Annotated in this window: 53 protein-coding genes (1 of these 53 cut by a window edge); 23 read left to right on the top strand and 30 right to left on the bottom strand. The window is 60.0% G+C overall.

All coding sequences use genetic code 11. The features are described 5' to 3' along the window. Positions 1-91 precede the first annotated feature (91 nt). Positions 92-1483, top strand: coding sequence for a basic amino acid/polyamine antiporter (locus tag K7H94_RS09775; protein WP_021506111.1), 1392 nt, complete (start codon positions 92-94; stop codon positions 1481-1483). Here K7H94_RS09775 and K7H94_RS09780 read toward each other — a convergent pair whose 3' ends face one another. Then, positions 1484-1897: a hypothetical protein gene (locus K7H94_RS09780; RefSeq protein WP_021506112.1), complete on the bottom strand. Its 414-nt coding sequence runs from the start codon at positions 1895-1897 to the stop codon at positions 1484-1486. It lies immediately after the preceding gene. 175 nt (positions 1898-2072) lie between these two features. Between K7H94_RS09780 and rstA the strand changes: the two genes are divergently transcribed. The 6 genes from rstA (at position 2073) to K7H94_RS09805 (ending at position 7370) form a co-directional block, all read left to right on the top strand. Next, positions 2073-2795 (top strand): two-component system response regulator RstA, encoded by a 723-nt coding sequence (gene rstA, locus K7H94_RS09785; RefSeq protein WP_021506113.1) that lies wholly within the window; start codon positions 2073-2075, stop codon positions 2793-2795. After that, entirely contained in the window at positions 2795-4105 is a 1311-nt protein-coding gene (gene rstB / locus K7H94_RS09790; protein ID WP_021506114.1) for a two-component system sensor histidine kinase RstB, read from the top strand. The genes rstA and rstB overlap by 1 nt, the downstream gene beginning before the upstream one ends. 12 nt (positions 4106-4117) lie before the next feature. Next, positions 4118-5605, top strand: a complete 1488-nt coding sequence (locus tag K7H94_RS09795; RefSeq protein ID WP_058774718.1) for a carboxypeptidase M32 — start codon at positions 4118-4120, stop codon at positions 5603-5605. 203 nt (positions 5606-5808) lie between these two features. Then, complete coding sequence (gene asr / locus K7H94_RS09800) at positions 5809-6285, top strand: acid resistance repetitive basic protein Asr (protein WP_071813568.1); 477 nt, start codon at positions 5809-5811, stop codon at positions 6283-6285. 81 nt (positions 6286-6366) lie between these two features. Then, a complete protein-coding gene (gene ydgU, locus K7H94_RS23355; protein WP_021506117.1) occupies positions 6367-6447 on the top strand; it encodes a small membrane protein YdgU in 81 nt (26 codons plus the stop codon). A gap of 116 nt (positions 6448-6563) precedes the next feature. Further along, entirely contained in the window at positions 6564-7370 is an 807-nt protein-coding gene (locus tag K7H94_RS09805) for a trypsin-like serine peptidase (RefSeq protein WP_021506118.1), read from the top strand. A 1-nt stretch (position 7371) separates the two neighbouring features. On the opposite strand, the gene hrpA is transcribed toward K7H94_RS09805, so the two are convergent. Beyond that, the gene (gene hrpA, locus K7H94_RS09810) at positions 7372-11268 is read right to left on the bottom strand and encodes an ATP-dependent RNA helicase HrpA (RefSeq protein WP_222950967.1); all 3897 of its coding nucleotides are present in this window, start codon (positions 11266-11268) and stop codon (positions 7372-7374) included. Positions 11269-11522: 254 nt separating this feature from the next. On the opposite strand from hrpA, the gene azoR reads away from it, so the two are divergent. Then, on the top strand, positions 11523-12122 hold the full coding sequence (gene azoR / locus K7H94_RS09815; protein WP_222950968.1) for an FMN-dependent NADH-azoreductase: 600 nt from the start codon (positions 11523-11525) through the stop codon (positions 12120-12122). A 78-nt stretch (positions 12123-12200) separates the two neighbouring features. Here the strand turns inward: azoR and K7H94_RS09820 are convergent, their stop codons facing one another. From K7H94_RS09820 to K7H94_RS09830, 3 genes are read right to left on the bottom strand one after another with little or no spacing between them, the layout of a single operon-like run. After that, positions 12201-12521 (bottom strand): YdbL family probable chaperone protein, encoded by a 321-nt coding sequence (locus K7H94_RS09820; protein ID WP_222950969.1) that lies wholly within the window; start codon positions 12519-12521, stop codon positions 12201-12203. An 11-nt stretch (positions 12522-12532) separates the two neighbouring features. Further along, complete coding sequence (locus K7H94_RS09825; protein ID WP_010618431.1) at positions 12533-12721, bottom strand: YnbE family lipoprotein; 189 nt, start codon at positions 12719-12721, stop codon at positions 12533-12535. Then, positions 12718-15336 carry a YdbH family protein gene (locus tag K7H94_RS09830; RefSeq protein ID WP_222950970.1) on the bottom strand — a complete coding sequence of 873 codons (2619 nt, stop codon included), beginning with the start codon at positions 15334-15336 and terminating at the stop codon, positions 12718-12720. Before K7H94_RS09830 ends, K7H94_RS09825 begins: the two co-directional genes overlap by 4 nt. Positions 15337-15501: 165 nt before the next feature. Between K7H94_RS09830 and K7H94_RS09835 the strand changes: the two genes are divergently transcribed. After that, entirely contained in the window at positions 15502-16494 is a 993-nt protein-coding gene (locus tag K7H94_RS09835; protein WP_141495469.1) for a 2-hydroxyacid dehydrogenase, read from the top strand. A gap of 15 nt (positions 16495-16509) precedes the next feature. Here the strand turns inward: K7H94_RS09835 and K7H94_RS09840 are convergent, their stop codons facing one another. Next, positions 16510-16782, bottom strand: a complete 273-nt coding sequence (locus tag K7H94_RS09840) for a putative hemolysin (protein WP_021506124.1) — start codon at positions 16780-16782, stop codon at positions 16510-16512. Positions 16783-16970: 188 nt separating this feature from the next. Between K7H94_RS09840 and K7H94_RS09845 the strand changes: the two genes are divergently transcribed. After that, on the top strand, positions 16971-17627 hold the full coding sequence (locus K7H94_RS09845) for an MgtC/SapB family protein (protein ID WP_222950971.1): 657 nt from the start codon (positions 16971-16973) through the stop codon (positions 17625-17627). 77 nt (positions 17628-17704) lie between these two features. On the opposite strand, the gene K7H94_RS09850 is transcribed toward K7H94_RS09845, so the two are convergent. Both K7H94_RS09850 and iraP read right to left on the bottom strand, forming a co-directional pair. Further along, complete coding sequence (locus K7H94_RS09850; RefSeq protein ID WP_010618426.1) at positions 17705-17905, bottom strand: DUF2767 family protein; 201 nt, start codon at positions 17903-17905, stop codon at positions 17705-17707. Positions 17906-18051: 146 nt separating this feature from the next. Then, positions 18052-18417: an anti-adapter protein IraP gene (gene iraP / locus K7H94_RS09855; RefSeq protein WP_010618425.1), complete on the bottom strand. Its 366-nt coding sequence runs from the start codon at positions 18415-18417 to the stop codon at positions 18052-18054. Positions 18418-18742: 325 nt separating this feature from the next. Between iraP and ttcA the strand changes: the two genes are divergently transcribed. Then, positions 18743-19678, top strand: coding sequence for a tRNA 2-thiocytidine(32) synthetase TtcA (gene ttcA / locus K7H94_RS09860; protein ID WP_021506126.1), 936 nt, complete (start codon positions 18743-18745; stop codon positions 19676-19678). 53 nt (positions 19679-19731) lie between these two features. Here ttcA and K7H94_RS09865 read toward each other — a convergent pair whose 3' ends face one another. The 3 genes from K7H94_RS09865 to K7H94_RS09875 form a co-directional block, all read right to left on the bottom strand. Beyond that, positions 19732-19878: a hypothetical protein gene (locus tag K7H94_RS09865; RefSeq protein WP_021506127.1), complete on the bottom strand. Its 147-nt coding sequence runs from the start codon at positions 19876-19878 to the stop codon at positions 19732-19734. A 307-nt stretch (positions 19879-20185) separates the two neighbouring features. Further along, positions 20186-21169 (bottom strand): zinc transporter ZntB, encoded by a 984-nt coding sequence (zntB, locus tag K7H94_RS09870; protein WP_021506128.1) that lies wholly within the window; start codon positions 21167-21169, stop codon positions 20186-20188. 128 nt (positions 21170-21297) lie between these two features. Beyond that, the gene (locus K7H94_RS09875) at positions 21298-22917 is read right to left on the bottom strand and encodes a peptide ABC transporter substrate-binding protein (protein ID WP_222950972.1); all 1620 of its coding nucleotides are present in this window, start codon (positions 22915-22917) and stop codon (positions 21298-21300) included. A 188-nt stretch (positions 22918-23105) separates the two neighbouring features. On the opposite strand from K7H94_RS09875, the gene mpaA reads away from it, so the two are divergent. Then, positions 23106-23819, top strand: coding sequence for a murein tripeptide amidase MpaA (gene mpaA, locus K7H94_RS09880; protein ID WP_141495471.1), 714 nt, complete (start codon positions 23106-23108; stop codon positions 23817-23819). Here mpaA and ycjG read toward each other — a convergent pair. Further along, complete coding sequence (ycjG, locus tag K7H94_RS09885) at positions 23788-24774, bottom strand: L-Ala-D/L-Glu epimerase (protein WP_141495472.1); 987 nt, start codon at positions 24772-24774, stop codon at positions 23788-23790. The genes mpaA and ycjG overlap by 32 nt on opposite strands. A 151-nt stretch (positions 24775-24925) precedes the next feature. Between ycjG and tpx the strand changes: the two genes are divergently transcribed. Next, complete coding sequence (gene tpx, locus K7H94_RS09890; RefSeq protein ID WP_058758495.1) at positions 24926-25429, top strand: thiol peroxidase; 504 nt, start codon at positions 24926-24928, stop codon at positions 25427-25429. A 58-nt stretch (positions 25430-25487) separates the two neighbouring features. Here the strand turns inward: tpx and tyrR are convergent, their stop codons facing one another. The 7 genes from tyrR to pspA all read right to left on the bottom strand — a co-directional run bounded on the left by tyrR (position 25488) and on the right by pspA (position 31303). Then, positions 25488-27053, bottom strand: coding sequence for a transcriptional regulator TyrR (gene tyrR, locus K7H94_RS09895; protein WP_021506133.1), 1566 nt, complete (start codon positions 27051-27053; stop codon positions 25488-25490). A gap of 213 nt (positions 27054-27266) precedes the next feature. Continuing rightward, the gene (locus K7H94_RS09900) at positions 27267-28340 is read right to left on the bottom strand and encodes a YcjF family protein (RefSeq protein WP_222950973.1); all 1074 of its coding nucleotides are present in this window, start codon (positions 28338-28340) and stop codon (positions 27267-27269) included. Then, positions 28337-29734, bottom strand: coding sequence for a YcjX family GTP-binding protein (locus K7H94_RS09905; protein WP_058780608.1), 1398 nt, complete (start codon positions 29732-29734; stop codon positions 28337-28339). The genes K7H94_RS09900 and K7H94_RS09905 overlap by 4 nt, the downstream gene beginning before the upstream one ends. After that, the gene (gene pspD / locus K7H94_RS09910; protein WP_058769747.1) at positions 29715-29963 is read right to left on the bottom strand and encodes a phage shock protein PspD; all 249 of its coding nucleotides are present in this window, start codon (positions 29961-29963) and stop codon (positions 29715-29717) included. The genes K7H94_RS09905 and pspD overlap by 20 nt, the downstream gene beginning before the upstream one ends. A gap of 48 nt (positions 29964-30011) precedes the next feature. Continuing rightward, positions 30012-30359, bottom strand: a complete 348-nt coding sequence (pspC, locus tag K7H94_RS09915) for an envelope stress response membrane protein PspC (RefSeq protein ID WP_222950974.1) — start codon at positions 30357-30359, stop codon at positions 30012-30014. Then, a complete protein-coding gene (pspB, locus tag K7H94_RS09920; RefSeq protein ID WP_021506138.1) occupies positions 30356-30580 on the bottom strand; it encodes an envelope stress response membrane protein PspB in 225 nt (74 codons plus the stop codon). The genes pspC and pspB overlap by 4 nt, the downstream gene beginning before the upstream one ends. A 57-nt stretch (positions 30581-30637) precedes the next feature. Continuing rightward, the gene (gene pspA / locus K7H94_RS09925; RefSeq protein WP_058758491.1) at positions 30638-31303 is read right to left on the bottom strand and encodes a phage shock protein PspA; all 666 of its coding nucleotides are present in this window, start codon (positions 31301-31303) and stop codon (positions 30638-30640) included. Between the two features lie 156 nt (positions 31304-31459). Between pspA and pspF the strand changes: the two genes are divergently transcribed. Further along, positions 31460-32455 (top strand): phage shock protein operon transcriptional activator, encoded by a 996-nt coding sequence (gene pspF, locus K7H94_RS09930; protein ID WP_222950975.1) that lies wholly within the window; start codon positions 31460-31462, stop codon positions 32453-32455. A gap of 119 nt (positions 32456-32574) precedes the next feature. Next, on the top strand, positions 32575-34260 hold the full coding sequence (gene leuA / locus K7H94_RS09935) for a 2-isopropylmalate synthase (RefSeq protein WP_222950976.1): 1686 nt from the start codon (positions 32575-32577) through the stop codon (positions 34258-34260). Here leuA and K7H94_RS09940 read toward each other — a convergent pair. Then, the gene (locus K7H94_RS09940; RefSeq protein WP_222950977.1) at positions 34211-34993 is read right to left on the bottom strand and encodes an AraC family transcriptional regulator; all 783 of its coding nucleotides are present in this window, start codon (positions 34991-34993) and stop codon (positions 34211-34213) included. The two genes, leuA and K7H94_RS09940, sit on opposite strands and share 50 nt — an antisense overlap. Then, on the bottom strand, positions 34994-35857 hold the full coding sequence (locus tag K7H94_RS09945; RefSeq protein ID WP_150058155.1) for an NAD(P)-dependent oxidoreductase: 864 nt from the start codon (positions 35855-35857) through the stop codon (positions 34994-34996). It lies immediately after the preceding gene. A 215-nt stretch (positions 35858-36072) separates the two neighbouring features. On the opposite strand from K7H94_RS09945, the gene pqqU reads away from it, so the two are divergent. Then, positions 36073-38196 (top strand): TonB-dependent receptor PqqU, encoded by a 2124-nt coding sequence (gene pqqU / locus K7H94_RS09950; RefSeq protein ID WP_222950978.1) that lies wholly within the window; start codon positions 36073-36075, stop codon positions 38194-38196. A gap of 35 nt (positions 38197-38231) precedes the next feature. Here pqqU and K7H94_RS09955 read toward each other — a convergent pair whose 3' ends face one another. The 4 genes from K7H94_RS09955 to K7H94_RS09970 all read right to left on the bottom strand — a co-directional run bounded on the left by K7H94_RS09955 (position 38232) and on the right by K7H94_RS09970 (position 40595). Beyond that, on the bottom strand, positions 38232-38711 hold the full coding sequence (locus tag K7H94_RS09955) for a DM13 domain-containing protein (RefSeq protein ID WP_222950979.1): 480 nt from the start codon (positions 38709-38711) through the stop codon (positions 38232-38234). Between the two features lie 244 nt (positions 38712-38955). Then, positions 38956-39510 carry an isochorismatase family protein gene (locus K7H94_RS09960; protein ID WP_058758482.1) on the bottom strand — a complete coding sequence of 185 codons (555 nt, stop codon included), beginning with the start codon at positions 39508-39510 and terminating at the stop codon, positions 38956-38958. Positions 39511-39526: 16 nt separating this feature from the next. Beyond that, positions 39527-39952 (bottom strand): MarR family winged helix-turn-helix transcriptional regulator, encoded by a 426-nt coding sequence (locus K7H94_RS09965; protein ID WP_021506146.1) that lies wholly within the window; start codon positions 39950-39952, stop codon positions 39527-39529. Positions 39953-40049: 97 nt separating this feature from the next. After that, entirely contained in the window at positions 40050-40595 is a 546-nt protein-coding gene (locus K7H94_RS09970; protein ID WP_021506147.1) for a helix-turn-helix domain-containing protein, read from the bottom strand. Positions 40596-40692: 97 nt separating this feature from the next. Between K7H94_RS09970 and K7H94_RS09975 the strand changes: the two genes are divergently transcribed. From K7H94_RS09975 to K7H94_RS09990, 4 genes are all read left to right on the top strand, one after another. Next, complete coding sequence (locus tag K7H94_RS09975; protein WP_021506148.1) at positions 40693-41871, top strand: benzoate/H(+) symporter BenE family transporter; 1179 nt, start codon at positions 40693-40695, stop codon at positions 41869-41871. Between the two features lie 153 nt (positions 41872-42024). Further along, the gene (locus tag K7H94_RS09980; protein WP_222950980.1) at positions 42025-43341 is read left to right on the top strand and encodes an SrfA family protein; all 1317 of its coding nucleotides are present in this window, start codon (positions 42025-42027) and stop codon (positions 43339-43341) included. 2 nt (positions 43342-43343) lie between these two features. After that, on the top strand, positions 43344-46316 hold the full coding sequence (locus K7H94_RS09985) for a virulence factor SrfB (protein ID WP_021506150.1): 2973 nt from the start codon (positions 43344-43346) through the stop codon (positions 46314-46316). Then, on the top strand, positions 46313-48685 hold the full coding sequence (locus K7H94_RS09990; protein WP_222950981.1) for a virulence factor SrfC family protein: 2373 nt from the start codon (positions 46313-46315) through the stop codon (positions 48683-48685). The genes K7H94_RS09985 and K7H94_RS09990 overlap by 4 nt, the downstream gene beginning before the upstream one ends. On the opposite strand, the gene K7H94_RS09995 is transcribed toward K7H94_RS09990, so the two are convergent. The 3 genes from K7H94_RS09995 to K7H94_RS10005 form a co-directional block, all read right to left on the bottom strand. Beyond that, complete coding sequence (locus K7H94_RS09995; protein WP_215800150.1) at positions 48686-48955, bottom strand: barstar family protein; 270 nt, start codon at positions 48953-48955, stop codon at positions 48686-48688. A gap of 2 nt (positions 48956-48957) precedes the next feature. After that, positions 48958-49392, bottom strand: coding sequence for a ribonuclease domain-containing protein (locus tag K7H94_RS10000; protein ID WP_222950982.1), 435 nt, complete (start codon positions 49390-49392; stop codon positions 48958-48960). A gap of 87 nt (positions 49393-49479) precedes the next feature. Then, positions 49480-49830, bottom strand: coding sequence for a helix-turn-helix domain-containing protein (locus K7H94_RS10005; protein WP_021506154.1), 351 nt, complete (start codon positions 49828-49830; stop codon positions 49480-49482). A 292-nt stretch (positions 49831-50122) separates the two neighbouring features. On the opposite strand from K7H94_RS10005, the gene K7H94_RS10010 reads away from it, so the two are divergent. Both K7H94_RS10010 and oqxB read left to right on the top strand, forming a co-directional pair. Next, a complete protein-coding gene (locus tag K7H94_RS10010) occupies positions 50123-51277 on the top strand; it encodes an efflux RND transporter periplasmic adaptor subunit (protein WP_031279145.1) in 1155 nt (384 codons plus the stop codon). Positions 51278-51295: 18 nt separating this feature from the next. Continuing rightward, positions 51296-54451 carry a multidrug efflux RND transporter permease subunit OqxB gene (gene oqxB, locus K7H94_RS10015; protein ID WP_058758475.1) on the top strand — a complete coding sequence of 1052 codons (3156 nt, stop codon included), beginning with the start codon at positions 51296-51298 and terminating at the stop codon, positions 54449-54451. A 192-nt stretch (positions 54452-54643) separates the two neighbouring features. Here oqxB and K7H94_RS10020 read toward each other — a convergent pair whose 3' ends face one another. Beyond that, positions 54644-55129 (bottom strand): RrF2 family transcriptional regulator, encoded by a 486-nt coding sequence (locus K7H94_RS10020; RefSeq protein ID WP_031279147.1) that lies wholly within the window; start codon positions 55127-55129, stop codon positions 54644-54646. A gap of 520 nt (positions 55130-55649) precedes the next feature. Here K7H94_RS10020 and K7H94_RS10025 point away from each other — a divergent pair. Then, positions 55650-55862 carry a hypothetical protein gene (locus K7H94_RS10025; RefSeq protein WP_088515833.1) on the top strand — a complete coding sequence of 71 codons (213 nt, stop codon included), beginning with the start codon at positions 55650-55652 and terminating at the stop codon, positions 55860-55862. A gap of 45 nt (positions 55863-55907) precedes the next feature. Here K7H94_RS10025 and K7H94_RS10030 read toward each other — a convergent pair whose 3' ends face one another. Continuing rightward, positions 55908-56419: the 3' portion of an MFS transporter gene (locus K7H94_RS10030; protein ID WP_222950983.1), read on the bottom strand. It continues 676 nt past the right edge of the window; 512 of the gene's 1188 nt are visible here — the last part of the coding sequence; its start codon lies beyond the right edge, outside the window — the gene reads right to left on this strand; the stop codon is at positions 55908-55910.

The raw sequence follows: 56419 nt of genomic DNA on the forward strand, positions 1-56419 counted from the left end.
GGGTATTCCGTTTTAAACGGGACTGATTGCCACGTTACACTCTGGCTGAATAACTACTACCCAGCACACTCTGCTGCTCAGGAATGGCGTTTTGGATAAAAAATTAGGTCTTAGCGCGCTCACTGCGCTGGTGCTCAGCTCGATGCTCGGCGCGGGCGTCTTCAGCCTGCCACAAAATATGGCGGCGGTTGCCGGTCCGGCGGCGCTGCTGATCGGCTGGCTGATCACCGGTGTCGGTATCCTCTTTCTGTCGCTGGCCATGTTGCTGCTGACGCGCCTGCGGCCGGAACTGGATGGCGGCATCTTCACCTACGCGCGCGCCGGCTTCGGCGAGCTGACCGGCTTCTGCTCGGCATGGGGCTACTGGCTGTGCGCGGTGATTGCCAACGTCTCGTATCTGGTAATTGTGTTTTCAGCGCTGAGCTTCTTTACCGATACGCCGGATCGCATCGTGTTTGGCGATGGCAACACCTGGCAGGCGATGCTTGGCGCTTCCGTGCTGCTGTGGCTGGTGCACTGGCTGGTGCTGCGCGGTGTACAGACCGCGGCCAGCATCAACCTGCTGGCGACGCTGGGCAAACTGGTGCCGCTGCTGCTGTTCGTGGTGCTGGCGCTGCTGGCGTTTAATTACGATCGCTTCCGTTTTGACTTTGACGGCGCAGCGCTCGGCCAGCCGCTGTGGCAGCAGGTTAAACAGACCATGCTGATCACCCTGTGGGTATTTATTGGCGTGGAAGGCGCAGTGGTGGTCTCTGCCCGCGCGCGCCACAAGAAAGATGTCGGGCGCGCCACGCTGCTGGCGGTGCTGGCCGCGCTGCTGGTCTACCTGCTGGTGACGTTGCTGTCGCTTGGCGTGGTGCCGCGTGCGGAACTGGCGCAAATGCGCAATCCGTCGATGGCCGGTCTGATGGAACGGCTGCTCGGTCACTGGGGCGATGCGGTGATTGCGGTTGGCCTGATTATCTCGGTGTGCGGGGCCTATCTCAGCTGGACCATTATGGCGGCGGAAGTCCCGTTCCTCGCCGCGCAGCAGGGTGCGTTTCCGCGCAGCATTGCCCGGCAGAACCGCCATAACGCGCCGGCGGCGTCACTGTGGCTGACTAACGGCAGCGTGCAGGTGTGCCTGATTCTGATTGCGGTTACCGGCGCGGATTACAACACGCTGCTGACTATCGCCTCAGAAATGATCCTCGTGCCCTATTTGCTGGTCGGTCTGTATCTGGTCAAAGTGGTACGTGGTCAGCACAAACCGCTGGCCCTGTTGACCGGTCTCGGTGCCAGCGCCTATGGGCTGTGGCTGCTGTACGCCTCGGGGCCGCTGCATCTGCTGTTGTCGGTGGTGCTTTACGCGCCGGGCCTGCTGCTGTTCCTGTATGCACGACGCGGTGGCCGCGGCGATCAACCACTGTTTGCGCTGGAGCGCATCGCCATCGTGCTGTTGATTGCCGCCTCACTGCCCGCGCTGTGGCAGCTGACGCGCTAATCAGTGCGGTTGTAAGGGAATAGAAACGCACAGCAGATCATTCTGCTGTGTCAGATTGAGTGGCTTGCGGTATTCCAGATGGATGGCGTCAAGCTGCTCAGCGGACAGCGGATAAGGCAGCTGAATATCGAAGCGGCTGATGTGCTGCTGTTCGGCCAGGGTAATCAGTCGGGCAATGTTAATTTCGTCGCTGACCTGGGTTGAAATGATTTGTAATGCTAATTCTTTCAGATGGTCGTCGCTGGCCTGTAAACTGTGCCCGGACTTGCGCGTCACCATGCCAAAAATTGGCATCACGCCGTAAATGGCATCGACAAAGCTCCAGCGTTTTTTGCAGGAAGCGGAAAGGAAGTCACTGTAGTTGAAGCAGATGCGATCACTGTATCCGGCTGAAGCCAGCTCTTTATCAGACACCCTCGCACTCCTCCTGTTTTCAGTACGATTCCGAACCTTGCGCCAGAACGCGCCGGTAATAATGGCACATTTCACGGTGTACATACCAGTAAGACAAGGATAATTCGTGCGGTAGCGTAGAGCTCAGGACCAGGAAAAGCTATGCTGCTGACATTCTCAGCCATGACAGAGCATTATGAACAAAATTGTCTATGTGGAAGATGAGCCGGAAGTCGGCGAACTGATTGCGGCTTATCTTGGCCGCCACGATATTGAGGTGCTGGTTGAGACGCGCGGCGATCGCGCGGAAGCGACCATTCTTGCCGCCGATCCGGATCTGGTATTACTGGATATCATGCTGCCGGGCAAAGATGGCATGACGCTGTGCCGCGATTTGCGTGCGCACTGGCAGGGACCGATTGTGCTGCTGACCTCGCTCGACAGCGACATGAACCACATTCTGGCGCTGGAGATGGGCGCCAATGACTATATTCTGAAAACCACGCCACCGGCGGTGCTGCTGGCGCGTCTGCGGCTGCATCTGCGCCAGGCGCACGTGGCCAAACCGGAAGCCGCACCCGCCGTGCAGAGCTCGCAAAAGGTGCTGCGGTTCGGTTCGCTCACCATTGATGCGCTCAACCGCCAGGTGATCCTGTTCGACGAACCGATCACCCTTTCGACCGCCGATTTTGATCTGCTGTGGGAGCTGGCGAGCCACGCCGGAGAAATTCTCGACCGTGACGCGTTGCTGAAAACCCTGCGCGGCGTGAGCTATGACGGCATGGATCGCAGCATCGACGTCGCCATTTCACGCCTGCGCAAGAAACTGTACGACAGCGCCACCGAGCCGTTCCGCATCAAAACCATCCGTAACAAAGGCTATCTGTTCGCGCCGCAGGCCTGGGATACCCGCTCCTGATGAGAAAGCTCTTCATTCAGTTCTATCTGCTGCTGTTCGTCTGCTTCCTGGTGATGACGCTGCTGGTGGGTCTGGTGTACAAATTCACCGCCGAGCGCGCCGGACGCCAGTCGATGAACGACCTGATGGCCAGCTCGCTGTTTCTGATGCGCAGCGAACTGCGTGAGATCCCGCCGCGCGACTGGAACAAAACCATCCGCAATCTCGATCTCGATTTATCCTTTGAGCTGCACATCGAACCGATGAGCAAGTATCAGCTGGACGAGGCCGACATGAAGCGGCTGCGCGCCGGTGAAATCGTCGCCCTCGACGATCAGTACACCTTCCTGCAGCACATCCCGCGCAGCCACTATGTGCTGTCGGTCGGACCGATTCCTTACCTGTTTTATCTGCACCAGATGCGCATCCTTGATATCGCCCTGCTGGCGTTTATTGGTATGTCGCTGGCGCTGCCGGTGTTCATCTGGCTGCGCCCGCACTGGCAGGAGATGCAGCGGCTGGAGAAAGCGGCTCAGCGCTTTGGTCGCGGCGAGCTTGACGTGCGCACCCATTTTGAAAATACTTCCAGCCTGCACAGCCTTGGCGTGGCGTTCAACCAGATGGCGGACAACATCAATACGCTGGTGGCGAGTAAAAAACAGCTGATTGATGGTATCGCGCACGAGCTGCGCACGCCGCTGGTCCGGCTGCGCTACCGGCTGGAGATGAGTGAAAACCTCAGTGCGGCAGAGTCGGCGGCGCTGAACCGTGACGTCGGCCAACTGGAGAGCCTGATTGAGGAGCTGCTGACCTATGCGCGCCTCGACCGGCCGCGCGTTGACCTCAATCTGCAATCTTTCGATCTGGCCCAATGGCTGCGCGTGCACATCGCTGACGTGCAGACCATGAATCCGCAAACGCACATTACGCTGGATATTCCGCAGCTGGAAAACATTGGCGCGGCAGATACGCGCCTGATGGAGCGCGTGCTGGATAACCTCGTTAATAACGCCCTGCGCTATGCGCAGCAGCGGCTGCGCGTCAGCCTGTGGTTTGACGGCGCCATCGGCAATCTGCAGGTTGAAGATGATGGTCCGGGCATTCCGCCGGATGAACGCCAGCGGGTATTCGAGCCTTTCGTACGGCTCGATCCCAGCCGCGATCGCGCCACCGGCGGCTGCGGCCTCGGTCTGGCGATTGTGCACTCTATTGCGCAGGCGCTGCAGGGCCAGGTCTCGATTGAGAGCAGTCCGCTGGGCGGCGCCTGCGTGCGCTTCTGCTGGCCGGTTGATCTCCCCCTGCGCGACGTGACGCCGCGCTTACCTTCATAAGGAGCTTGTTACATGACTGCAGCTTATCAGGAACTTAGCCGCACTTTTCAGCGCCTGGCGCGTTTTGGCCATCTGGGCGCGATTGCCGGCGTGGATATGCAAACCACCATGCCGCCGGGCGGTAGCCAGGCGCGTGGAGAAGCGATGGCAGAGCTGAGCGTATTTATGCACGAGCTGCTGACCGACAAGCGCCTCGGCGGGCTGTTTGACGCCGCCGCGCAGGAGTCGCTGAACGATGTGGAGCAGGCCAACCTGGGCGAAATGCAGCGCGCGTGGCGCCAGGCAACGCTGCTGCCGGCCTCGCTGGTGGAAGCCAAATCGCTGGCTGGCTCGCGCTGTGAACACGCGTGGCGCAGTCAGCGTCCGGCCAACGACTGGCAGGGCTTCAGCGCTAACCTGAAAGAAGTGGTGAAGCTGAGCCGCGAAGAGGCACAACTGCGCGCCGATGCGCTCGGCGTATCACGCTACGATGCGCTGCTGGATGTGTTTGAGCCAGGCATGACCAGCGCGCAGCTCGACAGCACCTTTGGCGATCTGAAAAGCTGGCTGCCGGACCTGCTGCAAAAAGCGGTAGCCCGCCAGCAGGCAACACCGATTGCCCAGCCGGTCGGCCCCTTCGCCATTGAATCGCAGAAGCAGCTCGGACTGAGCGTGATGGCGACGTTAGGGTTTGATTTTAATCACGGCCGGCTGGACGTGAGCGCGCACCCGTTCTGCGGCGGCGTACCGGAAGATGTGCGTATCACCACACGCTACAACGAAAACGATTTTCTCAGCGCGCTGATGGGCGTGATCCACGAAACCGGCCATGCGCGCTATGAGCAGAATCTGCCACAGCAGTGGCGCGGACAGCCGGTGGCGCTGGCGCGCTCAACCGCGATGCATGAATCGCAGAGCCTGTTTATGGAGATGCAGCTGGGTCGCAGTCACGCCTTCCTGCAGCATATTCATCCCCAGGTGGTGGCGCTGATGGGCGACCAGCCGGCGCTGGAGCGCAACAACTTTATTCGGCTGACCCAGCGCGTGAAACCGGGCTTTATTCGCGTCGATGCCGATGAGCTGAGCTATCCGGCCCATGTGATTTTACGTTACGAAATCGAGCGGGCGCTGATTGAAGGCGAGATTGAAGTCGAGGATATTCCGGCGTTGTGGGATGAAAAAATGCAGCAGTCGCTGGGGATCGATACGCGCGGCAACTACCGCGACGGCTGTATGCAGGATATTCACTGGACCGACGGCGCCTTCGGCTACTTCCCGACCTACACGCTGGGCGCGATGTACGCCGCTCAGCTGTTCCAGGCGGTAAAACGCGCCATTCCGCAGGTGGACGAATTGATTCAGCAGGGCGAACTGCAACCGGTGTTTGACTGGCTGCAGCAGAACATCTGGCAGCACGGCAGCCGCTTCCCGACGCAGCAGCTGCTGATCAATGCCACTGGCGAAGCGCTCAATCCACACTATTTCCGTCAGCATCTGGAACAGCGTTATCTCTCTGCCTGATCCGTGCGGCGGCCTGCCCGGCCGCCGTTTTTTGCGCGGAGAGTGGTCCGCAACGATTCCCGCCCTGCCCGGTTTTCCTGCTTTGTACAATCCGTTACACGCCGATACCATTCCCTCACTGAAGGCGCGAATTGTTTTACATATAGTGCATTCACCGGCCCCGCAGTGGGCTACACATGAAAAAATAGTTCGAGGGTTTTGCAATGAAAAAATTATTTGCGCTGGTGATCGCCGCTGCTATGGGTCTGTCTTCTGTAGCCTTCGCTGCTGAGACAACAACTGCTGCTCCTGCTGCTGCTGCAACTACCGCTGCACCGGCTAAGCATAAAGCTGTTCACCACAAAAAAGCCGCTGCTCAGAAAGCGCAGGCTGCCAAAAAGCACAAAAAAGTAGAGAAGAAAGCACCAGCCGCTCAGAAAGCGCAGGCGGCTAAAAAGCACCACAAGAAAGCCACCAAACCAGCTGCTCAGAAAGCCCAGGCCGCTAAAAAGCACCACAAGAAAGCCACCAAGCCAGCGGCTCAGAAAGCCCAGGCTGCTAAAAAACACCACAAAGCCACCAAGCCAGCTGCACAGAAAGCTCAGGCGGCTAAAAAGCACCACAAAAAAGTAACCAAACCAGCTGCTCAGAAAGCTCAGGCTGCTAAAAAGCACCACAAAGCGAAAAAAGCTGCTAAATAAGGTTGCCTTGCGCGCCAACACCGCATTAATGATTGAAAACACCCGGTTCTGCCGGGTGTTTATTTACTGGAGTAGCGAAAAATGGTGCGTCGCTATCGCTTCGAAATTATCCTGATTGTCATGATTCTGTGCGGCATTATTGCGGCCAGCTTTTTTATCTAGTCGTTGTAGCGTGCTGATTACTCCAATATTTCTCCCTTTTTTACCGCTCACCGACTATAGTTATCGCTCAAGCGTGATGACCATAACCTCTATTTATTCTCGCCATTGAGAGAACTATGCGCCTGGCTATCCTGTTATTTGTAGGTCTTTTTAGCTTTAACCTCACAGCACATGCCGATGATGAAGACGGCCCCAGCCCGGAAGAGATTAAGACCCTGTTCTTCGGCAAAGATCATCGTAAAGCCATTACCGACGTCAGTGCGGCGCCGTGGGATGCCATTGGTCAGTTAGAGACGGAAAGCGGCAATCTGTGCAGTGCCACGTTGATTTCGGCCCATCTGGCGCTGACGGCCGGACACTGCTTACTGACGCCCCCGGGCAAATTCGACAAGCCGGTCGCGCTGCGCTTTATGGCGGGAGCCAAAGGCTGGCGTTACGAAATTCATGATATTGACGCGCGCGTGGAGCCTTCGCTGGCGCGGCGTCTGCAGGCGGATGGTGAAGGCTGGATCGTGCCGCCAGACGCGGCACCTTACGATTACGGCCTGGTGATTCTGCACAATCCGCCGTCCGGTATCGTGCCGATTCCGTTGTTTGACGGTTCGCGCAGCGATTTAACCGCTGCGCTGAAAACCACCGACCGCAAAGTGACACAGGCCGGTTATCCCGCTGACCATCTGGATACACTCTACTCGCACAGCGATTGCCTGATCACCGGCTGGGCGCAGCGTGCCGTGCTGTCGCACCAGTGCGACACCCTGCCCGGCGACAGCGGTTCACCGCTGCTGCTGAAGCGCGACGGCGAGTGGCAGCTGATTGCGGTACAGAGCTCGGCACCGGCACCGGCCGATCGCTATCGCGCCGATAACCGCGCCATTGCCGTTACATCCTTTAAAGACAAGCTGGAAGCGCTGGCGCAATAGGTCAGCCCAGCTGCTCCATCGCCTGCAGAATACGTTTGTCGGAGATGGGATACGGCGTGCCCAGCTGCTGCGCAAAATAACTGATGCGCAGCTCTTCCAGCATCCAGCGGATCGCCTGTACCTCTTCATCGTCCTGACGCTGCGGCGGCAGCTTGTTGCGCCAGCTTTGCCACGCCTGCTCCACCGCCTGCACTTTCAGCATCCTCGCCCGATCGCTGTGCGGATCGACCGGCAGCTTCTCCAGCCGGCGCTCAATACCGTGCAGATAGCGCAGGGTGTCGCCCAGCCGCTGATAGCCGTTGCCGGTGACAAAACCGCGATAAACCAGGCCACTCAGCTGCGTTTTGATATCCGCCAGCGCCAGTGCCAGCGTCATGTCCACCCGTCCCTTAAGGAACTTGTTGATGTTGAACACGCTGGTGAGAATCTGCTCGACCTGGCTGGCGATGGTCACCACCGTGTCGTTGAGTTCAGCGCGTACTTTATCGCGCAGCTGCTCGAAGTTTTGCTGCTGCCACGCCGGCCCACCGGCGTCCGCCATCAGCTTATCCACGCCGCAGGCGATACAGTCATCAATCAGCTCCAGCACTTTGCCGTACGGATTAAAATAGAGTCCGAGCTTGGCTTTGTTTGGCAGCTTCTCGTGCAGATACTTGATCGGCGAAGGAATGTTCAGCAGCAATAACCGCCGCTGGCCGCGCCACATCATCTTCTGCTGCTCGCGTTCACTGTCAAACAGGCGAATCGCGACGCTGTCTTTTTCATCCACCAGCGCCGGCCAGGCTTTGACCTGATAGTTGCCGCGCTTCTGCTCATAGCTTTGCGGCAGATCGCCGAAGCTCCACAGATGCAGCCCGCGCTGTTCCAGCCCGTCATCCGCCACGTTGGACAGCGTCTCCTGCACCTTGCCTTTCAGCACCTGCTTCAGCTGATGCAGGTCTTTGCCTTCCTGCAGCTTACGGTTGTGCTCATCCACCACGCGGAAGGTCATTTTCAGGTGATCGGGCACCTGATCCCACTGCCAGGCGTCGCGCTCAATGGTGACGCCAGACATGCGGCGGAACTCACGCTCCAGCGCATCCAGCAGCGGCTGCTCCAGCGCCGTCACGCGGCCAAGGAAGGCTTCGGCGTAGTTGGGTGCCGGCACAAAGTTGCGCCGCACCGGCTTGGGCAGCGACTTAATCAGCGCGATGATCAGCTCGCGGCGCACGCCGGGGATCTGCCACTCGAAGCCGGCTTCGTCGACCTGGTTGAGCAGCGGCAGCGGGATGTGCACCGTCACACCATCCGCATCGGCCCCCGGTTCAAACTGGTAGCTGAGCTTCAGTTTCAGGTTGCCCTGATGCCAGAAATTCGGGTAATCCAGCTGGCTGACCTTCTCCGCGCCGTCTTTGATCAGCATCTGCTTATCAAAGCTCAGCAGATCCGGATTGTCCTTACTGGCCTGTTTCCACCAGCTGTCAAAGTGCCGCGCTGAGACCACCTCGCTGCCAATGCGGCGATCGTAAAACGCAAACAGCGTCTCGTCATCGACTAAAATGTCGCGCCGCCGCGATTTGTGCTCCAGATCCTCGATTTCACTGCGCAGTTTCAGGTTGTTGCGGAAGAAGGCGTGACGCGTCTGCCAGTCGCCCTCCACCAGCGCATGACGAATAAACAGCTCCCGGCTGAGCTGCGGATCGATGCGGCTGTAATTGACCTTACGCGCCTGCACAATCGGCAGCCCGTACAGCGTAACTTTCTCGGTGGCCATGACTGCGCCCTGCGCTTTCTCCCAGTGCGGTTCACTGTAGCTGCGCTTCAGCAGATGCTGGGCCAGCGGTTCGATCCACTCCGGATCAATGCGCGCCGCACCGCGGCCCCACAGGCGGCTGGTCTCCACCAGTTCCGCCACCACGGTCCATTTTGGCGGCTTCTTAAACAGCCCGGAACCGGGGAAAATAGCGAAACGCGCGTTGCGTGCGCCGGTAAACTCCTGCTTTTCCGCATCTTTCTGACCGATGTGTGACAGTAAACCGGTGAGCAGCGCGCAGTGTACTTCACGGTACGGTGCCGGCTCGCTGTTGAGCGGCATGCCCAGTTCCCGCACCACCTGACGCAGCTGGGTGTAGATGTCCTGCCATTCGCGCACGCGCAGGTAATTGAGATAATCGCTTTTACACTGGCGGCGGAACTGATTGCCGGACAGCGCTTTCTGCTGTTCCTGCAGGTAGTTCCACAGATTAACGAAAGCGAGAAAGTCTGACTCTTTGTCGGCAAAACGCCGGTGTTTCTCGTCAGATGCCTGCTGTTTCTCCACCGGACGCTCGCGCGGATCCTGAATCGACAGCGCAGCGGCAATAATCATCACTTCGCGCACGCAGCTAAATTTCTGCGCTTCCAGCACCATGCGCGCCAGCCGCGGATCGACTGGCAGCTGCGCCAGGCTGCGGCCGGACGGCGTCAGTTTGTACGCACCTTCCTCACTCAGGGTAATCGCGCCGAGCTCCTCCAGCAGGCGCACGCCGTCCTGAATGTTGCGCTTATCCGGCGCTTCGACGAACGGGAATGCGGCGATGTCGCCCAGTCCAAGCGCCGTCATCTGCAAAATCACCGACGCCAGGTTGGTACGCAGAATTTCCGGGTCGGTAAACGCCGGGCGGCTGAGGAAATCATCCTCCGAATAGAGGCGGATACAGATCCCTTCCGACACGCGGCCGCAGCGCCCTTTGCGCTGGTTAGCCGACGCCTGCGAGATCGGCTCGATCGGCAGACGCTGCACTTTGGTACGGTAGCTGTAACGGCTGATGCGCGCGGTGCCGGGATCGATGACATATTTAATGCCCGGCACGGTGAGCGAGGTCTCGGCGACGTTGGTCGCCAGCACAATGCGGCGGCCGCTGTGCGCCTGGAACACCCGGTTCTGTTCGGCGTTGGACAGGCGCGCATAGAGCGGCAGAATCTCGGTGTGCGGTAAATCGCGCTTCATCAGCGCATCGGCGGTATCGCGAATTTCGCGCTCACCGCTCATGAAGATTAGGATATCGCCACGCCCTTCGCTGCTCAGTTCGTCAACCGCATCGAAAATTGCCTGCAGCTGATCGCGCTCGGTGTCTTCGGCATCTTCTACCACCGGACGATAGCGTACATCGACCGGATACGTGCGGCCCGAAACCTCGATTACCGGGGCATTATTGAAGTGGCGCGAGAAGCGCTGCGGATCGATGGTTGCGGAGGTGATGATCACTTTCAGATCGGGACGACGCGGCAGCAGCTCGCGCAGGTAACCCAGCAGGAAATCGATGTTCAGACTGCGTTCGTGCGCTTCATCAATGATGATGGTGTCATACTGCAGCAGCAGACGATCCTGCTGAATTTCCGCCAGCAGAATACCGTCGGTCATCAGTTTGACTTGGGTGGTTTCGCTGACCTGATCGTTAAACCGCACCTTGTAACCGACGGTGCCGCCGGGCGTGGTTTCCAGCTCTTCGGCAATGCGGTTCGCCACGGTGCGTGCCGCCAGGCGACGCGGCTGCGTATGCCCAATCAGCCCTTTCACACCGCGCCCGAGCGCCAGACAGATCTTTGGCAGCTGGGTGGTTTTACCTGAGCCGGTCTCACCGGCGACAATCACTACCTGATGATCGCGAATCGCGTCGGCGATGTCCTGCTGCTTCTGGCTGACCGGCAGATTGTCCGGAAACGTAATGCGCGGCGTCGCGGCGGCGCGCTGCGCCACGCGCTGTTCTGCCGCGGCGAACACCGGCTCCAGCTCAGCCATAATTTCCTGCTGCGCCGCGGGATTTTTCACCTTTGCCGCCCCGTGCAGACGACGCTGCAGCGCTTTGCGGTCGCGCAGCATCAGGTTATCGAGCCGCGACCAGAGTGGGGCCAGAGGTGACGTAACGGATGATGACATAGTGATGAATTACCTGTTGTTGCAGTGAGCCGGCACTCGCGGCTCGGCGCCGGGCAGAATTTTCCGGCGGATTCAATCGATTAATGCCCGCCATCTTAGCACAGATTGGAACATCTCACCTGACCGGACGTGCCACCTTATTCAATAATTTCGAACATAGGCCTCGAAATATTGCGCTTTTACCTGCGGGATGAACTCCGTAGAGTGTAACGCATTGAGCGGTAAGCCAACCGCGTAACGTACAGGAAAATACCATGAGCAAAGTTTTAGTTCTGAAATCAAGCATCCTTGCCGGTTACTCACAGTCTAACCAGCTGGCAGACTTCTACGCTGATGAAGCCCGCGCCAAAGGCGACGAAGTCACGGTACGCGATCTGGCTGCCCAGCCGATTCCGGTACTGGACGGTGAACTGGTTGGCGCCCTGCGTCCTTCAGACGCGCCGCTGTCGCCACGTCAGCAGGACGCGCTGGCCCTGTCCGATGAACTGATTGCTGAACTGCAGGCGCACGATACCGTGGTTATCGCCGCTCCGATGTACAACTTCAACATTCCTACTCAGCTGAAAAACTACTTTGACCTGATTGCCCGTGCCGGCGTCACCTTCCGCTACACCGAAGCAGGCCCGGAAGGTCTGGTGAAAGGCAAACGTGCGGTGATCCTCTCCAGCCGTGGCGGCATTCACAAAGACACCCCGACTGATCTGCTGACCCCGTACGTGAAACTGTTCCTCGGCTTCATCGGCATCACCGACGTTGACTTCGTGTTCGCCGAAGGTATTGCCTACGGTCCGGAAGTGGCAACCAAAGCCGCCAGCGATGCCAAAAACGCCATCAAACAGATTGTTGCTGCGTAATCATCATTAAAACAATGCTATCTGTCTTGCCGGGCCTGAGTGCCCGGCTTTTTTATGCCTGCGCTGTCGTGGAAGCAGCTATTTCTGCACCCACTGGCCATTAATCCCGCGCACATATTCGCCGCTGCCGGCACGGTTAACCAGCTTCTCGCCGGCGATGCGCGCCACCTCGGCGGTGGTGAGATTGTTCTGCTGCGCCACGCGCTGATACTGCTGGCTGCGGCCGTCATTGATGCGCTTAACCAGCGCCAGCGTCTCGTCATCCCGCTGACGGGCGGCGATGTAACCGCTCAGCGTTTCGCCCACGCGCCCCTGCTGGCGCGCCTGATCCAGCGTCAGCGCCCAGGCCGACGGCACCAGCAAAAACGCCAGCAACAGCGCTATCCCCTTGCGTTTCATCGAGCCTCTCCTCAAAACAGTCCGCTCTGATTCTTCAGCAGCGCTTCGACGTCTTTATCCACCTTGATGTGGATTTCATGTTCGATTTTTACGTTCATGTTGATGGTGATTGGCTCTTTGGGTGCGGCGACTTCGATGCGCGGCACACAGCCCAGCAGCGGCAGTCCCGCTGTCAGCACCAGTAATGCCCTCAGGCTCATGGTTTCGGGTCCTTGTTGGATGGCAGGGTGGCGTTTTGCTCCACCCAGGATTGCAAATTATCGCCAAAGCGCAGGCTGCGCCACAGCTGGAACAGGTTTTCCTGATGTCGGTAATTAAGATTGACGGACTGGCGGCGGTTACTGAACTGGCTGGTGCCTTTCACCTCGCTTTGCAGAATCAGGTTACCGAAGTTATCCAGATCCAGCGTCGCCCACGAACGGGCAATCTCCATGTAGCGCAGCCAGTCCATCGCCGCCCCGGCGGCCACGTTATTGCTGACAATCGCATCCGCCATGTCTTTGTCCATGCGGAACGTCAGCGGGCCGCTGTTAGCGATCCAGCCCTTTTCAATCAGCCAGTGCGGATTGTTCACCCACAGCGGCAATTCGCCATTCACTTTACCGGACATGGCAAACTGCTTCGGCTTGAGCGCCGTCACCAGCCGGCTGAGATCAATGTCACGCAGCGAAATCCGCGCCGGCTGATGCTGCGGTAAACGCAATGCTGGCATGCTGACGTGCCCGCCGAGCAGATCGAGATTGACGTTACTGAGCGTCAGCGGCTGGCGCTCCTGCCACGGATAGTGGCCCTGCAGATCCGCAGTTATGTTTTGCAGCGCAAACTGGTTCTTCACTTCGGCGATGCGCAGCGACACCGGCCCGCGGCGGCCCAGCTGCCACTGATGATCTTTCAGGCGGAACGGCAGGGTAAAATCGATGCCGTTGATTTCACTGTCCGGCATCCACACGCTGCCCTGGTTCACCGCCCAGAAACCGCCCGCCTCAAACCCCTGGCCGCTGGCGGCGGAAAAGGCCATCTGCGCGCGCAGCTCGCCAGACTGGATACGCATCTTCAGATCGCTGCTCAGCAGCGGCTGAAATACGCTGAGCGACTGCGCCGGCCACCAGGCTTCGCCGCGCAGCCGCTCGCCGTCCCAGCGGCCATGAACGCGCAGCGGTCCGATGTCTTCCGCGGTGAGCTGACCGCGCCACAGAAAATGCCCAGGGTCGCGCCCTTTGGCATCGAAACGCAGTTCGGACGGCGGCAGCCAGCCACCGTAGCTGAAGCGCGTCTGGCCGGAGCGCAGCGCAAACCCGCCGTTAAACGCCGGCTGTGCCACATCGCGCTGCCAGCGCACCGGCGCGGTCAGCGTCAGGCGCGGCTTATCCACCTGCACCATGCCGTACGCCAGCTGATCAAACCCGGTGTTCAGCGTATCGAGGCTGATCAGGGTGTCGTGCCAGCTGCCGGTGCCCTTCACATCCCATTTGGCGCTAAGCGGCGCCATCACGCCTTCGCCCCAGTAACGCCAGTTCCAGCGTCCGCTGTCTGGCCAGAAGTCGCTGGCGCGGCCGTCGAGATGCAGCCTGAAGCGGCCGAAACTGGGGTCGTGCGCATTGAGAATCGCCTGTAACCGGCCGTTGATGCCGCGCGAGGCCACGCTGACGCCGGCCAGCGGCCAGCGCGCTTCATCCACTTCCAGCGTCGAGAGTAAGCGTCCGCGCAGGCGCAGCAGTGCGCCAGGCTGCAGGCTGAGCTGCGGATCGCTGAGCATGCCATGTAATTGTCCGGGAATGGTGCCGTACAGCTGCAGGTCGGCAAACTTGCTTTCGCCGGTTAACTGGAACGGCAGTGCGCTGTCAGTCAGGCTCAGCTTGCCCGGCCCAACGCTCAGTACCAGGTTGCCTTTCCCGCCGCGTCCGGCGGTCAGTAAATTGAAGCGGCCGCGGATCTGCGTCTGTTCCAGCCCCTGCTGCCAGTCATCCAGTGTCAGCGCCACGCTGCCCGACAGCGGCTGCGACCCGAACGGCCAGCGCCAGTGACCGGCAGTGATGCGGATTTGCTGTGCATCGACCTGCCACGGCAGCTGTAACAACGGCTGTGGTTCCTGTTGCTGGCGCACCACCAGTTCGCCCTGCTGCTGCTGCCAGTTGAGCGTCAGCGCCAGCGGCTGCGGCCACTGCGTCAGGTTAAGCGCACCGCTGAGCTCACCCGCCACCGGCAGGCCATCGGCAAACGTTGGCAGCGTCAGATTGCCATGCAGTTCGACCGGTTGCGGCAGTATGGGATGGCTGAGCTGCAGCTGATCAATGTGCAGCTGCTGCCCCTGCAGGCGCGCGGCGATGCGCAGGTTGTCGCCCTGATAACGCAGTTGCTGAAGGTCTTTGTCTAAGGTCAGATCGAAGCGGCCGGCATATTGCTGCCATGGCAAAATACTGAGCTGTTGCAGATGGATATCCGCGCCGGGCAGCATCTGCTGCCACTCTGCGAGGCTGCGCGGCGCATCGCGCGTGGCACTGTGCGGCAGCGCCTGCAGACAATCGCTGTTGAGCGCCACCTCGCGCGCATCAAGCTGCCAGCGCTGTTGCGTCCGGCCAAGCCCCACGTCGGCGACCTGCGCTAGCAGGCAGTCACCGACCAGATAGCGCACATCAGGAAACACCAGCCGGCCCTGCCGCCAGTGCGGCGCGCCATGTAGCTCGACGCGGGTATTTTCCGGCAGCCAGATACCTGCCAGCCGCGGCAGCCAGTGCGTCAGCGTCAGCAGCAATCCCAGCAGCAGCAGTATCAGCGCCAGTAGCGCAGCAAGTAGTCGACGGAGGCCCCGCGTCATGGCTGTTAACGTTCCTGTTCTTTACCCAATCCTGACAGAGATGATGGCATGTTACGCCCGGCAAATGAAGGCGTTACCGCTTTAGTCTGGCTGAAGAACAGCAAAATGACGCGGAAAACGTTATCCTGATGTGATACCGACGTAACATTTTTCAGGAGCGAAACAATGAAAGTTGCGGTTTACAGCACCAAGCATTACGACCAGAAATACCTCGAGCACGTTAACGAAAGCTACGGATTTGAGCTGCAGTTTTTTGACTTCCTGCTGAGCGAAACCACGGCGAAAAACGCCGCTGGCTGTGATGCGGTCTGTATCTTCGTTAACGATGACGGGAGCAAAGCGGTGCTGGCGGAGCTGGCGGCGCTGGGCGTGAAATATATCGCGCTGCGCTGTGCCGGTTTCAATAACGTCGACCTCGACGCCGCAGCCGCGCTGGGACTGCAGGTGGTGCGCGTGCCCGCTTACTCGCCGGAAGCGGTAGCGGAACACGCGGTAGGTCTGATGATGACGCTCAACCGCCGCATTCACCGCGCTTACCAGCGCACGCGCGATGCCAACTTCTCGCTGGACGGCCTGACCGGTTTCAACATGCATAACAAAACCGCTGGCGTGGTCGGCACCGGCAAGATTGGTGTGGCGACGATGCGCATCCTGAAAGGTTTTGGCATGCGTCTGCTGGCGTACGATCCGTACCCCAGTGACGCCGCGCTGGCGCTCGGGGCGGAATATGTTGATTTGAAAACGCTGCTGGCGGAGTCCGATGTCATCACCCTGCACTGTCCGCTGACGCCGGAAAACCATCATCTGCTCAACGCACAGGCGTTCAGTCAGATGAAAGATGGGGTGATGATTATCAATACCAGCCGCGGTGGGCTGATTGATTCACAGGCGGCGATTGAGGCGCTGAAACAGCAGAAAATCGGCTCGCTCGGCATGGATGTGTATGAGAACGAACGCGACCTGTTTTTTGAAGACAAGTCAAATGACGTGATTCAGGACGACGTGTTCCGCCGCCTGTCGGCCTGTCACAACGTGTTGTTTACCGGCCATCAGGCCTTTCTCACCGCCGAAGCGCTGACGGCGATTTCAGAAACCACGCTCAGCAATTTACAGCAGCTGGCGCGCGGGGAAACCTGTTCAAATCAGGTTAAGGCGTAACGCTCTGCGCCTGCGTTAGCGGGCGCAGGCACCGCCAATCAGCGCCTGTTCGTCGCAGCGACGACCATTTGCCAGCTGACACATCCCGATGCGTGAACCGTCTAACTGACGCGAGAACGCCAGCGTGCCACCTGCGCTGTTGCAGTTGGCTTCTGCCATGGACGACATCACGACGTGCGGCTGCACGTGCGCGGCGGTGGCCTGTTGCGGCGGTTCATTGTCGCTGTTGCTGCTGCAGGCAGAGAGTAACAGCGCTGCGCCGGCCAGCAGTAAAGTTGCGGCTTTCATCGGTCGGGCTCCGGGAGTGTGAGCGGAAAAGTCGCACCAGCATATGTCAGCAGCGGTGCGCGATCGATAGGCGACACAGCTTTTTACAAAATTTAATATCGTCGTTGGCAAGCAGAATTATCCTGATTGCAGCGTTTTCCCTCTTTCTCAGCCTGTTCATACGCAACATCAATCAATAAGGAGGAAGGATGTTAGCCGACATGCTCATCCGCATCGCGTTAGCCGGAATACTGGGCGGACTGATTGGCCTGGAGCGCCAGATGCGCGCTAAAGAAGCCGGCCTGCGCACCCACATTCTGGTCGGTATTGGCAGCGCCATGTTCATGCTGGTGTCAAAATATGGCTTTGCCGATGTGCTGACTAACGACCATGTGGCGCTGGATCCCAGCCGTATTGCGGCGCAGGTGGTCAGCGGCATGGGCTTCCTTGGCGCTGGCACCATCATCATTCAAAAGCAGATTGTGAAAGGCCTGACAACCGCCGCCGGCCTGTGGGTGACCGCCGCGATTGGCCTGGTGATCGGTAGCGGTATGTACGAAATCGGTATTTACGGTACGGTGCTGGCGCTGATGGTGCTGGAAACGTTCCGCCGTATCAGCCACTGGCTGATTGGCCGCCATCACACTCTTATCGTCCATCTCAAAGCCAAAAGCGTACCGCTGGTGTTGCTGGTACTGCAGCGCGAAAATTTGCGCTATGGCCACATCGCTGTGGTCAATCGTAACGAAGAGAGCGGCCTGTGCGAGCTGAGCGTTGAGGTGACGTTGTCACGCAGATTTCCTATGCACAGCATTTATGACAAAGTGATGGAAATCAAAGGCGTGCAGTCGCTGGAAATGGTTTGACTGCGCTGCCGCTGGCGGGTTAATCGCTGCGGTGGAGGCGAGATAAAAAGCCCGGCGCTGAAGGCCGGGCGGCTGGGTTAGCAGGGTTTGAGTTGTCCAATCGCCATTTCAACGGCGCGATTGGGCGCGCCGGTTAATTCCCGATAGCGCAGTTGCAGGTTCCGCAACTCGCTGGCCAGCACCTCTTTTTCGGTAGCGGCACCGCGCTGCGCCAGTTCCAGATAGCATTGCCCCACCAGCCGGCACGCCTCCTCAAACACCATATCGTACGTTTGCATTATTCCTCTCCTCACCTTTAAAAACTAAAAAAAGCGCTGAATCCATCCTGTCAGCGCAGTGAGAAGAAATCTTTACCCAGATCAATAAATATGCAGTTACCGCTGGCAAAATGTGCGCAATGGTAGCCGACTGCGGCGCTGCGTGATTAAGACGGATCCTTTTTGTCGTCATCGCTGGCGCTGCTCACACCGGTAATACCTTCCAGCGCCTGCTGGTTGATGACATCATCGGCGCTGTCAACCGCACGCGAAATCGTCAACAGATCCTGGAACTCGCTCAGCAGAATAGCGGCGTCCGACTTAAGCATATCGTCAGCCTCGGCTGACTCAATCACCATGTTGATGGCTTTGTTGGCGCTTTCAATAACTTCAGTGACACCGCCTTTCTTACTGACGGCCAGTACCAGCGCACCGATCAGCAGCGACTGAGCCTCAACGCGCGCGGTCAACTGCTTGGTGGTGGCATCGATTTGTGAAATCTTCGCCAGCATGCTTAACACAACATTTTTCATCGCTTATTCCTCCCTGGGGAAGCAGGCAGTGTACCGCTTGCCAAATCCGCGACAAACTAAAAATTGTGAATAGCGCAACAGGTCTCTGACCGCGATCGCGCGGCGCACAGAGCGCATCACTGGCAAACCCATAAATCGTGCTGGAATTTGGCGCTGTAATCCGTACCATACGCCACAGACTTTTCCTGCTGACTGCGGTCAGCCGGCACCCATAAAGGCCAGCGCAGCGACCCACAGCGTGCGCGGACACGGTTAATGCAGGCCTGACCAGGGCCGCATCAACGCGACATCCGCAGCTGACCAGCGATCACCGAGACCGAAATTCATGTCTGAACATCAAGAAGTTAATAAAAAAGAGCAGTACAACCTGAACAAACTGCAGAAGCGCCTGCGCCGTAACGTCGGTGAAGCGATTGCGGATTTCAACATGATTGAGGAAGGCGATCGCATCATGGTGTGCCTGTCCGGCGGTAAAGACAGCTACACCATGCTGGAAATTCTGCGTAACCTGCAGCAGAGCGCCCCGGTCAACTTTTCGCTGGTGGCAGTGAATCTTGACCAGAAACAGCCGGGATTCCCGGCACACGTGCTGCCGGCTTACCTCGACACGCTGGGCGTGGAGTATCAGATCGTCAACGAAGACACTTACTCCATCGTTAAAGAAAAAATTCCGGAAGGCAAAACCACCTGCTCGCTCTGTTCACGCCTGCGTCGCGGTATTCTTTACCGTACCGCCACTGAACTGGGCTGCACCAAGATTGCCTTAGGTCACCACCGCGATGACATCCTGCAGACGCTGTTCCTCAACATGTTTTACGGCGGCAAGATGAAAGGCATGCCGCCAAAACTGATGAGCGACGACGGTAAACATATCGTGATTCGCCCGCTGGCCTACTGCCGCGAAAAAGATATCGTGCGGTTTGCCGAAGCGCGCCAGTACCCTATCATTCCGTGCAACCTGTGTGGTTCACAGCCGAACCTGCAGCGCCAGGTGGTTGCCGATATGCTGCGTGACTGGGATAAGCGCTATCCGGGCCGCATTGAAACCATGTTCAGCGCCATGCAGAACATCGTGCCATCACATATGGCTGATATTAATCTGTTTGATTTTAAAGGCATTAAGCATGGTGATGCGGTGGTTGACGGCGGGGACATTGGTTTTGATCGCGAATCGCTGCCAGCGCAGCCGGTCGGCTGGCAGGCTGACGAGGACGATCAGCCGGATCTGAGCGCTCGCCTCGACGTGCTGGAAATTAAATAACGCGGTGACTTTGCAGCATAAAGGCGCGTCGCTCCGGCAACGCGCCTTTTTTATTAGCGGTGCGGTGGAGGATCGCTAATCGGCGGAAATTCAGGATCGTGCGGCGGCTCGGGCTCGGGAATCGGCTGCGGTTGCGGCACGGGTTCGGGAATCGGTGGCGGATCGGTCGGGATAGGTTCGCTGGCGTGAATCATGCGCATGCCGTTCTCCTGTTCGCTGAATGTCTGTTAAGCATAGGAAAGGATGCGGCAGCAAGCCAAACGGCAAAAAAAAGCCGGCGGATAAGCCGGCGTCGTACGAATCAAATGTGCTATGCAGTAATTCAAAAAAAGGAAGTAAGACAATATGGAGCGCAACGCCCATCGCTTGACGTTGCATTCACCTGCGGGAGAGAGTTTGCCCCGGTTGGGCTATGCGCTTATTGATGTCGATCAGGTTTTTTCCGCTTTTCTCCCCTGCACCGCCACAATTACCCGTTCATGACCTGCTGATAACCCCGTAGTAACATCACAGCCAGTTGCGGCGTTTCAGCCACAGCGCGACCCCCAGCACCATCACCAGTAACAACCCGCAGAACATGGTAAAGCCGTGCGGCCAGCTGCCACCGGGAATGCCACCGAGATTGACGCCAAACAGCCCGGTGAGAAACGTGGCGGGCAGGAAAATCATCGCCATCAGCGACATGGTGTAAGTGCGCCGGTTCATGGATTCCGCCAGCAGCGAGGCCACTTCATCCGCCAGAATACCGGTACGCGCCACACCCGCATTGAGGTCATCCAGCCCGCGCCCCAGCCGGTCCGCGACATCCTGCATGCGGCGGCGATCGTCATCGCTCATCCACGGCAGTTTCTCGCTTGCCAGCCGCGCATAGACATCACGCTGCGGCGCCATATAGCGGCGCATCACGATCAGCTGTTTACGCAGCAGCGCCAGCTCACCGCGCGCCGGGACCTGCTGGTCCATCAGCGCATCTTCCAGCGCGATAATTTTATCGTGCATCTCTTCAATGAATTCGCTGGCGTGATCGGTGAGCGCATCGCAGACGTCCACCAGCCAGCTGCCGCCGTCCACCGGGCCGTTGCCATTTTGCAGATCGGTCAGCACTTCATCGATGGCATACACTTTGCGACGGCGGGTAGAAACAATCAGCTTGTCATTGATAAATACCCGCATCGCCACCAGCTGGTCCGGGCGCGAATCGGCGTTATGATTCACGCTGCGCAGCACGATCATAAAACCGTCACCGAGACGCGTCACGCGCGGTCGCATGCTGTCACCGGCCAGCGCATCCCGCACCGCATCAGGGATCAGCGGCGTGTGCTGCAACCAGTCGGCGCTTTGCCGCTGGGTATAGTTCAGGTGTAGCCAGCAGTGACGCTCGCAGTTGATGACATCTTTATCTTCAATGGCGATAACGCCACCCTTGCCGTCGAACTGGCAGGCGACAATCGCATCCGACACCTGCAGCGCTTTTCCTTCAATGACGTTCACGTACTCGCCTCACTAGCAAAAACAATACGATACAGTCTAGCGCGGCGCGGGACAGTTGCAATTACCAGGGTGTGAGTAAAAATGACAGCGCAACCGGGCCGTTTACCGCCCTCCCTGGCGGTTCAGCGTCAGTGCTTCTCAATCCACAATTCCCGGCTGTAGGCAACGTCTTCCGGATTAGTGATGGGATAGCCCTTAACCCACGGCTTGATCAGCCGCCCGTTGGTGTACTGGTAGATCGGCGCAATCGGCGCCTGGTCAGCGATGATCTGCTCGGCTTTGTTGTAATCGGCATTACGCGCCGCCACGCTGGTTTCATTGCTGGCCTTACTCAACACCGCATCATATTCCGCGTTACTGAAGCGGGAAATATTGCCGCTGTGGCTGGCGGTCAGCAGGCTGAGGAAGGTCGACGGCTCATTGTAATCGCCCACCCAGGAAGCGCGAATCACATCGAAATTACCGCTGTTGCGGCTGTCGATATAGGTTTTCCACTCCTGGTTCTGCAATGTCACGTCAACGCCGAGATTCTTTTTCCACATCGAGGCCACCGCAATCGCAATCTTCTGGTGACTTTCAGAGGTGTTATACAGCAGCGTCAGGTGCAGCGGTTTAGCCGGGCCGTAACCGGCGGCGGTCAGCAGGGCTTTGGCCTGCGCATTCAGTTCCTGCTGGCTGTGCTGCTGCAGATAGCTCTGCTGCGGCGTGAAGCCGGCGGTGACGTCCGGTGTGAAGTGCCATGCCGGTTTCTCGCCGGTGCCCAGTACTTTTTCCGCGATAATGCGGCGGTCAATGCTCCATGACAGCGCCTTACGCACCCGCACATCCGCCGTCGGCCCTTTCTGGGTATTAAACGCGTAATAGTAGGTGCCAAGCTGATCCGGCGTATACACCTGCCCCGGCAGCTCTTTTTTCAGCAGGCCGTACATATTTTTCGGGAAGGATTCCGTGATATCGATGTCCCCGGCGCGGTAACGCTTGGTGGCGCTGGATTCTTCATTGATGGGAATAAAGGTCACTTTCGTCAGCACCGAATGGACGTTATCCCAGTAGTGCGGGTTGCGCACCAGCACAATCTTTTCGTTAACTACGCGCTCCTGCAATTGATAAGCGCCGTTGCCCACCAGTTTACCCGGCGCAGTCCAGCCATCGCCGTTTTGCGCGATGACCTTTTGCGGCACCGGGAACATCGCCACGTTAGCCACCATGCTGGGGAACCACGGTAGCGGACGTGACAACGTCACTTTGAGGTGCGTCTCATCGGTCGCTACTACGCCCAGCTTGTCCGGGCTCATCTGCCCTTTGGTGATGGCTTCAGCATTCTCAATGCCGCTCAGCGCGGCAAACCAGGCGAAAGGCGAGCTATTTTTCGGATCCACCAGACGTTGCCAGCTATAGACAAAATCCTGTGCGGTCACCGGTTCACCGCTGGACCAGCGCGCATCTTTGCGCAGCGTAAACAGCCAGGTTTTGTTGTCATTGCTGCTCCAGCTCTGCGCAACGCCCGGCACGATTTTGCCCTGTGCATCCTGGTTGGTCAGTCCTTCAAACAGATCGCGCAGCACCTGAATCTCCGGCAGACCGACTGCTTTGAGCGGATCAAGCGAGGCCGGTTCATCTTTGATATGGCGGACGATTTCCTGGCTGCTGGCCAGTTGCGCGCCGGCTGGCACACTGGCGGCATAGGCGGATGAGAGAGCGCTGCTGATGATGAGCGCGGCCAGCGTGGTGCAGAAAGTTAGTTTCATCACGACTCCTTGACCCGAAAAAAGGGCGACGGCCAAACCAATGCGTCGCCAGCAACTTTTCGCACTTTATCGCAAATCGCTGATTGATAAATAGCTATTTCCCCGTCTGCTGTTTACCGTTATGTTGAGGCTGGATTGCAGCTCACAATTTTTGCGGCTGAACGCGATGCATGACAGAGAGGAAGGTTATGTCGACACACCACCCGCGCCCGCTGCGCGGTAAGCTGGACGCCGTCTGGCAACAGTATGGACATTCGGTGCTGGGTGCGCCGCTGCTGTGGTTTCCGGCACCGGCGGCTGACGAGGACAGCGGACTGATTATTGCCGGCACCCACGGCGATGAAAACGCGGCGGTGGCCACGCTCTCTGCCGCCATGCGCACGCTGCCGGACACGCTGCGGCGTCATCATGTGATTCTGGCGGTCAATCCGGATGGCTGCCAGCTCGGGCTGCGCGCCAATGTCAACGGTGTTGATCTCAACCGCAACTTCCCTGCCGCCAACTGGCAAGCGGGCGATACTGTCTATCGCTGGAACAGCATGGCCGACGCGCGCGATGTGCTGCTCTCAACCGGAAACGCACCGGCGTCAGAGCCGGAAACCGCCGCACTGTGCCAGCTGATTCATCGTATCCGGCCGCGCTGGGTCGTCTCCTGGCACGAACCGCTGGCCTGTATTGACGATCCACACCATAGCCCGCTGGCCAGCTGGCTGGCGGAACAAACCGGTCTGCCGGTGGTGAGCAGCGTCGGCTACGCCACGCCGGGCTCGTTTGGCAGCTGGTGCGCCGATCTCAGTCTGCCCTGCATCACCGCCGAAATGCCCGCCATCTCGGTGGACGAAGCCACCGAGGTGTATCTTGATGCGATGATCAACCTGCTGCGCTGGCAGCCGTCGTCTTAAGCACGCCGTGCGAGAAGTGCAGCGACGGTTCCACATCGGCCGCCAGCCACGTCGGACCGTCGAGGTCAGCAAACGTGGCCTGCGGCGTTAACGGTAGCGCGGCGCGAATGGCGCGTGAGGTACACAACATACAGCCCAGCATGATGGCAAATCCCTGCGCGCGCGCGGCCGTGGCCAGCGCCAGCGCTTCGGTCAGCCCACCGGTTTTATCCAGTTTGATATTCACCATGTCGTAGCGCCCGTGCAGGGCTGCCAGACTGTCGCGCGTGTGGCAACTCTCATCCGCACAGATCGGTAGCGGATGGATAAAATGGGCCAGCGCCGCATCCTGCGCGGCAGGCAGCGGCTGCTCCAGCATCGCCACCTGCAAATCCGCCAGCAGCTGGCAACGCGCCGCCAGCCCTTCTGCCTGCCAGGATTCATTGGCATCGACGATCAGCGTGGCGTCCGGCACCGCACTGCGGATCGCCACCAGCCGTTCGCTGATCAGATGGTTATCCAGCTTAATTTTCAGCAGGCGCGCGCCGTGCTGCCATAGCGCCAGCGCGCTGCTGGCCATCGCTTCTGGCGTATCGATGCTGACGGTATGCGCCGTGACGATCTCCTGTGCCGGCAGCGCCTCACACAGCGCCGCCAGGCTGGTGCGCTGCTGCTGACGCTCCAGATCCCACAGCGCGCAATCAATCGCGTTGCGCGCGGCACCGGCCGGCAACGCCTGTTGCAGCGCTGCCCGCGTCATGCCGTTTTGTAACGCACCGAGCTGTGAAGCAATCTGCTGCAGCACCGAAGCCTCACTTTCGCCATAGCGCGCATAGGGCGTGGCCTCGCCAATCCCTTTGAGGCCATCCTGCTCAATCTCCACCACCACCACGTGCGCCTCGGTGCGGCTGCCGCGCGAAATCACAAACGGCGAGTGCAGCGGCCAGGCTTCCGGATAACTTTTCACTGTTCTCATACTGACTCCTCAAATCCATGACGTCATAACGTGCTGGTGCAGTTCCACGTTGAATTAGGCTCGTAAACCCTTAAAATTTATGTCATAAACAAACGCTATACCTGTTCTGGTGGGGTTAACGCCAGATTTTTCATCGTTAAAAGGAAATTGTATGTCGCAGAATGTTCACTTTCAGGGCAATCCGGTGCCGGTTGCCGGCCACTTCCCGCAGGCTGGCGAGCAGGCAAAACCGTTCAACCTGGTAGCGAAAGATCTCAGTGATGTGTCCCTTTCTCAGTATGCAGGCAAACGCAAAGTTCTGAACATTTTCCCAAGCATTGATACCGGCGTGTGTGCCGCGTCGGTGCGCAAATTCAACGAGCGTTCTGGCGAAGCTGACAACACCGTGGTGCTGTGCATCTCTGCCGATCTGCCGTTTGCGCAGTCGCGCTTCTGCGGCGCCGAAAACGTCAACAACGTAGTGACGCTGTCTACGCTGCGCGGTGCAGAATTTATTGAAAGTTACGGCGTCGCGATCGCCGATGGCCCGCTGAAAGGCCTGACCGCCCGCGCCGTGGTGGTGCTGGATGAGAACGACAAGGTGCTGTACAGCGAGCTGGTGAATGAAATCACCGAAGAGCCGAACTATGAAGCGGCACTGGCAGCGCTGAAGTAAGGCTATTGCTGATAAAAAAGCCGTCTGTCACAGACGGCTTGTTGATGCAGAACGCGGATTATTCGCCTTCGCTGCGTTTCTGACCGAGGCCATATTCGCGCAGCTTGTTGGCGATCGCGGTGTGTGACACCCCAAGGCGTTTCGCCAGTTTACGCGTGCTGGGATACGACAGATAGAGACGAGTCAGCACTGAACGCTCGAAACGGCTGGTGATTTCATCCAGCGACCCTTCCATTGCCTCTTCGCCCAGCGACACATCCAGCGCCTGCTCCGGCAGCACGATATCCTGCGGACGCAGTTCATAACCTTCCAGCTGCGTGAGCGCGCGATACAGCGCATTTTTCAACTGGCGCACGTTGCCCGGCCAGTTATAGCGCGTCAGGAACGGCGTCAGCTGCGGTGACAAACGCGGGCGCGGCAGTCCCTGCTCATCCGCAAAGCGCGCCACAAACATTTCGGTAAGCGGCAGAATATCCAGCGGACGTTCGCGCAGCGGCGGCAGATTCAGCGTCAGCACGTTCAGACGATAGAACAGGTCTTCGCGGAACTCACCGCGCTGCACCAGCTCAATCAGGTTCTTTTGCGTGGCGCAGATCACGCGCACATCCACATGCACTTCATGATCTTCGCCGACGCGGCGGAAGGTGCCATCGTTCAGGAAGCGCAGCAGTTTGGTCTGCATGCGCGGCGACATCTCGCCGATTTCATCCAGCAGCACCGAGCCGCCGTTCGCCTGCTCAAAGAAGCCCTTCTTCCCTTCCAGCGCGTTGGGATACGCGCCCGCCGCGTGACCAAACAGCTCGCTCTCAGCGACGTCATCCGGAATCGAGCCGCAGTTGAGCGCAAGGAACGGTTTTTTACCGCGTGCGCTGCGCAGATGGCAGGCGCGCGCCAGCATATCTTTACCGGTGCCGGTGTCGCCGACAATCAGCAGCGGCGCATCGTGCATCGCCAGCTTGCGCGCCTGGTCGATCACCTGACGCATTTTCGGCGTCACCGCCACGATGTGATCGAATTCGGAGTCATCGGTAACGCTGAGATTCTGCAACTGCCGCCCCATGCGTGCGGTGGATTTCAGAGTGATCATCGCGCCTACCGGCTGGTCGTTCTGCTCATCTTCCTGCGCCAGATAGATCGGGCGCGCTTCCATGAGAAAATCACGCCCCTGGATCACCACATGCTGCGCCTGCGCGTCAACACGTTCACTCTCCAGCCAGCGCTGGAAATTAAAACCGGCAATCAGCGTGCCGGCGTTCTGATTACGGATCTTCTGTTCGTCGAGGTTAAACAGGTTCTGCGCCGCCGGATTCGCCAGTTCGACTTTACCTTTCAGGTCGAGGGAGAACACCGGCTCGGGCATCGCCACCAGCAGCGCGCTCAGCGCGCGATGTTCACGCTCAGACGGCATGAATGACACGGTGCGGACATCTGTCACGCCCGGTGTACGGCGAATCTCCGCCATCAAGTTACTGAATGCGTCAAATTCCAGCGCAGAAAAGTTGAGATAGATGCGGCCCAGCGAGGCAATTTCAATGCCGCGCAGGTCAATATTACGGGCAACCAGCAGGTCGAGTAGCTCGCGCGCCAGACCGATACGGTCCTGGCAGAAAACTTCCAAACGCATTGCGATGAGCCTTAGTCAGGTTTTGATTTTAGAGATAATACGCTAACTTGCAGCGCCTCAGAAGGGTTCTGTCATGAAAAGTTGACACTCTGAGGCAGGTGACGAAGAGAAGTGTAGCGGAACAACCAACAATAATCCCGCCAGAAATCACCCTGAGCACAGATAATTTCACCTTTCACGCCATCAGCAGCGTGAAAGGCAGGCAAGGTGAGATTATTTAGCAGCCTGACCTGCTTTCTCACCACTTTTGGCCAGCGATTCTTTAAGCTGACCCACCAGTTCACGACGGAAATCGCCGAGCCGCGGTTTGTCCTCCGCCAGCCACGGCAGCGGACGGCATAATTCCATCGCTTTGATCCCCAGCCGGGCGGTGAGCAGCCCGGCACCGATGCCCTGCGCCGCACGCGCCGAGAGACGGGCAGCGATGTCCTGCGACATCCAGTCCATGCCGACCTCACGCACCAGCTCTGACGCACCGGCAAACGCCATATTCAGCAATACCAGCCGGAACAGCCGGATGCGGCTGAAGTAGCCGAGTTCAATGCCGTAGATGGCCGCGATGCGGTTCACCAGCCGCAGGTTACGCCAGGCGATAAACGCCATGTCCACCAGCGCCAGCGGACTGACGGCAATCATCAGCGTCGATTCTGCCGCGTGGCGGCTGATTTCGCGCCGCGCCTGACGGTCCAGCACCGGCTGCACCAGCTGGGCATACAGCGTGACAATTTCGCGGTCGTTATGGGTTTCGTGCAGTGCCGCGTGCCAGCGCTGCAGTGCCGGATGCGCCTGATCCAGCTGCGCCTGGCGCGCAAGCTTTTCACAGAACGCCCGGCCTTTGCCGATGCCGTGGCTGGCCAACAGCTCACGGCCAACGTCCCGCTCTTCCGCCCGCTGACGCAGACGATACAGCCGACGCCATTCGCCAATCAGCGCGCCCGCGCCAGCGGCGACAATCAGCCCACCGGCCACGCCGCTGCCCAGTGCAAACCAGTCGCGCGTCAGCCAGGCATCGTGCAGCCACTGGGCGCCCTGCGCCACCACGCTGATGCCAAAGATACCCAGCCCGACGCCCACCATTTTGCGCCACAGGCTGCGCTTTGGCCGCAGCGCGGCTTCCACCACTTTCTCGCCGGCGCCCTCTTCCAGCGGCTCCGCGTCAGGCGTCACCAGAAACCCCTGTTGCGCGTCGCTGCTAAAGGTGTGCGCCGCGCGCAGGGCCGGCTCTACAGGCTCCTGCAACGGGCGGGCAAAATCTATCCGTGGTTTGAGTGGCGTTTCATTGCTCATCGCAATTTATCTCCCAGTAAAAATTCCAGCGCAGCATCCATGCGGATATGCGGCAATGGCCGATCGACATCCAGCTGCTGCGGCCGGAACTGTTCAAACTGAAACCCCTGCTGCTGCCAGAAGCTGTTGCCCGGCAGGCGCGGCGGTACTTCGCCCGGGTAAAAAGTCAGCGGTTCACCGTCGGCAAGGCGATGACCGCGCAGCGCCGGTAATTTTTCTCCGCGATGATCCACCAGCCCGCTCTCGGTCGCCTGCACCGACGCCAGCCCCAGGCAATCCATGCTGATGCCTTCAAACGCGGCGTTCTGCCACGCGTCCTGCACCAGCTGCTGCAGCAGCGACACCATATTGGCGTGCTGATCGGCGGTGATGTGATCGGCCTTGGTGGCGGCAAACAGCAACTTATCGATGACCGGCGAGAATAGACGGCGGAACAGCGTGCGCTGGCCATAGTGAAAACTTTGCATCAGCTGGGTCAGCGCCAGCCGCATATCATTGAACGCCTGCGGTCCACTGTTGAGCGGCTGCAGGCAATCGACCAGCACGATCTGACGATCGAAGCGCAGGAAGTGATTTTTATAAAACCCTTTCACCACATGCTGACAGTAGTAGTGAAAACGCTGCTGCAGCATGGCGAAATTGCTGCCGGCCGGTGCCTGTAACAGCTTGCCGGCCTGCTGTTCATCAACGTTGGGCCACGGGAAAAACTGCAGTGCCGGCGCGCCAGCCATGTCACCCGGCAACACAAAACGTCCCGGCTGGATGAAGTGCAATCCTTCGGTTTTGCACTGATGCAGGTAGTCGGTCCAGGCCGCGGCGATCTCCGCCAGGCGGTTTTCATCGGCGGGCGCGAACGGGTCGAGATCGGCGCTCAGGCTGTGCCAGCGCGCGGCCCACTGCTGACGATCGCCCTGCAGCAGGCCGACCATCTGGCGTGACCAGCTGAGATAATCCTGCGCCAGCATCGGCAGATCGAGCAGCCATTCACCGGGATAATCAACAATTTCGAGGTAAAGGGTGGCGGTATCTTTGAAATGACGCAGCAGAGACTGATCCGGCCGGTAGCGCAGCGCCAGGCGCATTTCGCTGACGCCGCGCGTCGGAGTCGGCCACATCGGCGGCGTGCCGTACAGCTGGGCCAGCCCTTCATCATAGGTAAAGCGCGGCGTACCCAGCTCACGCTGGGGCACGCGCTTCACGCCCAGCAGTCGCTCTTCGCGTACCACGGAAAACAGCGGCAGACGCGCGCCGCTGTGGACATTAAGCAGCTGGTTAACCAGCGAGGTGATAAAGGCGGTTTTGCCGCTGCGGCTCAGGCCGGTGACGGCGAGGCGCAGATGACGATCCACGCCGCGGTTCATCAGCCCCATCAACTCATTTTGCAGTCTTTTCATCGCTCTCCCTGATGAAACGTGCTGACAGGCGGTTAAACGCCTTACTCAGCAACGGTTCCAGGGCGGCCGCCAGCAACAGGCGCAGCGGACGGCGCGCCACCGATTTCACTGCCCAGCCGGCCAGGCCGCCGGGCGCATAGGTTACTGCACTGATGATGATGAATTTTCCCGCCGACTTCAACGCAGGCGTTGCGCGGCGGCGCAGAGCAGTAAAACGTTGCGTATGCATAGCGCCTCTCTTAGAGCAGCGGACCCGCTGACGGGCCCGCGACAGGGATTAAATCTGGCGGAAACGGCTGCGTACGCTGAAGGTTTCTGAGGTCACGTAACGCTCAATATCGCGTACGTTACGCTCATCCGCGGTGAGCGTGTTCTCCAGCTCATCCAGCAGTTCGCGCGCCGTTGGTGTGCGCTCAGAGGGTGCGTCCAGCGGTTTTTCATCCAGCACGTAGCCGAGGATAAAGTAGGCGGTCACGGTGATCATAAACAGACCGAAAAACAGTGACAGCACCACAATCACACGCAGCAGCCGCACCGGAATATCCAGGTTCTCGGCCAGCCCGGCACACACGCCGCGCACTTTGCCCTGCTGCGGAATACGCCACAGTTTGCGTCCGTTCATCATGGCTGCCTCCAGTTCGGGTGTTCGGCATCGAGGATCGCTTCCAGCGCCTCGACCCGGTCACGCATGCGGCGCGCTTCCTGCGTCAGCTGCTGCAGGCGCTGCAGGTCACCGGACGAAAGCGTCCCGCCGTTGCGTTTGTTGCTGTAGTGCAGCCATAACCAGATCGGTGCCACAAACAGCACGAAGATCGTTAACGGTATGGCCAGAAATAGTGCGCTCATTGACTCTCCTTTTTCAGTACACCCGGCAATCCGGGCCCGTTAGCAGGCCCGGGGCGATCACTCGCTGCGGTTCATTTTGGCTTTCAGCGCAGCCAGCTGCTGGCTGATCTCGTCATCGGCTTTCAGATCGGCAAACTGCTGGTCCAGCGTTTTGCTTTTACCGAAGCGCTGGCTTTCCGCTTCTGCTTCCATGTGATCGATGCGGCGCTCAAAAGATTCGAAGCGTGCCATCGCCTCATCCAGCTTGCCGCTGTCGAGCTGACGACGCACATCGCGTGACGATGAAGCCGCCTGGTGACGCAGCGTCAGGGCCTGCTGACGGGCGCGGGTTTCGCTGAGTTTTTTCTCCAGCTCGCCAATCTCGCCTTTCATGCGATCCAGTGTCTCTTCAACGTGGCTGGCTTCCTGCTGCAGCGCAGCGATCAGGTCGGTCAGCTTCTGTTTCTCAATCAGCGCCGAACGGGCTAAGTCTTCTTTCTCTTTACTCAGCGCCAGCTCAGCTTTTTCCTGCCATTCCGCCTGCTGAATTTCGGCCTGCTCAATACGGCGCAGCAGCTGTTTCTTTTCTGCCAGCGCGCGGGCCGAGGTGGAACGCACTTCCACCAGCGTGTCTTCCATTTCCTGAATCATCAGGCGTACCAGTTTCTGCGGATCTTCGGCACGCTCCAGCAGCGAGTTGATGTTAGCGTTCACGATATCGGCGAAACGAGAAAAAATACCCATAATGATGTTCCTCTGGTTGTCATGTCTTTACGCCCATAACTAATACAAGATGCGTGCCAGTTTTTAACGTATTGATTTTAATGAATTTGAGTATTTTACACGCGCCGCGCAATCCGTTAAGGTAGCGAAATTAATTAATCAGTGGTGAATTTCATCATGGCAAACGGTAAAGACAATCTGCTGGGCGAGTCGAATAACTTTTTAGAGGTGCTGGAACAGGTATCGAAACTGGCACCGCTGGAGAAACCGGTGCTGGTGACTGGCGAACGCGGTACCGGTAAAGAGCTGATTGCCAGCCGCCTGCACTACCTCTCCGACCGCTGGCAGGGGCCGTTTATTTCGCTCAACTGCGCCGCGCTGAATGAAAACCTGCTGGATTCCGAGCTGTTCGGCCATGAAGCCGGAGCCTTTACCGGTGCCCAGAAGCGCCACCTTGGCCGCTTTGAGCGCGCCGATGGCGGCACGCTGTTTCTGGATGAGCTTGCCACTGCGCCAATGCTGGTGCAGGAGAAACTGCTGCGCGTGATTGAGTATGGCCAGCTGGAACGCGTTGGCGGCAATCAGTCGCTGCAGGTTAACGTGCGGCTGGTGTGCGCCACCAATGAGGATCTGCCCGCGCTGGCCGCCGCCGGCCGTTTTCGCGCCGACCTGCTCGATCGGCTGGCGTTCGATGTCGTCCAGCTGCCGCCGCTGCGCGAGCGCCGCAGCGATATTCTGGTGATGGCCGAGCATTTTGCCATTCAGATGTGCCGCGAGTTGGGCCTGGCGCTGTTTCCCGGCTTTAGCGAGCGCGCTCAGCTCACCCTGGTGCAGCACAGCTGGCCGGGCAATGTGCGTGAACTGAAAAACGTGGTGGAGCGCTCGGTGTACCGTCATCACAGCACCGAACAGGCGCTCGACACCATCATCATCAATCCGTTTGCGCCACGCAGCGCGCCTGCGGTAACTGAAGCGGAAGCAGAACAGCGTGAAAGTGCCCTGCCGGCGCTGCCGCTGGATTTACGCCAGTGGCAAAACCAGCAGGAGCGCGCACTGGTCGAAGCCAGTCTGCAACAGGCGCGATACAACCAGCGCCGCGCCGCTGAACTGTTGCGCGTCACTTATCATCAGCTGCGCGCGATGATGAAAAAACACGGGATCGAAGCACAGTAGGGTTTAACTGACGGGTATCGCTGCGGCAGCTGTCAGTTTTGCACGCCGGGTTGTCAGCTATGCGTGAGCCGCGTCCGGCAGGTTACTGCAGACTACAGGCAGACCTCAAGGAGACCCCCATGCTGACTCAACCTGCTGAAAAATATCGCCCGTGGCCTGTCATCAATCTGGCGGATCGCCAGTGGCCGTCACGCCAGATCACCCGCACGCCACGCTGGCTCTCAACCGATTTGCGCGATGGCAATCAGGCGCTGGCTACGCCGATGGACAGCGCGCGCAAATTAGCATTCTGGCAACTGCTGCTGCGCTGCGGCTTTAAAGAGATTGAAGTGGCGTTTCCCGCCGCATCGCAAACCGATTTTGACTTTGTGCGCCTGCTGATTGAACAGCAGCACATCCCTCACGACGTCACTATTCAGGTATTAACCCAGGCGCGCGGCGATTTAATCGATCGCACCTTTGCAGCACTGCGTGACGCGCCGCAGGCGATTGTCCATCTGTATAACGCCACCGCCCCGCTGTTCCGTGAGCGCGTATTTCGCCAGAGCAAAGCTGAGATCGTCGAGCTGGCCTGCGACGCCGCGCGGCAAATCCGCGCACGCTGTGCGGCGCAGCCCGCCACACGCTGGACCTTTCAGTACTCGCCGGAAACCTTCTGCTTTACCGAGCCGGAATTCGCGCTGGAAATCTGTGAAGCGGTCGCCGCCATCTGGCAGCCGGGACCGCAGCGGCCGATGATCATCAACCTGCCCGCCACGGTGGAAGTCAACACGCCCAACGTCTATGCCGACCAGATCGAGTATTTCTGTCGCCACTTCAGCCAGCGCTCGCAGGTGGCCATCAGCGTCCATCCGCATAACGATCGCGGCACCGGCATCGCCTGCGCCGAGCTGGCGCTGCTGGCCGGGGCCGATCGCGTTGAAGGCTGTCTGTTTGGTAACGGGGAGCGCACCGGTAACGTCGATCTGGTGACGCTGGCGCTGAATCTCTATACCCAGGGCGTGACGCCTGAGCTGGACTTTAGCGATATGCGCGAGGTGCTGGAAGTGGTGACGCGCTGTAACCAGCTGCCAGTCCATCCGCGCCATCCTTACGCCGGCGAACTGGTGTTTACCGCCTTCTCCGGCTCGCATCAGGATGCCATTCGCAAAGGCTTTGCCGAACGCAGCGCGCGTAATGAAGTGGTATGGCAAATGCCCTACCTGCCACTCGACCCGCTGGACATCGGCTGCAGCTATGAAGCGGTGATCCGCGTGAATAGCCAGTCCGGTAAAGGCGGTGCCGCCTGGCTGCTGGAACAAAATCACGGCCTGCAACTGCCGCGCGGCCTGCAGCAGGATTTCAGCCGCTGCGTGCAGCAGCAGACCGATGCTCACGGCCAGGAGATGACGCACCACGCGCTGTGGCAGCTGTTCTGTCAGCAGTACGGCCTGCAACAGCCGCGGTGTCGCCTGCTGCAGGCGGAGAGCCATAGCGATGATCAGGGCGAGACGCGGATTAAAGCGCGCCTGCAGCAGGGTCCGCAGCAGCTGACCCTGGAAGGGCGCGGCAACGGTCTGCTGTCAGCGGCGGTGGCCGCGCTGCGTCAGCGCTTCGATCTGGCCGTAACCATTGAGGATTACCATGAACACACGCTGGGCAAACGCAGCGACAGCCGTTCGGTGTGCTATATCAGCTGCATCACGCCCCATGGCGAGCGTGCGTGGGGCGTGGGTATTGATAATGACGTAACGCGCGCCTCGCTGCAGGCATTGCTTAACGCGGCGGGCGCTTTTCTGCCGCCGGAAAGTAGTTCGCTGGCGTAACGCCCAGCACGCGACGAAACATGGCGCTGAAGGCGCTCGGGCTGTCATAACCGAGATCGAGCGCCACGGCCAGCACCGTATCGCCCTGTGCCAGCCGGGTCAGCGCCACGCTCAGCCGGGCACGCCGCAGCCAGTCGCTAAACTGCAAACCGGTTTCGCGACTGAAATGGCGCGCCAGCGTCCGCTCCGCCACACACAGCTGCGCCGCCGCGCGCGCCAGCGTCCAGCTCTCGCCCGGTGACTGCTGAATCTGCTGGCACAGCGCCAGCAACCGGTCGCTGTGCGGCAGTGGCAGGCCAAACGGCAGCACGTCCATCACGCGAATCTCATCGAGAATCAGCTCGTAAATGCGCTCGGCGCGACTGCCAGACGCGTAATGCTCCGACAGCGTGAGCGCGCTGACAATCAGCTCCCGCAGCAGCGGCGATATCTGCACCACCTGACAGCTGGCAGGCAGATCGGCGCGCGCCAGCGGATCGACAAACAGCGTGCGCGCCGCCACGCTGCCAACGATGTGCAGCGCATGACGCGTGCCGGCCGGCAGCCACACGCCGCGGCTGGGCGGCACAATCCAGCTGCCGTGTTGCGTTTCCACTTTGACCACGCCGCTCAAAGTATGTATCAGCTGCGCGCAGTGGTGATAGTGCCACGGCTCCGCATCGCCGTGCGCGTAATCATGCGCATACGGCACCAGCGGACGCTGAGAGAAGTCAAAGTCGAGCCGCTGACTCATTTAGCGTTTCAGGTACTGATAAACCGCCGCCAGATCCTGCTCGCCGTAACCGGCATCGACCGCCTGCTGCCAGACATCGACGATGTTTTCCAGCGCCGGCAGAGAAGCGTCGCCGGCGGCGTCCAGCGCCAGCCGCGCATCCTTCAGCGCCCAGATCAGATGCATCTGCGGCGTAAAGTCGCCGCTGGCAATCATGCCGAGTTTCATTTTGGCGTACGGCGCTGCCAGCGGACCGCCCTCCAGTACCTGCCAGAGATCGTCGGTAGTGAAACCGAACTGCTCTGCCAGCCGGGTGCTTTCGGCAAGACTCTGCATCAGGCCAATCAGCCAGCTATTCACCACCAGCTTCATGCGCGAGCTGGCACCAGCGGCACCCAGCCACTGCGTCCCTTTACCAATTGCGGCAAACACCTGCTCCGCCGCCTGGGCGCGCTGCCGGTCGCCGCTGGCCATCACCAGAATCTGCGCGTTTTCAGCCGGCGCTTTGGTACCGGAGACCGGCGCATCAATAAACACCACGTCCGGCCGTGCGGCCGCCAGCCCGGCGATCAGCGCGTCGGTCGCTTCAACACCGATGGTGCCCATCTGCGCCACGGTAGCCCCCTGCTGCAGTGCGTTCTGCACCTGGTTTAGCGTGGTGCGCGTGGTAGCGCCGTCCGCCAGCATGGCAATCACCACGTCTGCGCCTTCCACAGCCTGCGCGGCGCTGTCGCTCAGCGTCAGGCCTGCGGCCACCAGATCTTCGCCTTTGGCACGCGTGCGGTTCCAGCCGCGCACGGTAAAGCCCTTCTTCAACAAATTGGCGGCAAATGCGTGCCCCATCGCGCCTAATCCCAGTACCGCCACTACAGGTTGCTGACTCATGTTTTCTCCTTCTTCTGACCGCAGGCAAAACGATCACACTGACAGAAATTGGGGCTGACAGCCAGGCCAGAGGTGCGGTGAAAGGACATTTTTCATGCCACCCTTAACAGGGTTCTGCCCTACTGTTAACGCTTTTCAAACCCGCGCTAAAACGATTAACATACGCGCGATAAATGTCCCGATTGGTTCATTTCACGTCTTTTACGGTTATTAAAATGAAAATTGCTCTTTTGCGACAGGCGCCGTTGCTGATGCTGCCTGCACTCCTGCCGCTGCCGCTATTAGCGGCGGACAATGCCAGCAATACCCTGGTGGTGAGCGCCGCGCCTGCGGCCAGTGGACTCTCTGAGCTGGATACCCCGGCGGCGGTCAGCGTCGTCAGCGGCGACGATATGCGCCACGCCGCACCGCGCGTTAACCTGTCTGAAAACCTCACCAGCGTGCCCGGTCTGCAAATCCAGAACCGCCAGAATTATTCGCAGGACCTGCAGATTTCGGTGCGCGGCTTTGGCTCGCGTTCCACCTTCGGCGTGCGTGGCATCAGAATGTACGTCGATGGCATTCCGGCCAGCATGCCGGATGGCCAGGGGCAAACCTCGAATATCGATATCGGTTCCATCGATCGCGTGGAAGTGCTGCGCGGCCCGTTCTCTGCGCTGTACGGTAACGCATCGGGCGGCGTGATCAATGTGGAAACCCAGCGCGGCCAGCAGCCGACCACGCTGGAAGCCAGCAGCTGGTACGGCAGCTACGGCAGCTGGCGCAACAGCGTGAAAGCGAGCAGTGCCACCGGTGATGGCAGCCATGCCGGCGATGTTGACTATACGGTGTCGGCTTCGCGCTTCACCACGCACGGCTATCGTGACCACAGCGCCGCGCAGAAAAACCTCGGCAATGCCAGGCTTGGCGTGCGCATTGACGATGTCAGCACCCTGACGCTGCTGTTCAACAGCGTTCACGTTGAGGCGCAGGATCCGGGCGGCCTGACGCCGGATCAGTGGCGTGATAATCCGCGCCAGGTGGCCAGCAACGTCACGCTGTACAACGCGCGTAAAACCGTCGACCAGACCCAGGCGGGCCTGCACTACCAGCGCCAGATGAGCGACAACGACGATCTCAGCGTGATGCTCTATGCCGGTGAGCGCGAAACCACCCAGTATCAGTCCATCCCGCTGGCGACCCAGCTGAAAGCCGGCTATCCCGGTGGTGTCATTTCACTGGCGCGCCACTACCAGGGCATTGATACGCGCTGGACGCACCGCGCTACGCTGTTGACGCTGCCGGTGACCCTGACCGGCGGCCTCGACTATGAGACCATGAGCGAGAAGCGCAAAGGCTATCAGAACTTTACCCGTAGTGATGGTGCCACCGACTACGGCGTGCGGGGTGATCTGCGCCGCAACGAGCGCAACCTGATGTGGAACCTCGATCCCTATATGCAGACCGCGTGGCAGCTGAGCGATCGCTGGTCGCTGGACGCCGGCGTGCGCTTCAGCACGGTCAATTTCGATGCTAACGACTATTACGTGACCGCCAGCGATCCGGATGACAGCGGTAATCGCCGCTACCACCGCTGGCTGCCTGCGGCCTCGCTCAAATACGCAATTGATGATGGCTGGAACGCCTATGTTTCCGCCGGTCGCGGCTTTGAAACGCCGACGCTCAATGAACTCTCCTATCGCGCGGCGGATCAGGCCGGGCTCAATCTCAACCTGCAGCCCGCCACCAGCAATACCGTGGAGCTCGGCAGCAAAAAACGCCTCGGCAACGGCCTGCTGACCGCCGCGCTGTTTCAGACCGATACCAAAAACGAAATCGTGTCAGACAGCAGTTACGAGGGCCGCACCAGCTACAAAAACGCCGGTGAGACGCGCCGCCGTGGACTGGAACTCGGGCTTGATCAGCAGTTTGGCTATGACTGGCATCTGAAAGCCGCGTGGACACTGCTCGACGCGCGCTACCGCAGTAACGCCTGCGGCAGCGACAGCTGTGACGGCAAGCGCATCCCCGGTATTGCACGCAATATGGCCTACGCCGGACTGGCCTACGCGCCGGAGCAAGGCTGGTATGCCGGCGGCGACCTGCGCTACCTGAGCGACATTGCGGCCAACGACCAGAATGATGTCAAAGCGCCGGCGTATACGGTGGTGGGACTGAACAGCGGCTATAAATGGCTGGTGCAGAACTGGACGCTGGATCTGTTTGGTCGCGCGGATAATCTGCTCGATCGCCACTATATTGGCTCGGTCATCGTTAATGAGAGCAATGGCCGGTATTACGAACCCGCACCGGGGCGTAATTACAGCGTCGGCCTGACGCTGAGTTACGCTTTCCAGTAATCTAAATCAGGCACCGGCGCACGTCGGTGCCTTATTCAGGTGCGATAACGCGCTGATCCGACAAATTTCGAAAATTGCTCACTCCAGATTTGCACGGCGCAATATTCCTGCGGATCGATGCCTTCCGGCAGTGATTTAATAAAATCACCAAAGTTATTTAAATCGCCAATTAACGCCGACTGATGCTTTATTTGCAGAAATGAGTGCTGATCAAACGCCTGAGTTTTGGTGAGGTAAATTTTATAGTGTGGCCCGGGGGCAATTTCCCCCTCAAAGGCGATAACGTTTTCATTGAGATAGACTTTACCGCTGGCCCAGTACAGCGCATCACTGCCCGGCTGATGGCGATCAAACTCACCGCTATATAGCGCCTGCTGTTTCACCAGATTAACCTGCTTTTGCGTGGCATTCACTTCCGCGGTAATTAACGGTGACAGCACCAGTCCTAAGGTAATACCGGTGCCCAGAAAAAACAGGCTGGCGATGAGATAAAGCACGTTTAATTTTTTTAGCATCCCTACCTCCCTGCAGCAGAATATAGCTGTACTGCTCTGCCCGATCCTGCTGCTCACTGGTGTTAATAAAATCGTAAAGTCAGGCTAAATATTGGTTATCGTGTTGCTGTGCATACTGTGACAGTAACCAGCACTGTTACAACCAATTCTCAACGGCGGCAGCGAAAGCGAGGCGAAGCAGAATAACCCGCGGCAGGGAGCGGCAAAGATAAGGGCCGGCAGCACCAGCCCTGGAGGGAAAAGATCAGTTCAGCAGCGCGAGGATTTCGTCAGTGGTGCCGGTTTCGCCGAGGCGCGGGAAGATGCGCTCAATGCTGTTGTGGTGGGTTTCAGCGTTCAGGCAGCTCATCGCATCAGTCGCCAGCGTGACGTTGTAGCCCAGCTCGTACGCCTGACGCGCCGTGGATTCCACGCCGATACTGGTGGCAATCCCGCACACCACCACCTGCGTCACGCCACGCTGCTGCAGTTGCTGGTGCAGATCGGTATTGTGGAACGCGCCCCAGGTTTTTTTCGTTACGCTGATATCGCCCGGCTGCGGTGTCATTTCCGGCACCAGCACCGCCCAGTCTGCCGGCAGAGCAGCATCGTGGCGCGGCTGCTGATTGCGGCCCGGCGCGCCGCCCGCCACGTTCACCAGCACCACCGGCAACTGTTTCGCGCGAAACGCCTGCGTCAGCTGCGTGGCGCGTGCAATCACTTCATCCGGATGGCGCGGCGTAACCGGCAGGCGGACGATGCCGTGCTGCAGGTCGATGACAATCAGGGCGGTTTGGGCATCTAACGTGGTGACAGCCATGGTGAGTCCTCTCAAATTAGTGGTCAGCGAGTCGTTGCAGTAAGGGAATGGCGGCCAGCAGCGTTTGCTGCTCCTGCGGGCTGAGCAGGCTGCTGATGCTGTGCAGCAGCCAGTCGTCACGCTGAGCGCGATTGCTGGCGATGAGCTGCAGGCAGGCAGCGGTAGGCTGATAACGGGTTTTGCGGCCATCCTGCGCATCGGCCACGCCCTGTACCAGGCCCAGCGTCTGCAGGCTGGCGACCGTGGCACTCATCGACTGGCTGCGCACCCCTTCGCGCGCAGCCAGCTCGGTCACCGTCATTGCGCCGTCGCGCACCAGATACCCCAGCACGGAAACCTGCGGCCAGGTGAGATCGCCCGGCGGGGCCGATTCACGCAGGCGGCGCATCAGTTTGCCATTGATGCTGCGTAACGCGGCAGCGGCGCTAATCAGCTCGCTCATCGCCCTTCTCCTTTACTGATGAGACCGCAGTATATAAATACGCAGGTAAACTGTGTAGTTTGCCTTCGTATCAATTTGTAATTGCGCATCCCGCCGCTCAGCTGCGCTGCAAATAGTGAATCAGGCTATGAAAGCGCAACGGGCTGGCCAGCGGATTGCGGTAGCTGTGCGGCTGATCGGCGGCGAACTGGCTGGCTTCTCCGGCCTGCAGGCGACGCCAGCTGCCCGCCATGCCCAGCAACAGCTCACCTTCCAGCACCACCACCTGCTCAATCACCCCGCTTTCGTGCGCTGACGAATCGCTTTGCGCGCCCGCCGCCAGCGTCACTTCCAGCAGATCGAAGCGCAAACGCGCGTCATACGGCAGCAGCGGCTTCACCTGCATTTGTGCATTGGGCTGGCTGAAGGTCGCCACATCGCCCGACGGCTGCGCCCCGCTCTGCACAAAAAAGGAGAACGGCACATTAAAGCCGGTGGCGATTTTCCATAGCGTGGCGATCGTTGGACTCGACTCGCCGCGCTCAATCTGACCGAGCATAGCTTTACTCACGCCGGTGCGCGCCGCCGCCAGCGTCAGGCTCCAGCCATTGGCCTGACGCAGCTGCTTCAGCGCCTGGCTGAGATGTTGATGCAGATTTTCCATGAATTCTCCTGAAAAGCGGGCGCGCAGTGTACCACTTGTGCGCGCCATACCGTGCGTGCCACAATGTGCGTTATAACGCACAACAGGATGTGATTCCATGACCACTGCAACTGTTCGTCCGGCTTTTTCCTTTCCGATGCTGATTTCCGGCCTGATCGCCGTGCTGGTCGGCTACAGCAGCACCGCGGCGCTGATCTTCCAGGCGGCGCAGGCTGCAGGCGCCTCACCGGCGCAGATTGGCGGCTGGCTGTCGATGCTGGGCGTGGGCATGGGGCTGGCGTCACTCGGTCTGTCGCTGTGGACGCGGATGCCGGTGCTCGCCGCCTGGTCGACGCCGGGTGCCGCGCTGCTGGCCACCAGCGTGCACGGCCTGACGCTGAATGAAGTGGTCGGGGTGTTTGTCGCTACCAATCTGCTAATTGTGCTGAGCGGCGTGACCGGCCTGTTTGCCCGGCTGATGAACCACATTCCCCAGTCGCTGGCGGCCGCGATGCTGGCGGGGATTCTGCTGCGTTTTGGCATCGGCACCTTCAGCGGCTTACAGGATCATTTTGCCCTGTGCGGCAGCATGTGTCTGGTGTGGCTGCTGGGCCGCCGCTGGCTGCCGCGTTATGCCATTCTGCTGGCGCTGGTGACGGGCGTGCTGGTGGCGCTGGGTCAGCGCGCCATCCACTTTCCGCCTCATGCGCTAACGCTGAGCGTGCCGGAATTTATCATGCCGCACTTTAATCCTGCCGCGCTGATTGGCGTCGGCTTGCCCTACTTCCTGGTGACCATGGCGTCGCAGAATGCGCCCGGTATTGCCACGCTGCAGGCGCATGGTTACCGGCCGCCGGTCTCCGCGCTCACCGGCTGGACCGGCCTGATCGCGCTACTGCTGTCGCCGTTCGGCGGCTTTTCGGTGTGTATTGCCGCCATCACCGCCGCGATCTGCATGGGCGATGATGTCGATCCGGACCCGGCGCGCCGCTGGGTGGCTTCCGCGCTGGCGGGCGTGTTCTATTTGCTGACCGGCTTTACCGGCGCGCTGATCGCCGTGATGCTCAGCGCATTGCCGCCGGTGCTGATCGCTACGCTGGCCGGTCTGGCACTGCTGGCCACGCTGGCGGGCAGCCTGCAGCGCGCGCTGGCGGAACCCGCGCAGCGCGACAGCGCCATCGTGGCATTTCTAATCACCGCCAGCGGCATCTCCCTGCTCGGCGTCGGCTCGGCGTTCTGGGGCCTGATCGGGGGCGTCCTCACCCATTTGCTGCTCAGCCCGCGCCGGAACGGTTAACATTTCATCACCCCGCGTACCGTGGGGGGAATAACGCCCTGTTTTCCCCCCTTTTTCCCCCGTTTGATTGCGGCGCATTTGGCTTAAGATCACTACCATCGCCCATCACACCCGATGTTTGGCTTCAGATAACCACCGATAAGGGCCCAACGAGTGGCAAAAACTTTTCTGCGCAGCGGCAATCTCGACGCGTTACTGGCACTGGGGGAGAACGGCCAGCCGGTCTGGGCTTCTGCCCTGCAAATTCGCGAAACGTTACGTTTGCGCCGCCAGACGACACTGGCCAACTGCCTCGCGATCCCGCAGGCCAACGAGCGCGGTGACCGCCTTGACTGGTACGCGCCATTCAGCGGCAAAGTGAAATCCTGGCTGGCGGCCAGCGATCGCGAAAAGCGTCAGGCTCTGGATCAGCTCACCCTTAATCAGCAGGATTTGCAGGCGCTCAGCCTGCGCGCCCGGGATGCCGACAATCCGGCGATGCGCCTGTTTGGGGCGCTGCTGGCGAAGACGCTGCAGTTTCCCGATCAGCAATACGTCTATCTGGTGGATGGCAAGCCGGTGATCACCTTCTGGGGCTTTGTCGACCCGCAGGCGCGCACGCGTGATGATGCGCTGGCCTGCCTGCGCGACAGCCTTGATGAAGAACTGCCGCCGCTGGTGGTGCCCGCGCCGGAGCCAGAAAGGGCTGCCGCGCCTGAACCGGTTGCGGCCCCCGTTGTGGCGGAGCCCGAGCCGGAACGGCTGGCGGAACCCGAACCACAGCCCGAACCCGCACCGCTGAGCGTTGTCGCCGACACGCCCGCGCGGAAGAAATCCGCACTGCGCCCGCTGCTGCTGGTGCTGCCTCTGGCCGCTGTCGCCGCAGCGGGCGTGGCCTTCTGGTTACACGACGCGCCGGTCCAGCCGGCAGAAACCGAAACCGCGCATGTGGTCAGCGCCGCGCCCACGCTGGCCCCGGCGATGCTGGCGAAAGCACAGACGCTGGCCACCACGCTGCCGCACAGCAGTGCGACGGTGACGCCTGCGCCGGCACCGGCTGCCCCACCGGCACCGCCGGAGGTCGTAGCGGAACATACCGAACCGGCCAAAGCGGACGATCTGGTGATGACCGCCGATGACGCGCGCCTCGGCTCGGTGAAATTTATCAATGGTACCTGGCGCGTGACGCTGCGTCAGACCAATCTGCCGACCGGCAAGCCGCCGAGCCTGCGCTATCAGATCCGCAACGGTAAAGGCAGCGCAGTGATTACCCAGGGCGACAATATTCGCTGTAAAGCCGATGTCACCGCCGCCATGACCAGCGCCGGCACCATGGTAGTGCGCAGCCGCTATACTGCCAGCTGCAGCGATAAATCACGCTATCGCATGCCGGAGCTGGTGTGCAAAGCCGGTGATGGCATTGCCAGCTGTACGGCGCAGTATGGCGCCGATCAGGTGTTCCCGTTGACGATTAAGCGTGAGAGTAAGTAACCATGTTGGCTCCCCTGATTGATGACAAACAGAAAATCACGCTGATCGAAGACAGCGGTGTGCAGTTTCTTGATTTTGGTCTGCGCCTGCCCGCGCTACAGGCGCGGCGGCAGTTTGTGCGCCAGACCGCCAACGGCCCGCTGCTGCGTCTCAACGTTGATGGCAACAGCGGCAAGTTTCTGCTCTATCCGCAGGATGGCGGTGCCGCTGAGGTGGTGCGTCCGGAAACCGATATCGCGCTGGCCGATTCCCTGACGCTGCTGGCCGGGCAGTGGCTGCCGCTGCCGGTGCTGCGCTGTTCCAGTGGCCGTCGTTTCATCGGTGGCCCGGATAACTGGGCGCGTCTGCGCCTTGCGCCGCTCAGCCAGCCCGACGCGGCGGGCAATACCCATCGCATCACCCTCGCCTTCGATACGCGCCTGGTGGCCGACACGGACGGCGGTGAGCAGCTGGGGTTGAGCAAAGCCGATGCGCAGAACGGCGTCAGCTTTGCGCTGGCGTGGCACAACTATGAACTGGGCGAGTTCCTCGACCTCACCTGGGTTGACGGCTGGCTGCGCGAGACGTTCAGCCAGCAGGTGTATGCGCTGGAATCACGCCGCGAGCAGGAAGTAAACCAGGCGCTGCGCGAATTTGAATATCAGGCGCACTATCTCAACGTGCTGGAACTGCTGGGCGAACAGCTCGATCTGGCAGAAATCACTATCCAGGCGGCCTCACCGCAAACGCCGGCGGTCAACGTGGATATCATTCTCGACGTCGGCAACTCGCATACCTGCGGCATTCTGGTGGAAGATCACCCCGAAGAGAGCAACGGCCTGCGCCAGACCTATGAGCTGCAGTTGCGCGATCTGTCGCAGCCGCACCAGGTCTACAACGAGCTGTTCGACAGCCGACTGGAGTTTGCCGAGACGCACTTTGGCAAAGCCAACTTCTCGCTGGAGAGCGGTCGTGAAAACGCGTTTATGTGGCCCTCACTGACCCGCGTCGGTCGCGAAGCCAGCCGCCTGGCGCTGCAGCGCGCCGGCACTGAGGGCAGCACCGGCCTCTCCAGCCCGCGCCGCTACTTATGGGACGAAGCGCGTTATCAGCCAGGCTGGCGCTTCAACGCCAGCGGCGGCAGCGACGAGCCGCAGGCCACCGCGCTGCCGTTTACCCTGTTGCTCAACGATGAGGGGCAGCCGCTGCATGCCCTGCCGGAAGATGACCGCCTGCCGGTGTTTTCTGCCAGCTACAGCCGCAGCTCGCTGATGACCTTTATGCTGTGTGAACTGCTGGCGCAGGCCATGATGCAGATGAACAGCGTGGCCCAGCGCCAGCGTATGCCGCAAAGCCAGGCGCCGCGCCAGCTGCGTCATGTGATCCTGACGCTGCCGTCGGCCATGCCGAAGCCGGAGCGGGAAATTTTCCGTCGCCGCATGCAGGAAGCCATCGCGCTGGTGTGGAAAGCCGAAGGCTGGCATCCGGCCGACGCCGCGTTTGACGCCGCAAGCCAGGCACACAGCCTGCGGCCGGTGCCGGATGTGCAGATGGAGTGGGATGAAGCCACCTGCGGTCAGATGGTGTGGCTGTTTAACGAAACCCAGGTGAATTTTGCCGGTCGCGCGGAAGATTTCTTCAGCAGCATGGCGCGCCCGGATCGCCCGCGCGAAGCGGATGAGCTGCCGGGCAAAAGCCTGCGCATCGCCTCGATTGATATCGGCGGCGGCACCACCGACCTCGCCATCACCCAGTATCGTCTGGATGATGGTCAGGGCAACAACGTGAAAATCACCCCGCGTCTGCTGTTCCGGGAAGGGTTTAAAGTGGCCGGCGATGACATTCTGCTGGACGTGATTCAGCTGTGGATCCTGCCGGCGCTACAGCAGAGCCTGCAAAAAGCCGGCCTGGCGCTGGCGGAACCACTGATGAACAAGCTGTTTGGGCACGACAGCCGTATGGACGGTCAGGCCACGTTGCGCCAGCAGGTCACCCTGCAGCTGTTTATTCCGCTGGCGCAGGCGGTGCTGGAACGCTATGAAAACTGGAATCCACTCGACAGCCACAGCGAAATTAACGCGCTGTTTGGCGAGCTGGTGCCGCAGAAGCCAGCCAGTAGCGTGCTGGCGTTTGTCAACGGAGAGATTCAGCGCACGCTCGGCGGCGACAGCCGTTTCGATCTGCTTGACGTGCCGCTGGTGGTGAGCATGGCGCAGCTGCATGCTGAGTTCCTGCAGCACCGGATGGCGATCATCCCGGCGCTGCGCGCCATGTGCGAAGTGGTTTCCCTCTATCAGTGCGATGTGCTGCTGCTGACCGGTCGCCCGTCGCGCTTCCCGGGCATTCAGGCGCTGGTGCGTCATTTGCAGCCGCTGCCAGGCAGCCGCATTTTGTCGCTGGAGGGGTATCACACCAGCGACTGGTATCCGTTCAACAAACAGGGACGCATTGATAACCCGAAATCCACCGCGGCGGTCGGTGCCATGCTGTGTCTGCTGGCACTCGATCTGCGTCTCAGCAGCTTCTGGTTCCGCGCCGGCGATTTTGAACCCTACTCGACCATTCGCTATCTTGGCGTACTGGATGAAAACGCCACGCTGAGCGATGACAATCTGTGCTACAGCGAGATTGATCTCGACAGCCACAGCTTCGCGCTGGACCGTAAAAGCAGCTTCCGCATTCGCGGTAACGTCTGCCTCGGTTTCCGCCAGCTGGAGAACGACCGCTGGCCGGCGACACCGCTCTACAGCCTGAGCATTACCGATCCGCAACTGGCGCGCCAGGTAGCGGGCGAAAGCGTGCTGCGCATCAGGCTGGCGGTACAACCGGGACCGGATAACCTCGGCCCGGAGCGGCTGGTACTGAGCGAGGCGCGCATGGACGATGGCACGCGCGTGCCGCTGGAGCAACTGAGTCTGAAACTGAATACGCTGTCGGCCACCGGCAACGCCAATGCGCAATACTGGATCGACAGCGGGAGCGTGTGTAAACGATGAGAACTGCCAAAAAAGCCACGCCGGCGACGCCTGCTAAACGCCTGGGCCTGCTGCAGGAGACGGTTGACGGCGCGCTGAACTGGGTGGAGAGCCACCAGGCGCACTCGCCGCGTCTCGCGCTGGAAGCCGATACGCTGCGGCTCCAGCTGCGGCGCGCCCGCGTTGAAAGCCACGCGCTGGCGCGACAGCTGGCGCGGCCGGTCACCCTGGCGCTGTTTGGTCAGTCGCAGGCGGGTAAAGCCTGGCTGCTGAGTGAAATGGTCGGCGACGCGCAGGGCCAGCTGATCGCCCGTCTCGGCGACAAAACCCTGAACTATTTTCAGCACATCAATCCCGGCAATCTCGATTTTGCCATCGCCACCCGTTTCAGCCATCAGCGTGAAGCGCAGTCAGGCGCGTGGCCGCTGGAGATGACGCTGCTGAGCGAAGCCGAGCTGATTCGTCTGATGCTGGCCGGTGCCAGCGCGGACACCCAGCCGGACAGCGCGGCGATTGATGCCGCGCTGCAGCGCCTGCAGCGCCATCGCCAGAGCGAGATGCAGCCCGGCCTCGACAGCGACGCGCTGGTGACGCTGTGGGCGTGGCATCGCCGCCAGCCCGACCACGCCGAGGTGCTGGACCGTCATTTCTGGCCGCAGGCGATTGAGCTGGCACCGTGGCTCAACGTAGACGACCGCGTGCAGCTGTTTGCGCTGCTGTGGCCGCAGCGTCCGGCGCTGAATGAAACCCTGCGCAGCCTGCTGCATCTGCGCCATCAGCTGCGGCACGCGCCGCGCGTGCTGGCACCGCTCAGCCTGCTGGTGGATGACGCCTCGCTGCCCGCTGAAAAGCTCATCGGCCATGACGCCGACCTGAACGAATTGATTGAAGTGTGTCCGGTTGTCGCCAACCGCGTGGGCAAACCGCAGTCAGTACCGCTCGGCTGGCTGGCGCTGCTGACGCTGGAAATCACCCTCCCGCTCAGTTCGACGCCGCGTCAGGCGCTGTATGACGAAGCCGATATGCTGGAACTGCCCGCACCGGGCACGCCCGCCGACCGCGATCAGCAGGATGAGCGCGCAAGGCTGCAGGCGCGTGATGCGCTGCGCGCCAGTCTGCTGGAACAGAAACGTGCCCTGCTGCCGGGCTTCTATGCCGCGCGTCAGGGCATCGATTTAATGCTGATTTGTACCGCCGCCAGCCAGCGTCAGGATGCGGATCTCGCCGCCAGCGCGCTGCGCGAGTGGCAACTGCAGCAGAGTGCGACGGCCAGCGCAGACAAGCCGCGCCTGATTTGGGCGATTACGCCGCACGATGCGCGCTATCAGCAGTCGCAAATTAACGTCGATGAAGCGGTACAGCGGCAGATTGGTCAGCCGGGCCAGAGCTGGGGCTCAATGCTGGCGCGCGATCGCGCCGGCGTCGACCGCATGAGCAGCTGGCTGCAGGATGAGATGCAGCCAGAGGCACGGCGCGACCGGCTGGCGCTGCAGCTCAGCACGCTGCAGCAGAAACTGGTGGAGCGTCTGCAGCCGTGGACCGAAGCCAGCGCCACGCCGGAACAGGCCGCGCGGAAACAGGCCATCGCCGATACGCTGCTGAAGTGTTTACAGCATCGCACCGGCCTGCACGGCGAGCTGCTTGAGCGTCTGCAGCCGTCGCGCGAGGCGGTGCGCCAGCTGTGGCTGAGTCAGAGCCACGGCAGCACGCCGTCCACCGGCGGCCAGCCAGCCGCGGTGGAGCAGAGCTATTTTGGTATTGGTTTTGAGTTTGACCTGTTTAACGATGAGCCGGTAACCACCGCCGAACCGCGCAGCAGCAGCGGCCAGCGCGATCAGCAGTTTCCCCAGCAGGTGTTCGCGCTGTGGCTGGCGCACCTGCGTCAGCTGCCGGAGAGCCAGAGCCTGCTGGCGCTGCTCAACGTTGATAAGCCAACGCTGGAACTGCTGGTGGAGGAGCTCATCACTGCCAGCTTCCGTCTGCAGGTGCTGAGCAAACTGCAAAGCGCGCTCAACGAAACAGAGACGCAGGCCAGTGCCCATGAAGCGCGCACCGATCGCCAGGTGTCGCGTGCCATGACGGTGCTGGGTGACTTTGTCGCCTGGCTTGGCTTCCTGCAGCGGGATGAACGTGAACGGCCGCAGAGTCGCGTCAATCGCGGCAGCCCGATTTTCGCCCGCCCGCCGGCGCCCAGCGTCAGCTTTTCGTCAGGCCAGCGTCTGACGCGGCTGTCTGCCGCACCGGCTAACCACACCGCCTATTACATTTATGACTGGCTGGTGGGGTTAAATTCGCTGATCGTCGAGAATAACGGCTACACCGGCGGCGGCGATTTGCCGGCCAGCGCACGCCAGACGCTGGCGATTATGCTGCTGCCGCTGCACGCGTAGTCAGTGTGTAATCAGGCGCAGCTCGCCCGCCAGCTGCTGCGCCGCCTCTTCCAGCAGCGCCAGCACCGGGGCAAACTCCGCGCTGGTGCTGACCTCGGCGACATGCTGCAGATGCAGCGTTGCCGGCAGCGCCATACCGCCGGTCAGCCAGTCCCACAGCGCATCCAGATTGTAGCCAAAGCGTTCATCGCAGCCGCTCTGTTCGACCAGCGCCTGATAAAAGGCCTGGCGCGTACCCAGCGTGCGAAAATCAAAATGGAGTGTCAGCATAGTCAGGGTACCGGCGTGAAGCTGCGATAGTGATCGGTGGTGAGAAAGATCAGTCCATCAGAAGAGTAAAGCAGACGATCGGCATCGCGGTGGCCGCAGTCGTAATTGACGTCCGCTTCATACCACTGCCGTCCCGCCTGCATCGGCAGCCGCCGTTCGCGGTTACTGAAGCGGTCGCCGCCAATCGCGCGCCCCGGCAACACCTCACACAGGTTCCCCTGTGCCGGGTTCCAGCCCTGACGACGTGCCGCGCTTTTGGTGAGATAAAAATCAGGCAAACGGTGATGCTGCTGCAGCCAGCGCGCCACGCGATGTGCATCGGTCAGTTGCACAATATCCGTCTGTTTTTCTGGCGCAGTACCGCTCAGATGGGGCTTCAGCCCGATCCAGCAAACCACCAGCGCAAACAGTAATCCAATCCAGAGTTTTTTCGACATAGTGACATCCTGAAAAGCAGGACGCCGATAATAGCAGGTTTCAGGCGGGGAAAAACGCGGGCCAGCATGGCTGGCCCTGGCGGAGGTTTACTGCTGCATCGCGCTCGGGGTGTGCGCGGCGTGACGACGCCATGCGCCCGGTGCCACGCCATACTGGCGCTTGAAGCTGCGGTTAAACGACTGCTGTGAATCGAAGCCCAGCGAAATGGCCACGTTGAGGATCGGTTCGTTGGTGGTGGTCAGGCGGTCGGCCGATTTTTTCAGCTTCTTAGCCCGGATGTACTCACCCAGCGGATAGCCGGTGTGCTCTTTGAACATGCGCTGCAGGTGCCACTTCGAATAGCCGGCGCGCCCCGCTACGGTGTCCAGATCCAGACGTGCTTCAATGTTGTTATCAATCCAGTCGATCAGATCGTGAATAAAAGCGTCGCTCATCATCCCATTCTCTCCCGTCGCCATGGCGAACAGTATCAGTATCAGTTGCAATTACACTTTAAGGGTGACTGACTATCGCACTTAATGCAAGTTTTATTATTGCATTAAATGCCGCACTCGCCGTAGGGGCTTTCGCTACCTGTTACGAATTGATCAAAACCGCACATAAAGTGTATCAGATATTCTTGCAGATGCAGTTCGCCCAAGCCTACACTCCTGTGGTTTTAATGCAATCTTAAAAGTTGCAGATTTTTCGTACGTCTCCTTTCTTTTTCACCAACGCGGAATAACAACAATGCATCTGCAAACATATGGGGTTCGTCGGGCCGTAAGCCTGTCAGGAGTGATGTTGCTGGGAAGCCTGCTGGCCGGTTGTGATCGCGGTGTGGCGCAAAATGCGCCGCCGCCTCCGCCCGAAGTGAGTGTCGCGCAGGTGGTGCAACAAAAAGTCAGCCAGTGGGATAGCTTCAATGGCCGCATTGAAGCGGTGCAGAGCGTGCAGCTGCGTCCGCGCGTCTCGGGCTACATCGATCAGGTTAACTATCGCGAAGGCGATGAGGTGAAGAAAGGTCAGGTGTTGTTTACCATTGATGACCGCACCTACCGCGCCACGCTGGAGCAGGCGCAGGCCGAACTGGCCAGCGCGCGTAGCCAGGCGGCGCTGGCCCGCAGCGAGTCGGCCCGTACCGACAAGCTGATCGGCACCCAGGTGGTGTCGCGCGAAGAGTGGGAACAGCGGCGTTCGACCGCCAGTCAGGCGCAGGCCAGCGTGCTGGCCGCCCAGGCGGCAGTCGATATGGCGCAGCTGAACCTCGACTTTACCCGCGTCACCGCGCCGATTGATGGTCGCGCCAGCCGGGCGATGATCACCACCGGTAACCTGGTGACCGCCGGCGACAGCGCCAGCGTTCTCACCACGCTGGTTTCGCAGGACCGCATGTACGTCTATTTTGACGTCGACGAAGCGATCTATCTGCAGTACCAGGCGATGGCGCGTCAGGGCCAGAACCGCGGTTCGCTGCCGGTAGAGATTGCGCTGACCGGCGAACAGGGCTATCCGCACCGCGGCACTGTCGATTTTCTCGATAACCAGCTGACCGCCAGCACCGGCACCATTCGCATGCGCGCCACGCTCGACAATCAGCAGCGTCAGTTTACCCCAGGCCTGTTTGCCCGCGTGCGGCTGCCGGGCAGCGCTGAATTCAACGCGCTGCTGGTCGACGACCGCGCGGTGCTGACCGACCAGGATCGTAAATATGTTTACGTGGTTGATGCGCAAGGCAAAGCCGAACGCCGCGATGTTCAGCTGGGCGATCTGGCTAACGGCCTGCGTATTGTGCAGCAGGGTCTGAAGCCAGGCGACAAGGTGATTGTCAACGGTCTGCAGAAAGTGTTCATGCCCGGTATGCCGGTAAAAGCGCAGCCGGTGGCCATGCGCTCCGCTCAATAATAATCGAGACTGCCCGTTATGGATTTCTCCCGCTTTTTTATCGACCGACCGATTTTCGCCGCGGTCCTGTCGATTTTGATATTTACCACCGGACTGATCGCCATTCCGCTGTTGCCGATCAGTGAATACCCCAACGTGGTACCACCCAGCGTGCAGGTGCGCGCAGAATATCCCGGTGCCAACCCCAAAGTGATTGCTGATTCGGTGGCAACGCCGCTGGAAGAAGCGATCAACGGGGTGGAAAACATGATGTACATGAAGTCGGTAGCTGGCTCAGATGGCGTGCTGGTTACCACCGTGACCTTCCGCCCGGGAACCGATCCCGATCAGGCGCAGGTCCAGGTGCAAAACCGCGTGGCACAGGCTGAAGCGCGTCTGCCAGAAGAGGTGCGTCAGCTCGGCCTGACCACCCAGAAGCAGTCACCTACCCTGACGCTGGTAGTGCATCTGTTCTCGCCCCACGGCAAGTACGATTCGCTCTATCTGCGTAACTACGCCACGCTGAAGGTGAAAGATGAGCTGGCGCGCCTGCCAGGCGTCGGCCAGATTCAGATCTTCGGTGCCGGTGACTACGCGATGCGCGTCTGGCTCGACCCGAACAAAGTGGCGGCGCGCGGCATGACCGCCGGCGACGTGGTCAGCGCCATGCAGGAGCAGAACGTGCAGGTTTCTGCCGGCCAGCTGGGCGCAGAGCCGACGAAGAAAGAGAGCGATTTCCTGCTGTCGATCAACACCCAGGGGCGGCTGGAAGATGAGGCGCAGTTTGGCAACATCATCCTGAAAACCGCCGATGACGGCACGCTGGTGCGCCTGCGTGACGTGGCGCGCATCGAGATGGGCTCCGGCAGCTATGCCCTGCGTTCGCAGCTGAACAACAAGGATGCGGTTGGTATCGGTATCTTCCAGTCGCCGGGTGCAAACGCCATCGACCTGTCGAATGCGGTACGCGCCAAGATGGCCGAGCTGGCAACGCGCTTCCCGGATGACGTGCAGTGGGCCGCGCCGTACGACCCAACGGTGTTTGTGCGTGACTCAATCCGCGCCGTGGTTCAGACGCTGTTCGAAGCCATCGTGCTGGTGGTGTTAGTAGTGATTCTGTTCCTGCAGACGTGGCGCGCCTCGATCATCCCGCTGCTGGCCGTGCCGGTGTCGGTGGTCGGTACCTTCAGCGTGCTCTACCTGCTGGGCTTTTCGCTCAATACCCTGAGCCTGTTCGGGCTGGTGCTGGCGATTGGGATCGTGGTCGATGACGCCATCGTGGTGGTGGAGAACGTCGAGCGTAACATTGAACAGGGCTTAACACCGGTGGCGGCGGCTCACCAGGCGATGCGCGAGGTTTCCGGGCCGATTATCGCCATCGCGCTGGTGCTGTGTGCAGTGTTTGTGCCGATGGCCTTCCTCTCGGGCGTAACCGGTCAGTTCTATAAGCAGTTTGCCGTGACCATTGCCATTTCGACGGTGATTTCGGCGATTAACTCGCTGACGCTCTCTCCGGCGCTGGCGGCGAAACTGCTGAAGGCGCACGGTGCGCCGAAGGACCTGCCGACGCGCCTGATCGATCGCCTGCTGGGCTGGGTGTTCCGGCCGTTTAACCGCTTCTTCCAGCGCAGCTCGGACGGCTATGAATCGATGGTCGGCAAAACCCTGCGCCGGCGCGGCGCGGTGTTTGGCGTGTACGTGCTGCTGCTGGCCGGTGCCGGCTTCATGTTCCATACCGTGCCAGGCGGCTTTATTCCGACGCAGGATAAGCTGTACCTGATTGGTGGCGTAAAGATGCCGGAAGGCTCATCGCTGGCGCGTACCGATGAAGTGATTCGTAAGATGAGCGAAATCGGCATGAACACCGAAGGCGTGGCCTACTCCGTCGCCTTCCCCGGCCTGAATGCGCTGCAGTTCACCAATACGCCGAATACCGGTACGGTGTTCTTCGGTCTGAAGCCGTTCAGCGAGCGCAGCCGCACTGCGGCGGAAATCAACGCTGAGATCAACGCGAAAATTTCCAAAATCCAGCAGGGCTTCGGTTTCTCCATCATGCCACCGCCGATCCTCGGTCTGGGCCAGGGATCGGGCTATTCGCTGTATGTGCAGGACCGTGCGGGCCTGGGCTATGGCGCACTGCAAACCGCGATTAATACGCTGTCCGGTGCGGTGATGCAGACGCCTGGCATGATGTTCCCGATCTCCTCCTATCAGGCCAACGTGCCGCAGCTGGATGTGCAGGTTGATCGCGACAAAGCCAAAGCGCAGGGCGTATCGCTGACCGATCTGTTCACGACGCTGCAGGTGTATCTGGGTTCCTCTTACGTCAACGACTTCAACAAGTTTGGTCGTACCTGGCGTGTGATGGCGCAGGCTGACGGGGATTTCCGCGACAGCGTGCAGGATATCGCGAACCTGCGCACCCGTAACGATCGCGGTGAGATGGTGCCGATTGGCAGCATGGTGAACATCACCACCACCTACGGTCCGGACCCGGTGATTCGCTATAACGGCTATCCGGCGGCCGACCTGATTGGCGATGCCGATCCGCGCGTGCTCTCTTCCGCGCAGGCGATGGAGAAACTCGAGGCGATGTCCAGCCAGGTGCTGCCGAACGGCATGAATATCGAATGGACCGACCTGAGCTATCAACAGGCAACCCAGGGCAACACCGCGTTTATCGTGTTCCCGGTGGCGGTGCTGCTGGCGTTCCTGGTACTGGCGGCGTTGTATGAGAGCTGGACGCTGCCGCTGGCAGTGATCCTGATCGTACCGGTGACGATGCTATCCGCACTGGTCGGCGTGTGGCTGACCGGCGGCGATAACAACGTGTTTGTCCAGGTCGGTCTGGTGGTGCTGATGGGGCTGGCATGTAAGAACGCCATCCTGATCGTCGAGTTCGCCCGCGAACTGGAGATGCAGGGCAAAGGGATTGTGGAGTCGGCGCTGGAAGCCTGTCGCCTGCGTCTGCGCCCCATCGTCATGACCTCCATCGCCTTCATCGCCGGCACCGTGCCGCTGATTCTGGGCGAAGGTGCGGGTGCCGAAGTGCGTGGCGTCACCGGCATCACCGTGTTCTCGGGCATGCTGGGGGTTACGCTGTTTGGCCTGTTCCTGACCCCGGTGTTCTACGTGACGTTGCGTAAGCTGGTGACGCGCAAACAGCAGCCGGCGGTGGAAACGCAGACGGTGTAAACGCTAAGGCGTAAAACCCATCCGGGCCATCGTGCCCGGATTTTTTTTGCCTGGCGCGGCATGACGATGTTACACAGCAACAGTGCGCCTCTGCGCCAGAGCACAGCAGCGGGATTTCACAGGATTTACAGGGGTAGATTGCGCGTGCAGAAGCGGAATGGAAAGGTGCGCATCAGCGATGCGCACGCGAGGTTAGCGGTCTTTTTTGCAGAGTTCGGCGATTTCGAGGTCAGGCAGCGGTTCGCAGTTGCTGGTATCGTGCTTTTTCAGCTCGTTAAGGGCATCGGCGACGGTGCGGGTTTCCAGCACTTTAAGCGACGCCTCTTCCGCTTGCTCCGCGATCGACTTGAAGTACCAGCACAGGTTGGCGCTGACCAGGCAGCGCGGTGCGACATCGGGGCGCGACGCCCACAGTTTTTTGTCTTCAATCACTGAAGTGTAGATATCGCGCAGCGTGATCTCAGCGGCCGGACGACCCAGATGGATCGAGCCGGTACGGCCAAGCGTCGAGACAATGATGCCATCGCGCGTTAACGGAACCATGAGTTTCCGAATGAAACTGGGGTTCGCTTCAAGACCATACGCCAGAATGGCACTGGTCGAGCGTTTACCCAATTGCTCCGCCATCGCTACGCTCAAAACCATCTGCAAAGCTGTCGGGAAGCGGTAATCTAGCATTTCTGTTTCCTGAGTTGCGGCCTATCTTCTTGTTTTCATACCGCGGCAGTGAATAATCAATGAGCAATAAATATAACAAACACTGTTGCTTTTTAGAATACCGAAAATGCTTTCCACCCGTGACTAACCTGCGCTAATACTCGCTTTGATATCGATTTAACTTATTGAATTTATATGAAAATATTCCAGTATGACATGCCACTGACCGCTTTAGCACTCTGAGCCTTGCGCAACAATATGCGCGACGTGTCACTTTTTTGCCCCCACCGCTGTAGCTGCGGGCTGGTGAAGGACGTTGTGACAAAGGGACGATTATTTCTGCACGGGTGTCGCGCCGTGTGCGCAACCGACCTTCAGACAAGCCATTGTTTCTGTTTAAGAAACAAAAACACACCGGCGAAGGGGCTGCGTCAGGGTCGATTAACCGGCTTCTGAAAGGAATAATATTGATCCGTGTCAGGATTCCCTTGCTATTTTTTGCACAAAATGCGCGCCGTTACTATTTTCGAGGCGCGAAATAATGTCTGTATTATCCCCGGTCGTTGGCGCGTTATTGCTGACCGTTCTCCCGCTGACGGTGGGCATCATCACGGCGGCAACCAGCTGCCTGAACGCGCCAACCTTATGGCAATGCGTGCGGATGGCACCGCTGCCTTTCGTTGTCTCGGCTGGCTGCACTCTGCTGTTAAGCGCGTTGTGTTGCCTGCTGCAATATCTGACGGATCGCCACTAAAGCGCAGCAGCGCCCATCTCTGCCCGTTAGCCGTCAGTGGCGATTTCAACCTGCGGATTCCGGAGCGCCTGCCGGCAATTTCCGCTTCAGCACCACCACCAAAAGCACGTTGATGAGCGCCAGCCCGCATAACAGCCACAGCGTAGCCTGCGCGCCGGAATGCTGGAAAATATAGCCGCCAATCAGCGGCGTGAGCGCCTGACCAATCAGCGCCGGTCGCGCCATGCGGCCAACCACAATGGCGTACTCTTCCGGTTTTACCATCGCCAGCGGCAACGTACCGCGCACGATAGCCCGCAAGCCATTTCCTGAACCGTACAGCACCATACTCACCAGCGCCCACGCGGGATAACAGGCCAGCAGCAGTAATCCCAGCGCCACCAGCCCGACTGAGAAGAAAGTGGTCCAGATGGGATGGCCGCGTTTGAACGCCATATCGACAATGCGCGACGCCACCTGACACGGCCCCAGCAGCGTGCTGATCGCCAGCGCGGCGCTCAGCGAATGCCCGCTCGCCTGCAGCAGGGTAATCAGCTGCACCGATATCGCCGTCATGA

It is taken from the genome of Pantoea dispersa (genome assembly GCF_019890955.1).
Lineage (GTDB): Bacteria > Pseudomonadota > Gammaproteobacteria > Enterobacterales > Enterobacteriaceae > Pantoea > Pantoea dispersa.

What these genes read in the sequence shown, in the direction of transcription:
- rstA (WP_021506113.1), top strand. Translation starts at nt 2,073, where the DNA reads ATGAACAAAATTGTCTATGTGGAAGATGAGCCGGAAGTCGGCGAACTG.
- rstB (WP_021506114.1), top strand. Translation starts at nt 2,795, where the DNA reads ATGAGAAAGCTCTTCATTCAGTTCTATCTGCTGCTGTTCGTCTGCTTC.
- K7H94_RS09795 (WP_058774718.1), top strand. Translation starts at nt 4,118, where the DNA reads ATGACTGCAGCTTATCAGGAACTTAGCCGCACTTTTCAGCGCCTGGCG.
- asr (WP_071813568.1), top strand. Translation starts at nt 5,809, where the DNA reads ATGAAAAAATTATTTGCGCTGGTGATCGCCGCTGCTATGGGTCTGTCT.
- ydgU (WP_021506117.1), top strand. Translation starts at nt 6,367, where the DNA reads ATGGTGCGTCGCTATCGCTTCGAAATTATCCTGATTGTCATGATTCTG.
- K7H94_RS09805 (WP_021506118.1), top strand. Translation starts at nt 6,564, where the DNA reads ATGCGCCTGGCTATCCTGTTATTTGTAGGTCTTTTTAGCTTTAACCTC.
- hrpA (WP_222950967.1), bottom strand. Translation starts at nt 11,268, where the DNA reads ATGTCATCATCCGTTACGTCACCTCTGGCCCCACTCTGGTCGCGGCTC.
- azoR (WP_222950968.1), top strand. Translation starts at nt 11,523, where the DNA reads ATGAGCAAAGTTTTAGTTCTGAAATCAAGCATCCTTGCCGGTTACTCA.
- K7H94_RS09820 (WP_222950969.1), bottom strand. Translation starts at nt 12,521, where the DNA reads ATGAAACGCAAGGGGATAGCGCTGTTGCTGGCGTTTTTGCTGGTGCCG.
- K7H94_RS09825 (WP_010618431.1), bottom strand. Translation starts at nt 12,721, where the DNA reads ATGAGCCTGAGGGCATTACTGGTGCTGACAGCGGGACTGCCGCTGCTG.
- K7H94_RS09830 (WP_222950970.1), bottom strand. Translation starts at nt 15,336, where the DNA reads ATGACGCGGGGCCTCCGTCGACTACTTGCTGCGCTACTGGCGCTGATA.
- K7H94_RS09835 (WP_141495469.1), top strand. Translation starts at nt 15,502, where the DNA reads ATGAAAGTTGCGGTTTACAGCACCAAGCATTACGACCAGAAATACCTC.
- K7H94_RS09840 (WP_021506124.1), bottom strand. Translation starts at nt 16,782, where the DNA reads ATGAAAGCCGCAACTTTACTGCTGGCCGGCGCAGCGCTGTTACTCTCT.
- K7H94_RS09845 (WP_222950971.1), top strand. Translation starts at nt 16,971, where the DNA reads ATGTTAGCCGACATGCTCATCCGCATCGCGTTAGCCGGAATACTGGGC.
- K7H94_RS09850 (WP_010618426.1), bottom strand. Translation starts at nt 17,905, where the DNA reads ATGCAAACGTACGATATGGTGTTTGAGGAGGCGTGCCGGCTGGTGGGG.
- iraP (WP_010618425.1), bottom strand. Translation starts at nt 18,417, where the DNA reads ATGAAAAATGTTGTGTTAAGCATGCTGGCGAAGATTTCACAAATCGAT.
- ttcA (WP_021506126.1), top strand. Translation starts at nt 18,743, where the DNA reads ATGTCTGAACATCAAGAAGTTAATAAAAAAGAGCAGTACAACCTGAAC.
- K7H94_RS09865 (WP_021506127.1), bottom strand. Translation starts at nt 19,878, where the DNA reads ATGCGCATGATTCACGCCAGCGAACCTATCCCGACCGATCCGCCACCG.
- K7H94_RS09875 (WP_222950972.1), bottom strand. Translation starts at nt 22,917, where the DNA reads ATGAAACTAACTTTCTGCACCACGCTGGCCGCGCTCATCATCAGCAGC.
- mpaA (WP_141495471.1), top strand. Translation starts at nt 23,106, where the DNA reads ATGTCGACACACCACCCGCGCCCGCTGCGCGGTAAGCTGGACGCCGTC.
- ycjG (WP_141495472.1), bottom strand. Translation starts at nt 24,774, where the DNA reads ATGAGAACAGTGAAAAGTTATCCGGAAGCCTGGCCGCTGCACTCGCCG.
- tpx (WP_058758495.1), top strand. Translation starts at nt 24,926, where the DNA reads ATGTCGCAGAATGTTCACTTTCAGGGCAATCCGGTGCCGGTTGCCGGC.
- tyrR (WP_021506133.1), bottom strand. Translation starts at nt 27,053, where the DNA reads ATGCGTTTGGAAGTTTTCTGCCAGGACCGTATCGGTCTGGCGCGCGAG.
- K7H94_RS09900 (WP_222950973.1), bottom strand. Translation starts at nt 28,340, where the DNA reads ATGAGCAATGAAACGCCACTCAAACCACGGATAGATTTTGCCCGCCCG.
- K7H94_RS09905 (WP_058780608.1), bottom strand. Translation starts at nt 29,734, where the DNA reads ATGAAAAGACTGCAAAATGAGTTGATGGGGCTGATGAACCGCGGCGTG.
- pspD (WP_058769747.1), bottom strand. Translation starts at nt 29,963, where the DNA reads ATGCATACGCAACGTTTTACTGCTCTGCGCCGCCGCGCAACGCCTGCG.
- pspC (WP_222950974.1), bottom strand. Translation starts at nt 30,359, where the DNA reads ATGATGAACGGACGCAAACTGTGGCGTATTCCGCAGCAGGGCAAAGTG.
- pspB (WP_021506138.1), bottom strand. Translation starts at nt 30,580, where the DNA reads ATGAGCGCACTATTTCTGGCCATACCGTTAACGATCTTCGTGCTGTTT.
- pspA (WP_058758491.1), bottom strand. Translation starts at nt 31,303, where the DNA reads ATGGGTATTTTTTCTCGTTTCGCCGATATCGTGAACGCTAACATCAAC.
- pspF (WP_222950975.1), top strand. Translation starts at nt 31,460, where the DNA reads ATGGCAAACGGTAAAGACAATCTGCTGGGCGAGTCGAATAACTTTTTA.
- leuA (WP_222950976.1), top strand. Translation starts at nt 32,575, where the DNA reads ATGCTGACTCAACCTGCTGAAAAATATCGCCCGTGGCCTGTCATCAAT.
- K7H94_RS09940 (WP_222950977.1), bottom strand. Translation starts at nt 34,993, where the DNA reads ATGAGTCAGCGGCTCGACTTTGACTTCTCTCAGCGTCCGCTGGTGCCG.
- K7H94_RS09945 (WP_150058155.1), bottom strand. Translation starts at nt 35,857, where the DNA reads ATGAGTCAGCAACCTGTAGTGGCGGTACTGGGATTAGGCGCGATGGGG.
- pqqU (WP_222950978.1), top strand. Translation starts at nt 36,073, where the DNA reads ATGAAAATTGCTCTTTTGCGACAGGCGCCGTTGCTGATGCTGCCTGCA.
- K7H94_RS09955 (WP_222950979.1), bottom strand. Translation starts at nt 38,711, where the DNA reads ATGCTAAAAAAATTAAACGTGCTTTATCTCATCGCCAGCCTGTTTTTT.
- K7H94_RS09960 (WP_058758482.1), bottom strand. Translation starts at nt 39,510, where the DNA reads ATGGCTGTCACCACGTTAGATGCCCAAACCGCCCTGATTGTCATCGAC.
- K7H94_RS09965 (WP_021506146.1), bottom strand. Translation starts at nt 39,952, where the DNA reads ATGAGCGAGCTGATTAGCGCCGCTGCCGCGTTACGCAGCATCAATGGC.
- K7H94_RS09970 (WP_021506147.1), bottom strand. Translation starts at nt 40,595, where the DNA reads ATGGAAAATCTGCATCAACATCTCAGCCAGGCGCTGAAGCAGCTGCGT.
- K7H94_RS09975 (WP_021506148.1), top strand. Translation starts at nt 40,693, where the DNA reads ATGACCACTGCAACTGTTCGTCCGGCTTTTTCCTTTCCGATGCTGATT.
- K7H94_RS09985 (WP_021506150.1), top strand. Translation starts at nt 43,344, where the DNA reads ATGTTGGCTCCCCTGATTGATGACAAACAGAAAATCACGCTGATCGAA.
- K7H94_RS09990 (WP_222950981.1), top strand. Translation starts at nt 46,313, where the DNA reads ATGAGAACTGCCAAAAAAGCCACGCCGGCGACGCCTGCTAAACGCCTG.
- K7H94_RS09995 (WP_215800150.1), bottom strand. Translation starts at nt 48,955, where the DNA reads ATGCTGACACTCCATTTTGATTTTCGCACGCTGGGTACGCGCCAGGCC.
- K7H94_RS10000 (WP_222950982.1), bottom strand. Translation starts at nt 49,392, where the DNA reads ATGTCGAAAAAACTCTGGATTGGATTACTGTTTGCGCTGGTGGTTTGC.
- K7H94_RS10005 (WP_021506154.1), bottom strand. Translation starts at nt 49,830, where the DNA reads ATGATGAGCGACGCTTTTATTCACGATCTGATCGACTGGATTGATAAC.
- K7H94_RS10010 (WP_031279145.1), top strand. Translation starts at nt 50,123, where the DNA reads ATGCATCTGCAAACATATGGGGTTCGTCGGGCCGTAAGCCTGTCAGGA.
- oqxB (WP_058758475.1), top strand. Translation starts at nt 51,296, where the DNA reads ATGGATTTCTCCCGCTTTTTTATCGACCGACCGATTTTCGCCGCGGTC.
- K7H94_RS10020 (WP_031279147.1), bottom strand. Translation starts at nt 55,129, where the DNA reads ATGCTAGATTACCGCTTCCCGACAGCTTTGCAGATGGTTTTGAGCGTA.
- K7H94_RS10025 (WP_088515833.1), top strand. Translation starts at nt 55,650, where the DNA reads ATGTCTGTATTATCCCCGGTCGTTGGCGCGTTATTGCTGACCGTTCTC.